Genomic DNA, 56,117 nt, shown 5'->3' with positions numbered 1-56,117 from the left:
GGCTGGCCTGGCTGATGCCCGCCAGCAGCTTGTGGATGGACTGCGTGGAATACACCACCGACTCCATCGGCCGCGCACGCTTCTTGCCCATGGCGTGGAAGTTGCCATAGAACGGATGAAATGCCGCATGTGGCAGCCAGGCCTCGTCGAAATGCAGGTTGGCCACGTAGCCGTCGAGCATCTGCTTGATGGCCTCGGTGTTGTAGAGCACGCCGTCATAGGTGGACTGCGTGATGGTGAGGACGCGCGGCTTGACCTCGGCAGCATCCACACCGGCCAGCAGCGGATTGGCGCGAATCTTCGCCTGGATGGCCTCGATCTCGAACTCGCTGTGCGGGATCGGGCCGATGATGCCGTAGTGATTGCGCGTGGGCTTGAGGAAGACCGGGATGGCACCGGTCATGATGATGCTGTGCAGGATGGACTTGTGGCAGTTGCGGTCCACCACCACCACGTCGCCCGGCGCCACCGTGTGGTGCCACACCATCTTGTTGCTGGTGCTGGTGCCGTTGGTCACGAAGAAGCAGTGGTCGGCATTGAAAATGCGCGCCGCGTTGCGTTCGCTGGCACCAATGGCGCCGTTGTGGTCCAGCAACTGGCCGAGTTCCTCCACCGCGTTGCACACGTCGGCGCGCAGCATGTTCTCGCCGAAGAACTGGTGGAACATCTGGCCCACCGGGCTCTTGAGAAAGGCCACGCCGCCCGAATGACCGGGGCAATGCCAGGAGTAGGAGCCGTCCTCGGCGTAGTCGAGCAGCGCCTTGAAGAATGGCGGCTGGATGCCCTCGAGGTAGCTCTTGGCTTCACGGATGATGTGGCGTGCCACGAACTCCGGCGTGTCCTCGAACATGTGGATGAAGCCGTGCAGCTCGCGCAGGATGTCGTTGGGCAGGTGGCGGCTGGTCTTGGTCTCGCCGTAGATGTAGATCGGCACGTCGGCGTTCTTGCGGCGCACCTCGTCGATGAAGTTGCGCAGGTTCAGCACCACCGGGTCGGTGTCCTCGCCATGGCTGAACTCCTCGTCGTCGATCGACAGGATGAACGCGCTGGCGCGGCTCTGCTGCTGGGCGAACTGGCTCATGTCGCCGTAGCTCGTGACACCGACCACCTCGAACCCCTCGGCCTCGATGGCTTGCGCCAGCGCACGGATACCCAGGCCCGAGGTGTTCTCCGAGCGGAAGTCCTCATCGATGATGACGACGGGAAAGCGGAATTTCATGTGGTTCTCCAGCCGCACAACGCCGGCTACGGGGGAAAGGCACCGGGGTCGAGGACCGCATCGGTGGCAAAGCAGGCGCGAAGTGTACGGAAATCGTGTGGCGCGCCGCGGAACACGCCGGTCTTTTGACGCAGAATGTGGCGCAGGCCAGACATACATTACAACCGGCCGGGCCCTGTAAGGCCCATCTCCCTTTCCTTCGTTCCCGAGACAGGAGCACGCATTCATGTCGGATTCAACCTTGTGGTGGCTGCTGGCCGGCTCGGCGGTGGCCCTCGAGCTGTTCACGGGCACGTTCTACCTGCTCATGCTCGCCGTGGGCATCGTCGCCGGCGCACTGGCCGCGCACGCGGGCTTGGGCATGGCGGCCCAGATCATCGTTGCCGCCGTGGTCGGGTCGGCCGCCGTGATCGCCTGGTACTTCATCAAGCGGCGGCGCGCGGGTGACCCTTCCGTGCGCGCCATGCGCAGCGTCAACCTGGACGTGGGCGAGATTCTGCAAATCGACGAATGGCGGGCCGACGGCACCGCCAGCGTGCAGTACCGCGGCGCACGATGGACCGTGATCCAGCGCCCGGGCAACGCGCCCACGCCTGGCAGCTACCGCGTGGCCGAACTGGTGGGCAACCGCCTCCTGGTCGACAAGGTCTGAGCCTGCCGACCGCCTGCGGTACCCTCCTCCTCTCCAGAAACCCACCCGAGAATCCCCACCATGGAAATCGCTGTTCTCCTGCTCGTCATCGCAGTCATCTTCATCACCCGCTCCATCAAGGTGGTTCCGCAGCAGAATTCCTGGGTGGTCGAGCGCCTGGGCAAGTACCACGCCTCGCTCGCGCCAGGACTGAACTTCCTCGTTCCCTTCATCGACCGGGTGGCCTACAAGCACAGCCTGAAGGAGATACCGCTGGACGTGCCCAGCCAGGTCTGCATCACGCGCGACAACACCCAGTTGCAGGTGGACGGCATCCTGTACTTCCAGGTCACGGACCCCATGCGCGCAAGCTACGGTTCGTCCAACTACATCGTGGCGGTCACTCAACTTGCCCAGACCTCGCTGCGCTCGGTGATCGGCAAACTCGAGCTGGACAAGACGTTCGAGGAGCGCGACATCATCAACGCCCAGGTGGTCCACGCCATCGACGAAGCCGCGCTCAACTGGGGCGTGAAGGTCCTGCGCTACGAGATCAAGGACCTCACGCCACCCAAGGAGATCCTGCTGGCCATGCAGGCCCAGATCACCGCCGAACGCGAGAAGCGAGCGCTGATCGCGGCCTCCGAGGGCCGCCGGCAGGAACAGATCAACATAGCGACCGGCGAGCGCGAAGCCTTCATCGCCCGCTCCGAGGGTGAGAAGCAGGCCGAGATCAACAAGGCGCAGGGCGAGGCCGCCGCCATCATCACGGTGGCCGAAGCCAACGCCGCCGCCATCCGCCAGGTGGCCGAGGCGATCCGCCAACCCGGCGGCGAGCAGGCCGTGCAACTCAAGGTGGCCGAAAAGGCGGTCGAAGCCTACGGGCAGGTGGCCGCCGACGCCACCACCACGCTGATCGTGCCGAGCAACATGACCGAGGTCTCCGCCCTGATCGGCTCGGCCATGAAGATGGTCAGCGCTACCGGCAAGGCGTCCTGAAGCACTTCGCAAGGTCTGGCCGGCATGACCCCCATTGCGCACAACGTGCTGGGCGATGAATTGCTGCCCTGCTCGTACGATCCCCTGACCGGTTTCTACCGCGAGGGCTGCTGCGACACCGGTCCCGACGACGCCGGCGTGCATGTGGTGTGCGCGCGCGTCACCCAGGCCTTTCTCGAGTTCTCGCGCGAACGCGGCAACGACTTGAGCACCCCCCGGCCCGATTGGCGCTTCGCGGGGCTCAAGCCCGGGGATCGCTGGTGTCTCGCCGTGCAACGCTGGCTCGAAGCCCTGCAGGCTGGCGTGGCGCCGCCGGTGGTGCTTGAGAGCACCCACGCCGCTGCGCTGGAGCATGTGCCGCTGGAGGTGCTGCAGCAGCACGCCTGGCGCAAGACCGCCGACGGCAGTCCGACCGCCTGAACGCAGGCCATGGCCTGCTACAATCGCAGGCTTCGCGGAGAGGTGGATGAGTGGTTTAAGTCGCACGCCTGGAAAGCGTGTGTGGGCTAATCCCCACCGCGGGTTCGAATCCCGCCCTCTCCGCCAGAAATGAGTCCCAGAGCGTCCCAGGATGTCTCGCAAGACGCCCTGAAAGCCCCGGTTTACCTCGTGTTCCGGGGCTTTCTTGTTTCTGGGTGGCACTTGGTTGACCGGCAACGCGGGCAGTGGCCGCCCTGGAGATGTCACGTGTCCCGATCACCCGCTTGAGTTCAGCCGTGCAGACGGGGGCGCCGCGCCACTCTTCGGGATATGCTTGCTGCCTGCTCTGGGCCTCGTGCGGGCCTCCATCCGAATCCTGAAGAAGTCAACTGAAACTGGCGCATTCGAGAACCGCGTATGGTGTAGACCTTCACCTACCAGTTGCATTGGTACCCGCAGGTCAGATTTGACCCCACCCCGGAAGGAGAAATATGAGTGAATCCAACGACCCCATGAAGCCCGATGGGAAGGTCAATCCCATCGACACCGACTACAAGGTGGGCCAGGACAACATCGTGGTGCAGGTCGGTCCGTTCGGCCTGGACATCCACAACCGGGTGTTTGCCATTTCGGGCCTGACGGTGATTGCTTTCGTGCTGCTCACGCTGATGTTTCAGACGGCGGCCGAGCCGATGTTCTCCGCCCTGCGCGGCTGGTTGACGTCCAGCCTGGACTGGTTCTTCATCGGCGCGGGCAACATCTTCGTCCTGGTCTGCCTGGGCCTGGCCATCTCGCCGCTGGGCAAGGTTCGGCTGGGTGGCACCGAGGCCAAGCCGGACTACAGCTATCTGGGCTGGTTTTCGATGCTGTTCGCCGCCGGCATGGGCATCGGCCTGATGTTCTATGGCGTGTCCGAGCCGCTGTCCCACTTTGGCAGCGCCATGGGTGGCACGAGCATGGAAGGCGGTGTTCGGACCGACTGGGCGCCGCTGGGCGCCGCGGCCGGCGATGCCGATGCCTCAAGACGCCTGGCCATGGCGGCCACCATCTACCACTGGGGCCTGCACCCCTGGGCGATCTACGCCATCCTGGCGCTGGGCCTGGCGCTGTTCTCCTTCAACAAGGGCCTGCCGCTGACCATCCGTTCTGTGTTCTACCCGCTGCTGGGCGAGCGCATCTGGGGCTGGCCTGGCCATGTGATCGACATCCTGGCAGTGCTGGCCACGATGTTCGGCCTGGCCACTTCGCTGGGCCTGGGCGCATCGCAGGCCGCTGCGGGCCTGAATCATCTGTTCGGCGTGCCGCTGGGAGAGACCACGCAGATCGTGCTGGTGATCGGCATCACCGCCATCGCGTTGATCTCGGTGCTGGCTGGCCTGGACGCCGGTGTGAAGCGGCTGTCCGAGATCAACATGGTGCTGGCAATCCTGCTGCTGGTGTTCGTGATTGCCGTGGGGCCGACGATCGCCATCATGACCGGCTTCTTCGACAACCTGGGCGCCTACCTGCAGTACCTGCCGGCGCTGGCCAACCCCGTAGGCCGTGACGACGCCAACTTCTCCCAGGGCTGGACCGCCTTCTACTGGGCCTGGTGGATTTCCTGGTCACCGTTCGTGGGCATGTTCATCGCGCGCGTCTCGCGGGGTCGCACGGTGCGCGAGTTCATCATCTCGGTGCTGATCGTGCCTTCGCTGGCCTGCGTGCTGTGGATGACCGTGTTCGGTGGCACGGCCATCCTCCAGCTGGTCAACGACGGCTACCAGGCCGTGGCCGGGGCCGATCTGCCGCTGCAGCTGTTCCTGATGCTGGAGGCCTTGCCACTGGCTCAGATCACGTCTTTTGTTGCCATCGTGCTGGTGGTGGTGTTCTTTGTCACGTCGTCGGACTCCGGCTCGCTGGTGATCGACGTGATATCCGCTGGGGGCAAGATCAACGCGCCCACGCCGCAGCGTGTGTTCTGGTGCGTGTTTGAAGGGCTGGTGGCGATTGCGCTGATTCTGGGCGGTGGTCTGGTGGCCCTGCAAGCCATGGCCGTGTCCACGGGCTTTCCGTTTGCGGTGGTGCTGCTGGTGGCCACCGTGTCGGTGGTCAAGGGACTGGCGTCCGAACCCAGGGCCTGATGGGCGCTGAATGGACGACGAGCAGCATGACATTGTCGGGTTCCTGCGGCTGCACGCGCCGTTTCGGGACCTCGACGAAGACACGCTCTCGCGCATCGGCGGCACCATCGACGTGCGCTACTGCAAGGCGGGCACACGCATCGTCGAATTCGGTGAGGAGGCGCAGTTCTGGCACATTGTGCGCAGCGGCGTGGTCGAGGTCTATCGGCGTGACGGCACGCTCTACAACCGCCTGACCGAGGGCGGCTACTTCGGCGAGTTCGGCCTGCTGCATCGCAAGAAGGTGCGCTTCCCCGCAGTGGCGCAGGAAGACACACTGCTCTACCTGCTGCCCGAACCGGTGTTCACCGAGTTGTTCGAAGGCAACGAAGCCTTCGCCGATCAGGTGGAGATCGAGGACCGCACGCGGCTGCAGAAGGCGGTCTCGCGCCAGCAGGCCGGCAACACCCTGTTGTCGGCCACGGTCGGTAGCCTGGTCGAGCGCGCGCCGGTGACCCTGTCGCCGCAGGCCAGCGCGCAGGAGGCTGCCCAGCGCATGACCGAGGCCGGCGTGTCCTCGCTGTTGCTGGTGGAGGAAGGCGTTTCGGCCTCCGATGAGGGCACCGCGGCCCGGATGGCCGGCATCCTGACCGATCGCGACCTGCGCAGCCGATTGCTGGCGCGGGGCCTGCCGCTGAGCACACCGGTGGTGGATATTGCGAGCACCGACGTGATCGCCATCGAATACAACCGGCTGGTGTTCGAGGCCATGGCGTTGATGCTGCGCCACAAGGTGCACCATTTGCCCGTGACCCGAGGGAGCCGGCTCGTGGGGGTGGTTGCCCTGGCCGACATCATCCGCTTCGAGTCCGGCAACAGTCTGTTTGTGGTCGGCCGCATCGGCCGCGCGCAGAGCGTGGACGAACTGGAGGCCCTGGTGCCCGAGGTACGGACCAGCTTTCTGCGCATGCTGGGTGAACATGCCAGCGCCCGCGTGGTCGGCAGTGCCATGTCCGCCATCGGGCGGGCGTTCAAGCAGCGCCTGCTGGAACTGGCCGAACAGTCACTGGGGCCGCCGCCCCTGCCCTACTGCTTTCTGGCGCTGGGCTCCATGGCCCGGCAGGAGCAGGGCGTGGTCACCGACCAGGACAACGCCCTGGTACTGGACAACCGCTTCGACCCCGCCCGCCACGACACCTACTTTGAAAGCCTGGCCCGCTTCGTCACCGAAGGCCTGGCGCGCTGCGGCTACCCGCTGTGCACCGGCGACGTGATGGCCACCAATCCACGCTGGCGCCAGCCGCTGCGCGTCTGGCAGGCGTACTTCAAGGACTGGATCGAAAAACCCAGCGCCGAAGGCCTGCTCAACAGCAGCATCTTCTTCGACCTCGATGGCGTGCACGGCCGTACCGAGTGGGCCGACAGCCTGCGGCGTGACGTGGCGCGCCTGGCGCGCCAGCACCCGCGCTTTCTGGCCAGCATGGCACGCAATGCCTTGTTGCGCACGCCCCCGCTGGGCTTCTTCAAGGGTTTCGTGCTGGAGACCGATGGTCGCCACAGCGCGGGCATCAACCTCAAGCGCAGAGGCACCGCGCCGCTGACCGACCTGATTCGGGTGCATGCGCTGTCCGTGGGTTCCGAAGCCATCAATTCGTTCGACCGGCTGGACGAGGTCATCCGCGCCAACGTGTTGTCACCAGGACGGGGGCCCGACCTGCACGATGCCTTGGAGTTTCTCTCCTTCGTGCGCTTTCGCACCCAGGCCGAGGACCTGAAGAACGATCAGGAGCCCGGCAACACCGTGTCGCCGGAGCGACTGTCGGAGTTCGAGCGCAAGAGTCTGCGCGATGCCTTCCTGGTGCTGGACCAGGCGCAGGACTATCTGAAGTTCCGGCACCAATCGGCACGCTGAGGGCCATGCTGCACGCCGACATGTTGCGCGACCTCAAGCCCGCAGAGGCACGCGGCGATGTGGCGGACTGGCCGGCCCGGTTTGCGGCGCTGCACCAGGCGGCTCGCGACCCCCGCCTGCAGGCCTTCTATGCCGCTGGCGCAGTCGCCGGCGACACACCGCTTCGGGACGTTCCGCTGCTGGCACTGGACGTGGAGACTACGGGGTTGAATCCGGCCACCGACGGCATCGTGAGCGTGGGCCTGGTGCCCATGACGCTGGAGCGCATCCGGGCCAGCCAGGGCCGACACTGGTTGCTCAAGCCTCGCGTGCCGCTGGCCGACGAGGCGATCACCCTTCACGGCATCACCCACCAGCAGCTGCGCCAGGCGCCGGATCTGGACGACGTGCTGGCGGAGTTGCTGTCCATCATGGCAGGCCAGGTGATGGTGGTCCACTGCCGGGACATCGAACGCCAGTTTCTCGACCAGGGCCTGCGCCGGCGCATTGGCGAGGGCATCGAGTTTCCGGTCATCGACACCATGGCGCTGGAGGCCCGCCTGCACCGCCGTGAGCCGCCGTCCCTGTGGCAGCGCCTGTGGCGGCCAGCTCCCCCACCCGTGTCCATCCGGCTCGCGGCCAGCCGGGCACGCTATGGTCTGCCCCGCTACCGCCTGCACCATGCCCTCTCGGACTCGTTGGCCTCGGCCGAACTGCTGCAGGCCCAGGTAGCGCACCGGTTCAGCCCGCAGACCGCGCTGCGCGAGCTGTGGCACTGAGCGGGTCAGCCGGAGGGCCCGCTGATCAGGCCACCACTTCACGCATCCGATTCAGGTCGCGTCGATAGCGGGAGGCCAGGCTGGCCTTCTGCCGGTCACTGAGAATCTTTCCCGACAGCTGGAAGAACTTGCGCTCTTCTTCCCGCAGGTGATGGTGCACCTCGTGGGAGAGCTTTCTGGCGTGCTCCAGCCATGCCTCGGGCTGATCGCGCACGGCATCCATTGCCTCCACGCATTCATCGATCTCATGGTGTTCGGCCAGTGCGTGGCGGGACGACTTCAAGCCCATGTCGTCGAACAGGATCTGCGCGTACAGGTACCGCTCCTCGGCCGCCGCGTGGGCCGCGAGTTCGATGCGCAGCGCATTGAAGGTCTCTTGCGCGCGTGAGTCGTCCGGCTTGAGGCGCAGCAAGCGCCGGCACAATGTGCGCTGGGTCCTGTGGCTCTCCCTGAGGGCTTCGTAGATGTTGTCCATGCGGATCTCCTGTTGCCGTATCAAAAGTACCGGACCACGTTACCGGAACGCTTTTGTCGCGGCTGTAGGACGCCGCCGCGAGGTCCGGCCATGCGCCCGCACAAGCCTCAAAGAAAAAGCCACCCGGAGGTGGCTTTTTCGATCAGACCGGGGCGCGGGATCAGCGGATCACGGCCAGGGTGGTGCGAACGCCGCCCTTGTAGGTCATCAGCGTCAGGGCCCCGTTCTTGATGTCGCCCTTTTCATCGAAGGCGATGTTGCCGGTCACGCCCTTGTAGTTGGTGGCCTTGAGTGCGGGCAGGTAGACCTTCGGGTCGGCCGAGCCGGCGGTGACCATGGCGTTGGCCATGACCTTGACGGCGTCATAGACGTAGGGGGCATACACCTGCACGTCGGCACCGAACTTGGCCTTGAAGTCGGCGCGGAACTTGTCCATGCCTTCCTTCTGCTCGCCTTCCACGCCACCGGCTTCCGCGCAGTAGACCATGTCGTCGGCCATGCCGTCGGCGGCCAGCTTGGGCAGCTCGCTGGAGCAGATGCCGTCGCCACCCATGAACTTGGCGTTGATGCCGAGCTGCTTCATCTGCTTGAGCATCGGGCCGGCCACGGCGTCCATGCCGCCAAAGAACACCACGTCGGGCTTCTTGGCCTTCAAGGTGGTCAGGATGGCGTTGAAGTCGGTCGCCTTGTCGTTGGTGAACTCACGGCCCACCACGGTACCGCCAGCGGCGGTCACGCCCTTTTCGAACTCGTCGGCCACGCCCTGACCATAGGCCGTGCGGTCATCGATCACGGCCACGTTCTTGGCCTTGAGGGTTTCCACGGCGTACTTGCCGAGCGTGCCGCCCAGGTGCACGTCGTCAGCCACCATCCGGAACACGCCTTCGTAGCCCTGGCGGGTGTACTTGGGGTTGGTCGCGGAGGGCGAGATCTGGGGAATGCCGGCGTCGTTGTAGATCTGCGAAGCCGGGATGGTCGTGCCCGAGTTCAGGTGACCGATCACGCCAGCGACCTTGGCGTCGACCAGCTTGGTGGCGGCGGCCGTGCCCTGCTTGGGATCGGCGGCGTCGTCTTCAGCCAGCAGTTCAAACGTGACAGGTGCACCGCCCATGGTCAATCCAGCGGCGTTGAGTTCTTCGATCGCCATCTTGGCACCGTTCTCATTGTCCTTGCCGAGGTGGGCGATGGCGCCGCTGGTGGGACCAACGTGACCGATCTTGACGACCTGGGCTGCGGGCGCAGGAGCGGCAGCAGGAGCGGCAGCCGGGGCTGCTTCTTCTTTTTTGCCACAAGCGGCAAGAGCGACAGCCGCCGCGATGACGGCCAGTTTGATGTTCAGTTGCATGGTTTTCCTCGGAAAGGATGGAAGTTGGAATGCGGAGGGAACTTTTTTTTCTCCACGCCCATAAAGATACTCCAAAAAACCGGCGGAAATCACGCAACGCGGCGTCCTGTCGGCTGTTCGAGGGTTTTCCCAAAGCCCATCACCCGTCTGAATGGCGCATAAGCGCCCCGCATGCGGCCCTGGACATTCAATCCAGGGGTGAGAGTTGCAGGTCGTGCCGTTGTGGTTCGATGCCCAACACCTTGTAACGCTTCCAGCGTTCGCGGGCCTGGTGGCGGTCGGCCTCGTCGGCAGTGACGATTTCGATCACCCGTTGGAAGCGCTCGTGGTCGGGCGGCATCTGTGCGCGCAGATTCACCAGCACCGAGGCCCCATGGGTCTCGCTCGACTCACACACGATATGAATCGGCGAACGGGCCTGTACCTGGGCCGGATCGCCCGGACCACTGTGCGGTACGAAATCACCGGCTACACGGGTCCAGAGTGCGGCATCCAGCGCCGCGCGCTCGCTCTCTTCAGCCAGCACCAGTACGCGCGCGCCTTTCAGGTAGGCCTTGCGCAACAACCGGCAGGCGTAGCTCACCCGATCCGGCGCATTGAAATGAAAGGCGACTTCGGTCATGGTGGCACGTGCAGGAACCTCCTTGCAGGTCTGTCAGCCCCTGGCGGTCTTGCGGGGCTTCTTCGCGCCCGCGGCTGCTGGCCGGGCCTTGCCTGCCGCAGCCTGGTCGAGCAAGTACTGCAGCAGCAGGGGTACGGGTCGGCCGGTGGAGCCCTTCGCCGCGCCACTCTTCCATGCAGTGCCGGCAATGTCCAGGTGGGCCCAGGGCAACTCGGCGGTGAACTTCTGCAGGAACTTGGCTGCGGTGATGGCACCACCTGCACGGCCCGCTACATTGCCCATGTCGGCGAAGCTGGATTTGAGGCCTTCGGCGTATTCGTCGTCCAGCGGCATGCGCCAGCACGGGTCCTGCGCGGCTTCCCCTGCCTTGTAGAGCGCCTGTGCCAGATCGTCGCGCGTGGAGAACAGACCTGAACGAACGCCACCCAGGGCGATGACGCAGGCTCCGGTGAGGGTCGCGATGTCGATCACGCTGTGCGGTTTGAAGCGCGCGGCATAGGTCAGCGCATCGCAAAGGATGAGACGACCCTCGGCGTCGGTGTTGAGGATTTCGATGGTCTGACCGCTCATGCTGGTGACCACGTCCCCCGGCTTCACCGCCAGACCATCGGGCATGTTTTCGCAGCTCGGGATCAGGCCCACCACGTTGATGGCGGGTTGCAACTCCGCCAGGGCGGCAAACGTGCCGAGCACGCTCGCGGCACCTCCCATGTCGAACTTCATCTCGTCCATTTCGGGCGCTGGCTTGAGGGAGATGCCTCCGGTATCGAACGTGATGCCCTTGCCCACGAGCACCACGGGTGCACTGCCCTTGGCGCCGCCACTGTATTGCATGACGATGAAGCGCAAGGGCTCGGCCGAACCCCTGGCCACTGCCAGGAAGGATCCCATGCCCAGCGCCTCGACCTGTTTCGGGCCGAGCACCTCGGTCTTGATGTTGCGCTGGCGCCCGAGCTTGCGCGCCGCGTCAGCCAGCATGGCGGGGGTGGCGTGATTGGCGGGGCGGTTGGCCCATTCCTTGGCGAATTCGACCCCCGTGACGAGCGCGCGTCCAGCGTCGAAACCGGCGCGCACCGCGCTCGCCTGACCCACGCCCACCACGACCTGCTGCAAGATGCGCGCCTTTGCCGAAGGCTTGGTGGTGGTGTAGACATAGGAAGCCTCTGCGCAAGCCTGCACCGCCGCGCGTACCGCATCCGCGCCGGCCCCGAACAGGCTGAGCACCAGGCCGAGCTTCTTCACGCCGGGTTGCTTGAGCGAGGCCACGCCCGCCAGGACGGCCTTGCGCACCGAGGCTGCCGAGCCATCACCTGCGCGCACCAGTTGTACCCGGGCACTCTTGAACCCCACTGGCCGGTAGCAGGACAGCTGCTTGCCCACGCCGCTGTCCAGATCCCCTTGCCTGATGACACTGGCCACAAGTTCCGGCAATGCACCGGTGGCGCGCTTGTCCGGCGATGCATCGGGTACCAGCACCAGCAGGGCATCACAGACCTGGGAGGCCGCCTGAATGGGCGAAAGGGATTTGAGTTCGAAGTCCATAATCGTGTTTTCCTGTTCTCGATCGATGTTATTCCATTCTTCCATCCGCAAAGAGCTGGCGCGCAGCTTCGGGGCCACCCTGGTGGTGCTGTTCACCATCGTGCTGACCATGCTGCTGATCCGCACGCTGGGCCTGGCCTCGCGTGGCAGTGTGAACCCCGAGGAGATCGCGCTGGTGCTGGGCTACACGGTGATCGGCCGCATGCCGACCATCCTCACGCTGGCGCTGTTCATCGCCATCGTGTTCACGCTCTCGCGCATGTACCGCGACAGCGAAATGATCATCTGGTTCGCCAGCGGACGCTCGCTCGGGGGCTTTCTCGGGCCTGTGCTGCGTTTCTCGTGGCCCATTCTGCTGGTGATTGCGCTCATGGTGTTTTTCGTCTGGCCGTGGGCGAACCAGCAGACCGACAACCTGCGTGACCGGTTCGAACGCCGGGGCGACCTCGAGCGCATCGAGCCCGGGCAGTTCCAGGAGTCGTCAAGCGGGCGGCGCGTGTTCTTCATCGACAAGGACACCGCTGACGGTACGGAGGGGCGCAACATCTTCATCTCCAGCACCGAAAAGGATGGCAGCGAAACCGTGACGTCGGCGCGCTCCGGGCGCATCGAATGGTTGGGGGAGCGCCAGTTCCTGATGCTCAGCAACGGGCAGCGGCTGGAGTCCGAGCCCGGTCAGAGCGCCCTCAAGGTGAGCGAGTTCGAGGAATACGGTACGCAGATCGGGGCGTCCACCATCCGGGAGCGCGGTGAAGCACTCAAGGCCCGCAGCAGCTGGGACCTCATCGCCAACCCCATCAGCGCCAACCTGGGTGAACTCGGCTGGCGCATCGGCCTGGCGATCACCGCCCTCAACTTCGTGCTGATCGCCGTGGCCACGACCACTGGCAACCCACGCGCTGGCCGTGGCGGCAACCTGTTCTTCACCCTGTTCGCCTTCGTGTTCTATTACAACCTGCTCAATCTGGGCCAGAGCTGGGTGGCCAGCGGTCAGGTCAGCCTTGCCAGCTACATGCTGGCTCTGCACGGCGGGGTACTTGCCATCACGGCCTTCTGGATGTTCATGCGCCACCAGAATCTGAGCGTGCGCGGCTGGATCAGAGCGCGGCGTGCCCGGCGCGCCGAGACGCTGGAGAGGGCCACAGCATGAGGACCATTCGCCGCCTGATCTACGGCGAGGTTTTTGCGGCCGTGTTTTTCGTGCTACTGGCCTTTCTGTCGCTGTTCTTCTTCTTCGATTTCGTCGACGAGCTGCCCGCGCTGGGCAAGCCCTCGGCGCTCGATCCGGCGCTGTTCTACGAAGTGCCGCATGCGCTGTTGTACGTGGGGCTGCTCATGCCCAGCCGCATCTATGAGTTGTTGCCGATCGCGGTGCTGATCGGCTCGGTCTTCGTGCTGGCACGCCTGGCGCAGGGCTCCGAGTACACCATCCTGCGCACCAGCGGCCTGGGGCCGTGGCGCGCGCTGCGCACGCTGTTGGGTCTGGGCGTGGTGTTCGTGGTGCTCACCTTCGCCATCGGCGACTACCTCGCGCCACTGTCGGACAAGAATGCGCAACTGCTCAAGGCGCGCTACCAGGGCAACATCAGCCTGGGTCAGACCGGTGCCTGGCTCAAGGAGAAGCAGCCGTACAGCAATTTCTCGGTCAATGTCGGCTCCATGTCGCCGCAGGGGGAACTGGACAACGTGCGCATCTTCGAATTCAACAACCAGGGTTTTCTGGTCTCGACGGTGCATGCCCGCACCGGGCAGATCGAAGCCGACGATTCCTGGACGCTGCGCCAGGTGCAGCGCCGCGAGTTCGACACGGCAGGACAGTCGTCCGCGCGCGTTCAGCGCGGGGACCTGGAGAGCTACCGGTGGCCCAGCGGCATCAACGCCGAGATGGTGTCGGTGGCACTGCTCAAACCCGAACGCATGCGCACCGCCGACCTGTTCGGCTACATCCGCCACCTGCAGGCCAACGGTCAGACCGCGCAGCGCTACGAGATCGAGTTCTGGCGCAAGGTGTTCTATCCGCTCTCCTGCCTGGTGATGGTGGTGCTGGCGCTTCCTTTTGCCTACCTGCATTTCCGCTCGGGCAGCATCACCGCCTATGTGTTCGGTGGGGTGATGATCGGCATCAGCTTCTTTCTGCTCAACAACGTGTTCGGCTACATCGGCAACCTCAACCAGTGGCAGCCTTGGCTGGCAGCGGCTTCGCCGGCGCTGATCTATTCGGTATTCTCACTCGGCGCTTTCGGGTGGCTGGTGCTTCGGAGGTAGCGGCAATGCGCGGAGTCATCGTCCTGGCCCATGGGTCGCGCGATCCGCTGTGGTGCCAACCGGTTGAGGCGGTGGCGCGACAGATCGCCCTCACTGACTCGTCCGTTGTGGTGTCGTGCGCCTACCTGGAGCTTTGCGAGCCCAGTCTGGCCACAGCCGCGCGCCAGCTGGTGGCGCAGGACGTGCGCCGGGTCCGCGTGCTCCCGCTGTTCTTCGGCATGGGCAAGCACGCGCGCGAGGACCTGCCCGTGCTCATGGCCGAGCTGGCACGGGCGCATCCGGGCACGGTGTTCGAACTGCTGCCCACTGCGGGCGAAGACCCACGACTGACCGCCCTGCTTGCACAAATCGCACTGGAGACCTCCGCATGAACCTGCACCAGTTCCGCTTCGTGCAGGAGGCGGTGCGCCGCAACCTGAACCTCACCGAGGCCGCCAAGGCCCTGCACACCTCGCAGCCCGGTGTGTCCAAGGCCATCATCGAGCTGGAGGACGAGCTCGGCATCGAGATCTTCGCGCGCCACGGCAAGCGCATCAAGCGCGTCACCGAACCCGGCCAGCAGGTGCTCAAGAGCATCGACATCATCCTGCGCGAGGTCAACAACCTCAAACGCATCGGTGAGCAGTACTCGGCCCAGGACAGCGGCACGCTCTCGATTGCCACCACCCACACGCAGGCGCGCTATGTGCTGCCGGGACCGGTGGCCGCCCTGCGCCAGGCCTACCCCAAGGTGGGCATCAGCCTGCACCAGGGTTCACCCGATCAGGTCGCGCGCATGTTGATGGAAGAAATGGCGGAGATCGGAATGGCAACCGAGTCGCTGGCGAATTACCCCGAACTGGTCACCCTGCCCTGCTACGAATGGCAACACGTGCTGGTTCTGCCGTTCGACCACCCCTTGCTCGAACGCGAGAGCATCACGCTCGAAGACCTGGCGCAGCAGCCGCTGATCACCTACCACCCGAGCTTCACCGGCCGCACGCGCATCGACCAGGCCTTTGCGCTGCGCCACCTCAAGCCCAACATCGTGCTCGAGGCGATCGACTCGGACGTGATCAAGACCTACGTCAAGCTCGGCATGGGCGTGGGCATCGTGGCCGAGATGGCGATGCACGGCGAGAACCTGACGCCCGACCTGGTGGCGCGTCCCGCGGGTCAGCTGTTCGGCCACAATCTCGCGCGCGTGGCCTTCAAGCGCGGCACCTACCTGCGCCACTTCGTACTGCGCTTTGCCGAGTTGTTGAGTGAGCGCCTCACACGCGACCAGATCATGCGCGCCATGAGTGGCACCCCCGACGACTATGAGTTGTAACCCCATGATCCTGAATCCCGCCCGCACACCGGTCCCCCCGTCGCGCCTGCCCAGCGTGGGCACCACCATCTTCACCGTCATGTCGGCGCTGGCCGCCGAACACAAGGCGGTCAATCTGGGTCAGGGGTTTCCGGACTTCGACTGCGACCCGGCTCTGGTGGATGCGGTGAGCGCGGCCATGAAGGCGGGCCACAACCAGTACCCACCCATGCCGGGTGTGTCCGCGCTGCGACAGGCCGTAGCAGCCAAGATGCAGGCGTTGTATGGCCTGACCTGCGATCCGAACTCCGATATCACCGTGACCGCAGGTGCCACGCAGGCCATTCTCACCGCGATCCTGGCCGTGGTTCAGCCGGGTGACGAGGTGATCGTGCTCGAGCCCTGCTACGACAGCTACGTGCCCAACATCGAGCTCGCCGGCGGTGTGGCCGTGCGCGTGCCGCTCACGCCCGGCAGCTTCCGGCCCGACTTCGACCGCATCGCCACCGCCATCACGCCGCGCACGCGCGCCCTGCTCATCAACAGCCCGCACAACCCCAGTGGCACAGTCTGGAACGAGGCCGACATGCTGCGCCTGCAGGAGCTGCTGGCGCCCACCGACGTGCTGCTGATCAGCGACGAGGTGTACGAGCACATGGTGTTCGACGGCCATGCGCACCAGAGCGTTGCGCGTTTCCCTGGCCTGGCCGCGCGCGCCTTCATCGTCAGCAGCTTCGGCAAGACCTACCACGTGACCGGCTGGAAGGTGGGCACGGTGGTGGCACCGGCGCCGCTGACGGCCGAGTTCCGCAAGGTGCACCAGTTCAACGTGTTCACGGTGAACACGCCGATGCAGCACGCGCTGGCGGCCTATATGGCCAGCTCAGCGCCCTACCTGGAACTGCCGGCTTTCTATCAGCGCAAGCGCGATCTTTTCCGCGACGGCCTGGCCGCCACGCGCTTTCGCCTGCTGCCCGGGGAAGGCACCTACTTCCAGTGTGTGGACATCTCGAACCTGGCGGTGCCCGAGCGCGACCTGCCCGAGGCCGACTTCTGCCAGTGGCTCACCAAGGAGATCGGCGTCGCGGCCATTCCGCTCTCGGCCTTCTACGGCAATGGCTTCGACCAGCGCGTGGTGCGCTTCTGCTTCGCGAAGCAGGACGGCACCCTGAGCGAAGCGCTCAAGCGGCTCGCGCGGCTGTAAGCGGTAAAGATCCGGCGCAGGGCTTTTCCCGGGAGCCGTGCCCTCACAACGGTATGGCGCGGGGGCTAACACCTCACGGGGTTGCGGCAGTAGCGGGCCAGCTCGCGTACCGTTGCCGGACCGGCCACCGCCCGCTTCGCGCCGGGGCCCACCTCCAGGCTGAGTTTCATTTCGTATTTCTGGAAGAAGTCGTCAAACAGCTCCCCCCCCAGGGTGCCCGTGGCGGTGAGCGTGTCGGTCTTCGCATCGTGTTCGAGCAACACCGCGCACAGCGGCTGCTCGGCCGGCCCCCCCAGCACCTGGGCGCCGCGCGCCGGGTCGTACTGGCTGTGGTCGGCACAACAATGGATCAGGTCATCGCCCTTGTCCGGCGTCTGGGGGTTCAGCGCGCCCCCCTTGCGAAAACTGATGAAACTCAGTTCCCGCGTGGGGTACACCAGCTTGTGTGCGCAGATGGCGGAAAACGCCACCAGGCTGCGCCCGGGCCCCACTCCCCCCGGCCACTGGTAGCGCAGCTTGTCGCGCGTGAGCAGTTGCGTGGCCAGGGCCGGCTTGCCCAGCTCGAGCAGGAACACCGGTGTGGCTTCGAAGGGGTAGTGAAACACGTAGTTGGTCTGCGGCCTGAGGCTTGCGGCCTTGAGCGGTTGGCCCAACTCGTCGAGCAGGGGCACGCGCGCATAGGCGCGCGGCCGGGCGTCCGCGGCCCAGGCCTGCACCGCCTGTATCGCAGCGAGCGAGCCGACGCCGCCCAGAGCACAGGCTTCCACAAATTCACGTCGGTCCATGGTGAGCGTCCCGTGATGAATCGACGGCCGGATGCGGCCGACTCCATGCAGTGAAACGCAGGAGTTCGGGCGCTGTCAACCAGTGTCGCAATACACCTGCGCCGCGGTGGGTCTGCGAAAAGGACAGGGACCCACCACCGCTTTCAGCGTGAAGCGGGTCACGCCCGGCGCGCCGGCATGGACACCGATGACCAATATCACGCTCGCCGCGCATCCAGCACCACGATACTCGCGTACCCCATACAGGCCGGGCGCCATCGCACCGGCCACCGCCCGGAGATCCCGACATGCAGAGCACGAACACCGCTACCCGTTCCAGAGGCCCGAGCCGCAGGGCGCTGCGGTATCAGACCTGCGCACTGCTGGTTGCTGCGGGCCTGGCCTGGGGCATGACCGGACGTGCCCACGCCGCTGCCAGCCATGCCGTGGTGGAAGCCGTGCAACTGCCCGCCTGGGTTGAGCGAAACGGCCAGCGCCGCGCCGCCGAACCCGGCGCGCAGCTGCGCGCCCAGGACAAGGCAGTCACCGCTGACGGATCCCGCATGCTGCTGCGCATGGACGACAGAAGCGTGATCAAGCTCGGCGAACAGACCGAATTCCTGATCCAGTCGATCGACACCCGCCGCGAGAGCACCAACGCATCGAGCGAACAGCGCAGCGCCTTCAAGCTGATCACCGGCGTGTTCCGTTATGCCACCGACTACACCAGCAAGGCGCTGGGCAACAGGCGCGAGTTGAACCTGGAATTGGCCACCGCCACCGTGGGTATCCGCGGCACCGACTTCTGGGCCATGACCGACGCCGCGCACGACGCGGTCTGCGTGTTCGAAGGCAAGGTCGCCGTGGAGCGCGCAGCACATCCGCAGATCAGCCTGGACAAGCCCGGCGCCTTCTGGGTCGTGTTCACCGGTCAGCCCGAGAAGCCTGCTGGTCAGGCCACCCCCGATCAACTGGCCAAGTTCATCGGCCAGGCGGAAATGCAACCCGGCAGCGGCATCGTGCTCCAGGGTGGGCGCTGGCGTACGGTGGCGGCCACGCTGTCCAGTGTGGTCGAGGCTGCCGGCCTGCGAACGCGTCTGCAGGCAGCCGGGTACCCGGCTGACATGGTGGCCAGGGATGGCCGCCATGAAGTGCGCATCAACCAGCTCGCCACGCGCGAGGATGCAGAGGCCGTGCTCAGGCGCCTGCAGTCCAATTCCGCGCTGGGGGTGACCGCCGGCCGCGTGGCGCTGGCCAGCCGCTGAGGAGCCGGGCCGCCTGCGCGCTCAGGTGTTGACCTGGGTCCAGGCCTTGTGGCTCCGGCATCACATGCCCTTCGGGCAAATGTGAGCCTCGCCGAAAGTGCTGGGTCAACTGCTCAGTTGCACCCAGCACTTTTCCAGCCGCTTGAGACTCACCGGTTGGGGCGTGCGCAGTTCCTGCGCGAAGAAGCTGACCCGCAACTCCTCCAGCAGCCAGCGCAACTCCTGCAGGCGCGCGTCCTGCACACCCTTGCGCTCGGCCACCAGGCGCCAGAAGCGCTGCTCCTGCGGACGAAGCTCGGCCAGCCGGGCGGCGTCGCGCGCGGGGTCGGTGCGCAGCTTGTCCAGCCGCAACTGAACCGCCTTGAGGTAGCGCGGAAGGTGCTGCAATTGAGCGTACGGTGTCTGCAAGAGGAAGCGCCTGGGCACCAGACGCTGCAGCTGTTGCACGATGTCGCTCGCCACGTCAGCTGGCGGCTTTCCATCCTTGAGCTTGCGCGCGGCGGCGGCGTACTCGGCAAGCACGGTGCCGGCGATGCGCGCGATCTCATTGGCGATCAGTGTGAGGCGCCCTCTTCCCTCGTCCACCCGGCGCTTGAAGGCCGCCTCGTCGGTGGGCAGCGGGTCGCCGAGGAAGGCGCGGTCCAGAGCCAGTTCGAGAATCTGCGCGCGCAGCTCCTCCAGCGTGCCACCCCCTCCCGCTTCCTTGCCAACCTGCATGTAGGCCACGCCCATGGCCTGCAGGCCGGGCAGGTTTTTCTCCAGGTACTTCAGCGCGTCGCGGATCTGCAGCGCACACAGGCGGCGCAAGCCTTCGCGATGGCGCCCCTGCGCCACCGCGGGTTCATCGAACACCTCGATGCGCACCGCGTCGCCGTCGTCCACCAGCGCGGGGAAACCGATCAGCGTCTGCCGCCCCTGCTGGATCTCCATCAGCTCGGGCAACTCGCCGAAATCCCAGCTGGTATGGCGTTGCGCGGCGCTGGTCCGCGCTGCCGGCGATGTCTTCACTCCCACGCCCTCCGGAAGAGGGTTGGGGTGATGGCCTTTCGCCCGCACCGCTCCCTCACCTTGCCCGCTCCCGGAGGGAGCGGGTGAAGAAGACAGCTTCAGCTGCGCCAGCGCCTGGAACGCCCCCCGCGCCTGCGCGCCGAGCTCGGCCTTGAGCGCCGCGAGGTTGCGGCCCTGGCCCAGTTGACGACCGTGCTCGTCCACCACGCGCAAGTGCATGAAGTGGTGCGGGCTGAGCATGTCGATCTTGATGTCGTTGCGCTGGATGTCGAGCTGCGTGGCCTGCCGCACGAGCTTGAGCAGCGCGTCCATCAGGTTGCCGGAACCGAACACGGCGGGTTCGCACAGCGCCTGCGCGAAACGTTCTGCCGTGGCGGGCAGCGGCACCAGGCGCGAGCGCGGCCGCTGGTGCAGCGTCTTGAGCAGCGCCAGCAGCTTGTCCTTGAGCATGCCGGGTACCAGCCAGTCGCAGCGGTCTTCGCTGGCCTGGTTGAGCGCGAAGATCGGCAGCGCGACCGACAGGCCGTCGCGCGGGTCGCCCGGCTCGTGCAGGTAGCTGCACGCGCAGTCCACACCGCCCAGGCGCAGGGTTTTCGGGAAGGTCTGCGTGGTGATGCCTGCGGCCTCGTGGCGCATCAGCTCTTCGCGCGTGAGCAGCAGCAGCTTGGGGTTGTCGCGGGAGGCGTCCTTGTACCAGCGTTCCATCGCCGCGCCGTTACAGATGTGCGCCGGCAGTTGCTGGTCGTAGAAGGCGTAGATCAGCTCGTCGTCGACCAGCACGTCCTGGCGGCGCGACTTGTGTTCCAGCTCGGCCACCTGGCGCACCAGCTTCTGGTTGGCCGCCAGGAACGGCAGGCGCGTGTCCCATTCGCCGGCCACCAGCGCTTCGCGGATGAAGATCGCGCGGGCACCCGCCGGATCCACGCGGCCGTAGTCGGTACGCCGGTTGTTGTAGACCACCAGGCCGTAGAGCGTGGCGCGCTCCAGCGCCGTCACCTGTGCGGCCTTCTTCTCCCAGTGCGGGTCGAGCAGCTGCTTCTTGATCAGATGCCCACCGACCTGCTCCAGCCAGAGCGGTTCGATGCCGGCGATGCCGCGCCCGAACAGACGGGTGGTTTCCACCAGCTCGGCGCAGACGATCCAGCGTCCGGGCTTCTTGCTCAGGTTGGCACCAGGGTGGCGGTAGAACTTGATGCCGCGCGCACCCAGGTACCAGTCTTCCGTTTCACTCTTCTGGCCCACGTTGCCCAGCAGGCCGGCGAGCATGGCCAGGTGCAGCTGTTCGTAGCTCGCGGGTTGGGTGTTGATCTGCCACTTGTGCTCCGCCACGACGGTGTGCAGCTGGGTGTGGATGTCGCGCCACTCGCGCACCCGGCGCACGTTGACGAAGTTCTCGCGCAGCAGGTTGTCGTACTGCCGGTGACTGAGTTTGTGGTCCTTGCCATGACCACCCTTGGTATCCTCCAGCCACTTCCACAGCTTGAGCGTGCCGCTGAACTCGCTCTTCTCGTCATCGAACTTCGCATGCGCCTGGTCGGCCTGGGCCTGTTTGTCCAGAGGGCGGTCGCGCACGTCCTGCACGGAAAGCGCCGAGGCGATCACCAGCACCTCGTCGAGCGCGCCGCGCTGCTGCGCTTCCAGGATCATGCGACCCACGCGAGGGTCCAGCGGCAGGCGTGAGAGCGTCTGGCCAATCGGCGTGAGTTCGTTGTTCTCATCCACCGCGTTCAGCTCGGCCAGCAACTGGTAGCCGTCGACAATGGCGCGCTTTTGCGGTGCCTCGATGAAGGCGAAATCCTCCACAGCGCCCAGGCGCAGCGCCTTCATGCGAAGGATCACGCCCGCCAGCGAGCTGCGCAGGATCTCGGGGTCGGTGAAACGCGGGCGGGCGTTGAAGCCGGCCTCGTCGTACAGGCGGATGCAGATGCCGTCGGCCACGCGGCCACAGCGCCCGGCGCGCTGGTTGGCCGCAGCCTGGCTGATGGGCTCCACCATGAGCTGTTCCACCTTCTGGCGGAAGCTGTAGCGCTTGACGCGCGCGGTGCCGGCGTCGATCACGAAGCGGATGCCCGGCACAGTGAGCGAAGTCTCGGCCACGTTGGTCGAGAGCACGATGCGCCGGCTGCCGTGTTCCTGGAAGATGCGGTCCTGCTCGGCCTGCGAGAGGCGCGCGAACAGCGGCAGCACCTCGGCGTTGCGCAACGTGGGGATGTGACTGAGGTGCTTGCGCAGGTGGTCGGCGGCCTCGCGAATCTCACGCTCGCCGGGCAGGAAGACCAGGATGTCCCCGCCATGGGGCCCGCGCCAGAGCTCATCGACCGCATCGGTGATGGCGCTGTTCAGGTCGTAGTCACGGCTTTCCTCGAAAGGGCGCCAGCGCACCTCGACCGGGAAGGTGCGGCCCGAGACCATCAACACCGGCGCTGGCCCACGCTTCGAGGCGAAGTACTGCGCAAAACGGTCCGCGTCGATGGTGGCCGAGGTCACCACCACCTTCAGGTCGGGCCGGCGCGGCAGCAGCTGGCGCAGGTACCCGAGCAGGAAGTCGATGTTCAGGCTGCGCTCGTGCGCCTCGTCAATGATGATGGTGTCGTAGGCGCGCAGGTCCGGGTCGGTCTGTGTCTCGGCCAGCAGGATGCCGTCGGTCATGAGCTTGACCGAGGCATCTCGAGACAACCGGTCCTGGAAACGCACCTTGAAGCCCACCACCTCACCCAGCGGTGTCTTGAGCTCCTCGGCAATGCGCTTGGCCACGCTGGAGGCAGCAATGCGCCGCGGCTGGGTGTGGCCGATGAGCTGGCCACGCTGCCCGGGTGGTGCATTGCACTTGCCGCGGCCCATCTGCAGGAGGATCTTGGGCAACTGCGTGGTCTTGCCCGAACCGGTTTCACCACAGACGATGACCACCTGGTGCTCGCGCAGGGCAGCCTCGATCTCGTGGCGGCGGGCCGAGACCGGCAGGGTCTCGGGGAATTCGATGCGAAGCGGTGTGGAAGACAAGGGGGGAACTTCGGTCAAAATCGGGCAGCCGGTCATTATCGGCGCCCGGCCCACCGACTGCCTGTCACCCCATCCATGTCCACCGTCTTCAACTTCACCTTCGTTCCCTGGTTCCGCTCGGTCGCGCCCTACATCCACAAACACCGTGGCAATACCATCGTGGTCGGCATCGCGGGCGAAGCGATCGCCGCCGGCAAGCTGGAGAAGCTGGCGCAGGACCTCGCGCTGATCCAGAGCATGGGCGTGGAGATCGTGCTGGTGCATGGCTTTCGACCCCAGGTGAACGAGCAGCTGCGGCTCAAGGGCCATGAGGCGAAGTACTCGCACGGCATGCGCATCACCGATTCGGTGGCGCTGGACTGCGCGCAGGAAGCCGCCGGCCAGCTGCGCTACGAGATCGAGGCCGCGTTCAGCCAGGGCCTGCCCAACACCCCCATGGCGGGCGCCACGGTGCGCGTGATCTCGGGCAACTTCATCACCGCGCGCCCGGTCGGTCTCATGGACGGTGTGGACTTCCAGCACTCGGGCCTGGTTCGCAAGGTCGACACCGAAGGCATCCAGCGCACGCTCGACATGGGCGCCATGGTCCTGCTCTCCCCCTTCGGCTTCTCGCCCACCGGCGAGGCGTTCAACCTGACCATGGAGGACGTGGCGACCTCGGTGGCGGTGGCACTGCAGGCCGACAAGCTGATGTTCCTCACCGAGGTGGCCGGCATCCGGGTGGACAACGCAGACCCCGAAAGCGATATCGACACCGAGTTGCCACTGGCCGACGCGAAGAAGTTGCTCGCGGCACTGCCCGCGGCCACGCAACCCACGGACACCGCCTTCTACCTGCAGCACTGCATCCGCGCGTGCCAGGGTGGTGTCGAACGCAGCCACATCCTGCCCTTCGCGGTGGACGGAGCCCTGCTGCTGGAGATCTACACCCACGATGGTATCGGCACCATGGTGGTGGACGAAAAGCTGGAGAGCGTGCGCGAAGCCACCATGGATGATGTGAGCGGCATCGTGGCCCTGATCGAGCCGTTCGAGAAGGACGGCACCCTGGTCAAGCGCGACCGCACCGAGATCGAACGCGACGCGGGCTACTACACCATCATCGAACACGACGGCGTCATCTTCGGCTGCGCGGCTCTCTATCCCTACCCGGAAGCGCGCACGGGCGAGATGGCCGCGCTCACCGTCTCACCCGACACGCAGAGCCAGGGCGACGGAGAGCGCTTGCTCAAGCGCATCGAAACCCGTGCCAGGGCCCAGGGCCTGCAGAGCATCTTCGTGCTCACCACGCGCACCATGCACTGGTTCATCAAGCGCGGCTTCGTCCAGGTCAATGCCGACTGGCTGCCCGAGGCGCGCAAGCGCAAGTACAACTGGGACCGCAAGAGCCAGGTGCTGGTGAAGAAACTCAGCTGAGGGGCCGGGCCAGACGCCAGGTCGCTCAGGCGGCGGGCCGCTTCGCCCAGAGGGCAACGGCCAGCAGGGCGATGGCCGAGAAGCAGAGGAAGGACCAGTTGGCGATCGACAGGCCGAGGAAAGTCCAGTCGATCACCGAGCAGTCGCCGCTGCCGCGAAAGATCATGGGGATCGCGCGGCGCAGAGGGAAGGCCTCGATCATGCCGAAGAAGTCGCGCCCGCAGCTCAGGATTTCGGGCGGATTCCACTGCAGCCAGCTCTGGCGCGCGGCGACAAAGGCGCCGAGTGCCGCGAACACGCCCATCTTGATCACGCCGGCATACAGGAAGAAGCGGCGCTTGAACACGGCAGTCACACCAGCCACCAGAGCCACGGCGACCAGCGCATACCGCTGCACGATGCACATGGGGCAAGGCTCCAGACCCACGACGTGCTGGAGATACAGACCGAACGCCAGCATCGCGACGCAGGCCGCCGCGATCAGGCCCAGTATGCGGCGGGGGTGGTTCGCCAGGGGCGAGAGCGGACTGGAAGAAAGCGTGGCGATCAAGGGGATTCCTGAGGAGGGGCGAACACGGCCGCCGGGCGGGACAGGGCAATGAGCCCCGCAGTCTGCAGCAAGTTCCCGCGCCTCAGCCCACGAAAGCGCGTTCGATGACGAAGTCACCCGGTGTGCTGGTGTTGCCTTCCTTGAAGCCGCGCTTCTCACACAGGGCCTTGAGGTCGCGCAGCATCTCGGGGCTGCCGCAGATCATCACGCGGTCTTCGGCCGGGTTGAGTGGTGGAATACCCAGGTCCTTGGCGATCACGCCGTCGGACAGGAGTTGCGGGATGCGGCCCTGGTGCATGAAGGGCTCGCGCGTGACCGTGGGGTAATACAGCAACTTCTGCCGGACCTCGTCACCCAGGAACTCGTCGTGCCGGAGTTGCTCGGAGATGAGTTCGCGATAGGCCAGTTCCTTGACCTGGCGCACACCGTGAACCAGCACGACCTGCTCGAAGCGTTCATAGGTCTCCGGGTCGCGGATGATGCTCATGAACGGCGCCAGACCCGTGCCCGTGCCCAGCAGGTACAGGCGACGAGCCGGCAAGAGATAGTCGACCAGCAAGGTGCCGGTGGGCTTGCGACCGACCACGATGCTGTCGCCCACCTGGATGTGCTGCAGACGCGAAGTCAGCGGACCGTCCTGCACCTTGATGCTGAGGAATTCGAGGTGGTCGGCGTAGTTCGGGCTGACGATGCTGTACGCGCGCAGCAGCGGTTTGCCGTCCACCCGCAGGCCGATCATGGTGAAGTGGCCATTGGAGAATCTCAGCGAGGTGTCGCGCGTGGTGGTGAAACTGAACAGCCGGTCGGTCCAGTGGTGAACGCTGAGCACGCGCTCTTCCAGAAATGCACTCATGAGAAATCCTGATGGGGTCTGATCCCGGTATTGTAGAAAGTTGGCCCGGCGGGGCCGTGTCCAGGGCAATGCGCCGGCCACACCGGCCGGCAGGGCACCGAAACCTTGCTACAGTGGCGGGCTTTCTGCACACCCGGCGAGGGTCATGCGGTCGCTGACAGGCGGCGCCACCGAACAACACTCCGGATCATGCCGGCGGTCGATCAGTTCTGGAACGAATAATTTCTTCAGTTCCTTATAACCACACCATATAAACCAATCGCAAGGATATCCCCATGGCACGCACCGTCCACTGCATCAAGCTCGGCAAGGAAGCCGAAGGGCTCGACTTTCCGCCCTATCCGGGCGAAATGGGCAAGCGCCTGTACGAGAACGTGAGCAAGGAAGCCTGGGCCGCCTGGCTCAAGCACCAGACCATGCTGCTCAATGAAAACCGGCTCAACCTGGCCGATGCACGGGCGCGCCAGTACCTGGCACGCCAGATGGAGAAACATTTCTTTGGTGATGGCGCCGACCCGGCCGCCGGATACGTTCCCCCGTCCGAAGGCAACTGAGTCTTTCGGCCACGCCCCTTCCCTGTGCCAGCTTCGGAAAAACGCCATGCCCTGGTGATCGGCGCCGGCCTGGCGGGTGCTGCCGTGTGCGCGGCGCTCGCTCGGCGCGGATGGCGGCTCACACTGCTGGACGCGGCCGCCGGCCCGGCACAAGGGGCATCCGCATTGCCGGTGGGCATGCTCAGCGCGCACGTGACGCGCGCGCCCACGCCACTGTCGCGCCTGTCGGCGCTCGGCGTGGACACCACACTCGCCGAGTTGCAACGCCTGGTGCCACAGGGCCAGGGCTGGCGTGCGTGCGAGGTGGACAACCTCGGCCACGATCCAGGGCGCCGGCCCGCCGCGCTGGTACGCCCGGCCGCCCTGGTGCAGGCCTGGCTGCAGGAAGCAGCCCGACTGAGCGCAATGGAAACGATGTGGCAGGCACAGGTACACGCCCTCGCGCGCCATGGCTCGCTGTGGCAAGCGCTGGATACGGATGGCCTCCATCTGGCCGAGGCACCGGTGGTGGTGGTGGCCTCGGCATTCGGCAGCCTCGCCCTGCTGGTGGAGCATTCGGCGCTCACGGGCCCCGCCAGCCTGCCGCTGCGCCCGGTCAAAGGCCAGATGAGCCTGGCCGCGCTGCGGAGCGAGCCGCTGGCGGCCCGGCCGCAGCGCAATCAGGGCGTGTACGTCCCGCTCTACGAGGACACCGGTTTGCCGCCGCACTGGCCGGCGCGTTTGTGGGCGACGGGCTCCACGTACGAACGCGGTCGTCATGACGTGGCGGTGAGCGCAGTCGCGCACGACAGCAACGCTGCCAGCCTGAACGCCATGTGCCCGCCTGCCGCCCGGCAGCTGCGAGAAGCCATGGCCGACGGCACGCTGCTTGGTTGGGCCCAGGTGCGCTGCGCATCACTGGACCGACTTCCGCTGGTAGGTGCAGCGCCGGACTGCGAGGCACTGCGCTCGCTCATGGAGCCCCCACGCCGCATGCGCATGCCGCTGGCCGCGACACCTCGCCTTACGGGACTGCATCTGTTGACGGCGCTGGGATCGCGCGGCATCACGCTGGCTCACTGGTGCGCGACCCGCCTGGCCGCGTCCCTGGACGGCGAGCCTGCGCGTCAGGACGAAGCCGATCTGCTGGCGGCCATCGACCCGGCGCGCTTTGCCTGGAAGCACGCCCGCAGGCGCCCACCGGCCGCGGCCCGGGCCTGAGCGCCGCAGACAACAGGGCCGGGTTCTAGATCAGGTCCAGCCAGGCGGAGATCTGACGGGGCTGGAAGGGCCGCTCCAGCAAGGCCGTGATGCCGACGCGGTGCGCGTCGCGCCGCACACGGCGGCGGCGCCACCAGCCTGCCAGCGGACCGGCCAGCTCGGTCGTGGCGAGGGTGAGTGCCTGCGGGTTGCGCGTCACAAAGTGGCGCATGAGGGCCCACACATCGATGCGGTGGTCGTCCAGGTTGAACACCCCGCACAGATAGCGGTGGCGCTCCATGAGTTCAAGCGCCAGCTCTGTCTCCGTCACCTCGTCCACATGCGCCACCCCGGCCAGCGCCAGGCGCGTGCGCAGGTAGGTGCCCTCCTGTTCGTCGGCGCCGATCACCACAGCGCGCCGCACGATCTCGCCGGGTTCACCCATGTCCATGTCGAGGTCCAGATCCAGTGGCGACGGCGCGGTCACATCCAGATCGAGCAGGCCCGAGTCGACCTGGTGCGCGGCGAACACGGCATCGAGGTCGTGCAGCACCGCAGCCCACTCGATGGGACGCTGCAACACCCGCCAGGCGTGCTCGGGCGCATCCGGGCCGACCCAGATCAGGCGCTGGCCGCTGGGCATCTCCTTCGCATGGGAAAGCACCGCCTCCAGGCTTTCGCCGTCGACCAGCGCCACTTGCGGCACGGTCGTCGGCACCGCCGCACCGGGTGCCAGCAGCGGCGCCCAGGGGGCGTAGGACAGGTCTCGCTCCTGGGACAGGCGAAAGACCGTGTTGAGCGCGTGCCGCTCCACGTCGGAGAAACCGACCACGCTGACCAGGACACGCTGCTTCTGCATGGCGCGGATGTTACGCCGGGCGAAGCGATGCGCGGTCGCGAACTCGCGACAAGCGGGCGATTGGCGTGTGATCCAGCACGAGCCCGTATTGTTTATACCAATTTGAAATATGGGCATGAGCAAAAAATCGTTTGGGATATATCGATGCCTCTCTACAGTCGCCCCCATGCCTGACATTGCCTTCATCCTGGCCGGATTCGCCGTGGGACTCATCGTGGGTCTCACGGGCGTGGGTGGCGGCTCGCTCATGACGCCCATCCTGATCTTCTTCTTCGGCGTCAAGCCCCACCTCGCCATTGGCACCGACCTGTTGTTCGCGGCCTTCACCAAGATGGGTGGCACGGTGAGCCTGGCACGGCAGCGGCTGGTGCCCTGGCGCGTGGTGGGTCAGCTGTGCGCGGGCAGCATCCCTGCGGCGCTACTCACCCTGGCCGCGCTGCAGAAGCTGGGTCCGGCCAGCGCCTTCGCCCAGTCGCTCATGACCACCACCCTGGGTGTGGCCTTGCTGCTGACGGCGGCGGCCATGTTCTACAAGGCTGCGCGTGGCAAACAGCTGCCACGCCATGTCCCCGAGGGTCAAATGCACAACGCCATGCGCGCGCGCCACTGGAGCCTGCCGGTGCTGTTCGGCGCGGTGATCGGATCCCTGGTCACGCTCACTTCGGTGGGTGCGGGCGCCATCGGCGTGTCGGTACTGTTGCTGCTGTTCCCCCTGCTGCCGCTGCCGCGGATCGTGGCCGCCGACATTGCCTACGCCGTCCCCCTCACGCTGGTGGCGGGTCTCGGCCATGCCAGCCTGGGCTCGGTGGACTGGCCGCTGCTGGTCCAGTTGCTGGCCGGTTCGCTGCCGGGCATCTGGCTGGGGACGCGGCTGATGCGTCACACCCCCGAGCGCCTGGTGCGCTCCGCCCTGTCCGTCCTTCTGGCCTATGCCGGCCTGAAGCTGATGGCCTTTTGATCCCGAAGCCCCACGAAGACGATGTACCAATACTCCGACTTTGACCGCCAGTTCGTGCGTCTGCGCGCAGCCCAGTACCGCGACCAGCTCATCCGCTGGCAGGACGGCACGCTGAAAGAAGACGAATTCAAGCCGCTGCGCCTGCAGAACGGCTGGTACGTGCAGCGCTTTGCGCCCATGCTGCGCGTGGCGGTGCCCTATGGCGAGATCTCCAGCCCGCAACTGCGCGTGCTCGCGAAGATTGCACGCGAGTTCGACCACAAGGAAGACCGCGACGTCTCCCAGGCCAACGCTGGCCTGAGCGAAGTGCCCACCTTGCCCGATCGTTGCGGCCACTTCACCACGCGGCAGAACGTGCAGTACAACTGGATCCCGCTCGCACGATCAGCCGACGTGATGGACCTGCTGGCCAGCGTGAACATGCACGGCATCCAGACCAGCGGCAACTGCATCCGCAACATCACCACCGACGCGCTGGCCGGCATCGCGGTCGACGAGGTCGCCGACCCGCGCCCCTTCGCCGAAATCATGCGCCAGTGGAGCACACTGCACCCGGAATTCGCCTTCCTGCCGCGCAAGTTCAAGATCGCCATCACCGGCGCGCGCGAAGACCGCGCCGCCACCGCCTGGCACGACGTCGGCCTGCGGCTGCTGCGCAACGTGGACGGGGAACTGGGCTTTCAGGTGCGCGTGGGTGGCGGCATGGGCCGCACGCCCATCATCGGCAGCGTGATCCGCGAATTCCTGCCCTGGCACCAGATCCTCAACTACCTCGAGGCCGTGGTGCGCGCCTACAACCGCTTCGGCCGGCGCGACAACATCTACAAGGCCCGCATCAAGATTCTCGTGAAGGCAGAAGGCCAGGCATTCACCGACCAGGTGGAGGCCGAGTACCGCGACATCGTCGAAAAGGACGGCGCGCCGCACACCATCAGCCAGACCGAGCTGGACCGCGTGAGCGCCTTCTTCGTGCCGCCGGCCTTGAATTGCGACCGCAAGAGTGCGGACGCGAAGATCGCGCACATCCTCAAGGCCGCCGCCGAGGACGACCTTGAGTTCAGCCGCTGGCTGCAGCAGAACGTCAAGCCGCACCAGAACCCGGATCTGCGCGCCGTGACGCTGTCGTTCAAGCGTTTCGGTCAGGCCCCCGGCGACGCCACGGCGGATCAGCTGGACCGCGCCGCCGAACTGGCCGAGCGCTTCTCGGCCGGCGAGGCCCGCGTGACGCACGAGCAGAACCTGCTGCTTCCCTGGGTGCGCTGCGACCAGTTGCCCGAACTCTGGCGCGAAGCGCGCCGGCTGGGCCTGGCCAAGCCCAACATCGGCCTGCTCACCGACATGATCGCCTGCCCCGGTGGTGACTTCTGCGACCTGGCCAACGCGCGCTCATTGCCGCTGGCACAGGCCATCCTGGGGCGCTACAAGGACCTGGACGAGCTGCACGACCTGGGCGAGATCGACCTGCACATCAGCGGCTGCATCAATTCCTGCGGCCACCACCACAGTGGCCACATCGGCATCCTGGGCGTCGACAAGGACGGCCAGGAGTGGTACCAGGTCACGCTCGGCGGCTCCGACGGCACACGCCTGTCGGGCGAGTCCACGCCCGGCAAGGTGATCGGCCCCTCGTTCGCCGCCAGCGAAGTGCCTGACGTGATCGAGGCCCTGCTCGATACCTACCGCGCACAGCGCAGCGACCGCGAGACCTTTGTCGCCACGCTGCGCCGCACCGGCACTGAACCGTTCAAGGCCGCCGCCAACGCGGTGCGCACCAGCACGGCCCGTGCCACCGCCTGAGGACAGACCCCATGAGCCAGAACTTCCAGGTTTTCAGCGCCAAGGCCTTCACGCCCAGCGAGGCCGAGAACCGGCGCATCGCCATTGCCAACGACGCCGATCCGTGCGAATCCGACCTGAGCGGCATCGATGCGATCGAACTGCACTTTCCGAAATTCAACGACGGGCGCGCGTTCAGCCAGGCGTTCCTGCTGCGCCGCCGCCTGGGTTTCGCGGGGGAGATCCGCGCCACCGGCGACGTGCTGATCGACCAGCTCGTGCAGATGCAGCGCAGCGGCTTCACCCAGGCCGTGCTGCGCGCCGACCAGAACCTGGCCCATGGCCAGGCACTGCTGGCGCACTACCCCGCCTTCTACCAGGGTGACGCGCTGCAGACCGCACCCCGTTTCGCCACCGCCTGAGCGCCTCACAGCCAACGCCATGACCGCCATCGCTCTCTACAACCGCCCCTCGCCCGACTTCGCCGCCAAGGTCGAGCGCAGCATCGCACTGCTGCGCGAAACCGCCGCCAACCATCCGAAGCTGACCCAGGCCTCCAGCCTGGGCGCCGAGGACATCGTGGTCACGCACCTGATCCACCTCGCCGGCATCGAGGCCAGCGTGTTCGTGCTGGAAACCGGCAAGCTGCACGCCGAAACGCTCGCCCTGATCCCGAGGATCGAGCAGCGCTACGGCATCAGCGTGCAGCTGTTCCGTCCCCGGCAGGAATCGGTCATCCACTTCGTGCGCAAGAACGGCGAAGAGGCCATGTACCAGAGCATCGAACTGCGCAAGGCCTGCTGCGACCTGCGCAAGATGGAACCTCTCGCGCGTGCCCTGGCCGGCCAGGACGGCTGGATCACCGGCCTGCGGCGCGAACAGTCCAACGCCCGTGCCGAGGTGGGTGAAATCATCCAGGAGCCCGAGCGCATCAAGGTCAGCCCCATTGTCGAATGGACCTGGGGCGACGTCTGGCACTTCATCGCCTTGCACCAACTCGACTACAACGCGCTGCACGACCAGTTCTACCCCAGCATCGGCTGCGCGCCCTGCACGCGCGCCATCAGCGTTGGCGAGGACTTCCGCGCCGGACGCTGGTGGTGGGAACAGGAAAGCGCCAAGGAATGCGGACTGCACGTGCAACCCGCTTCAGAACCCCTCGTGTCGTCTCTCGAACGGACCCCTTCATGAACGCCCGCACCGAAACCGCCGTGATCCAGACCGCCCTGCAACATGCCAGCGATCACCACCTGAGCAACGCCCACCTGGACGCGCTGGAGGAAGAAACCATCTTCATCCTGCGCGAGGTGGCGGCTGCCTTCGAGCGCCCCGCGCTGCTGTTCTCGGGCGGCAAGGATTCGCTGGTCATGCTCAAGTGCGCCGAAAAGGCTTTTGGCGCGGGTCGCATTCCCTACCCGCTGCTGATGATCGACACCGGTCACAACTTCCCCGAAGTCACCGACTTCCGCGACCTGCGTGCGAAGGAGCTCGGTGCCGAACTGATCGTGCGCAACGTCGAAGACTCGATGAAGCGCGGCACGGTGCGCCTGGCGCACCCGGGCGAGAGCCGCAACGTGCACCAGTCGGTCACCCTGCTCGAAGCCATTGAAGAGTTCCGCTTCGACGCCCTGATCGGTGGCGCGCGGCGCGACGAGGAAAAGGCGCGCGCCAAGGAGCGCATCTTCAGCCACCGCGACAGCTTCGGCCAATGGCAGCCCAAGGCCCAGCGCCCCGAGCTCTGGACGCTGTTCAACACCCGCCTGCAGCCCGGCGAGCACTTCCGCGTGTTCCCCATCAGCAACTGGACAGAGCTCGACGTGTGGCAGTACATCGCGCGCGAGAACATCGCCCTGCCTTCCATTTACTACACGCACCGGCGCGAGGTGGTCGACCGCCGCGGCCTGCTCGTGCCGGTGACCGAACTCACCCCGCCGCGCGAGGGCGAAACCGTGCAGGTGCGCGACGTGCGCTTCCGCACGGTGGGCGACATCACCTGCACCTGCCCTGTCGACAGCCTGGCCGCATCGGCCGACGACATCGTGATCGAAACCCTTGCCGCCGAGGTCAGCGAACGCGGTGCCACGCGCATGGACGACAAGACGTCCGATGCCTCCATGGAAAAACGCAAGAAGGACGGGTATTTCTGATGACCACCATTGCATCCGTGCGGGCCGCGCCCGCCGACACCTTCGGCCAGGACACCCGCTCCGCGCTGCGCCTGATCACCTGCGGCAGCGTGGACGACGGCAAGAGCACCCTCATCGGCCGCCTGCTGGTCGACAGCAAGGCTGTGCTGCAGGACCATCTGGCCGGCGTGCAACGCCAGGGCCAGACAGACCTGGCGCTGCTCACCGACGGCCTCTCGGCCGAGCGCGAGCAGGGCATCACCATCGACGTGGCCTACCGCTACTTCAGCACCGAAGCGCGCAAATTCATCATCGGCGACGCACCCGGCCACGAACAGTACACGCGCAACATGGTCACTGCCGCCAGCAGCGCGGACGCTGCCGTGGTGCTGGTGGATGCCACCAAACTGGACTGGGCCGATGCCGCCCTGCAGTTGCTGCCCCAGACGCGACGCCACAGCCTGCTGCTCAAGCTGCTGCGCGTGCCGTCGGTCGTCTTTGCCATCAACAAGCTCGACGCTGTGGACAACAACGCGCAGGCGTTCCAGCACATCGCAGCGGCGTTGCAGCGGTTCGCAGCGCAGGCCGGTATTCCCGTGACGGCCATCGTGCCGATCTCCGCGCTCAAGGGCTGGAACGTGGTGGACGCGAGTGAGCAGGCCCGCTGGTGCGGCTACAACGGTCCGACACTGCTGGACATTCTGGAAGGCCTGCCCGTCACGCCAACGGACAGCAACCTGCCGTTCGCCTTTGCGGTGCAATGGGTGGAGAAGTTCAGCAGCTCGTCCGATACCACTCAAGGGCGCCGTGTGTTCTGGGGCCGCGTGGCCACGGGCGGCGTGCAGCCCGGCCAGCCGGTGCGCATCATGCCCAACGGGCAGACCGCCGTCGTGGCACAGGTGCTCAACCATGTGCGAAGCCCGCAAGCCGTGCTGGCCGGCCACAGCGCCGGCATCGTACTCGACCGCGAAGTCGACGTCTCACGTGGCGACTGGCTGCTGGCGGTCGACGAAAACGAGCCTCTCGAGGGCAGCCGCGAGATCCGCGCGACGGTGGCCTGGCTGGACGACGAGACCCTCGTGCCGGGCCGGGTGTACTGGGCGCTGCACGGACATCGCTGGGTGAAGGCCCGCATCAAGCGCATCGTGCACCGGCTCGACATCCATACTCTGGCGGAAGAGGACGCGAGCCAGCTCGAACCCAATGCGATCGGACACATCGAGCTGAGCCTGCAGGAGCCTCTCGCCACCCTGCCGTTCGAGCGCTCGCGCACCCTGGGCTCGCTGGTGCTGGTGGACACCGCCAGCCACCGCACCGCCGGTGCCCTTCTGGTGCTCTGAGCACCCTTTCTCCTTTACACCGACCCAGGCAAGGGGCATGCCCCGGCCTGGGCTCCATGGAAACCCTAAAATCCAGGGTTACTCCGACTCCGACCACCACCATGACCCACGTTGTCACCGAAGCCTGCATCCGCTGCAAATACACCGATTGTGTGGACGTCTGTCCCGTCGACTGCTTCCGCGAAGGCCCGAACTTCCTGACCATCGACCCGGACGAGTGCATCGACTGCGCAGTGTGCATCCCCGAGTGCCCGGTAAGTGCGATCTACGCCGAGGAAGACCTGCCCAAGGACCAGCAGCACATGACCGAACTCAACGCCGAACTGGCCCGGCTGCCGGGCTGGAAGAGCATCACCAAGCGCAAGGCCCCGCTGGAAGACGCGGAAGAGTGGAAAGACCGCACCGACAAGCTGTCCGAGTTGCTGCGCTGATCGCCGGGCGCGCACGATGAACTCGGAGCCGACCCGGGACGTCATGACTCTCGCTACAGCACAGGACGGCCCGATCGAGACGGACGCCGTCGTCGTCGGCGCCGGCCCTGTGGGGCTGTTTCAGGTCTTCGAACTCGGTTTGCTGGAGATCAAGGCCCACGTCATCGACGCGCTGCCTTACCCCGGTGGCCAGCCGACCGAGCTCTACCCCGACAAGCCCATCTACGACATCCCCGCCATCCCGGTGTGCACGGGCCAGGAACTCACCGACCGACTGCTCGAACAGATCAAGCCCTTCGGCGCCATCTTCCATCTAGGCCAGGAAGTCAGCACGGTTCAGCCGCTGGACGATGGCCGCTTCCATGTGGCCACCTCCCGGGGCACCCGGTTCCTCACCAGAACGCTGTTCATCGCTGCGGGTGTCGGAGCTTTCCAGCCACGCACGCTCAAAGTCGACGGCCTGGAGGCGTATGAAAACAAGCAGGTGTTCTACCGCGTGAAGGACCCGGCCCGGTTTGCGGGCAAGGACCTGGTCATCGTGGGCGGTGGCGATTCGGCGCTGGACTGGGCCTTGAACTTCGCCGCCGACGGTCCGCACCGCGCCGCAAGCGTGATCCTTATCCACCGGCGCGACGGCTTTCAGGCGGCGCCAGCCAGCGTGAGCCGGATGCGCGAGTTGTGCGAGCGCCAACAGATGCAATTCGTCGTGGGGCAGGTCACAGGGATCGAAGAAACCGTTGGCCACCTGAGCGGTCTCAAGGTCACAGGGCCCGACGCCTTGACGCGCGTCGTTCCCATGGATGCGTTGCTTGTGTTCTTCGGTCTGTCCCCGAAGCTCGGGCCGATTGCCGACTGGGGCCTGGACATCGAGCGAAAGCAACTGCTGGTGGACACGGAGAAATTTTCAACCAGCGTTCCCGGCATCTTCGCGGTAGGTGACATCAACACCTACCCCGGCAAGAAGAAGCTGATACTTTCCGGCTTCCACGAATGCGCCCTGGCGGCGTTCGGCGCTGCGCCGTTCATCTTTCCAGACAAGAAAGTCATGCTGCAATACACCACGACCAGCCCGAAGCTGCACAAGGTACTGGGTGTGAATTCGCCGGTGTTCGACTGAATGGCCGCCTGCGAGCCATACAAAAGACAAAGGCCTTCCGAAGAAGGCCTTTGTCTTTTTTGCATCTCTGGCTCCCCGACCTGGACTCGAACCAGGGACCTGCGGATTAACAGTCCGTCGCTCTACCGACTGAGCTATCAGGGAACAGCCTCGAATTATAGCGTCGTTTTTCTGGCTTTCTGAGACCCTCTTTCATGTCGATCATCAAACCCGCTTTCTGGCTGAGCGTTCTGGCGCTCACCATCGCATCGCTCGTGCCTGTGGAACTGCTGCCCGCCCAGTCCTTCAACATCTGGGACAAAGCCCAGCATGCGGCCGGATTCGCCTGGCTGGGCGTGCTGGGCTTGTTTTCGTACCCACAGCACCCTTCACGCGTGGTCCTGTCTCTGCTCGCGTTCGGTGCCGCCATCGAACTTGCCCAGACCGCGACGGGCTGGCGCTTTGGCGAATGGCTGGATCTGCTGGGTGATGGCGTTGGCATCCTGATGGGCGCCGCGGCATGGACACTTGTGCGAGGAACCAAGCCTCCGACACCTTGAATCCGCACGGCCGCCGCGCACAATAGCGCCATGTCACACACCCCGCCCAACCGCGCTTTGCCATGGCTGGAGCCTGGACAGGCCTTTCCGCCTGTGGAAACCGCGTGGAGCGCCGCCGACCCGGCACCCGGGCTGCTCGCCGCAGGCGGCGTGCTCGACCAGCCGACGCTGGTGGCAGCGTACTCGCGTGGCATCTTCCCCTGGTACAGCGCGGGTCAGCCCATCCTCTGGTGGAGCACCGACCCGCGCATGGTGCTCGAACCGTCCGCGTTCCGCCTGCACCGCTCGCTGCGAAAGACGCTCGTGCGCCTGCTGCGCGAAAACCGCCTTGAGGTACGCATCGATCAAGATTTCGAGCGCGTGATAAAGGCCTGCGCCCACACGCCACGCAATGGCCAGTCAGGCACCTGGATCCTGCCCGCCATGGTGGAAGCCTATGTCCGGCTGCACCAGGCGGGCCTGGTGCACAGCGTGGAAACGTGGCTGGATGGCGAACTCGCAGGCGGCCTGTATTGCGTCAACCTCGGCTCCATGGTGTTCGGTGAATCGATGTTCAGTCGTCGCAATGATGCATCCAAGATCGCCCTGGCCGGCCTCATTGCCTTCTGCCGCGCCCATGACCTGCCCTTGATCGACTGCCAGCAGAACACGGCCCACCTGGCATCGCAGGGCGGGCACCTGATGACCCGCGAAGACTTTTGCCGGCATGTGAGCATGGCCGTGCTGAATCCCGCACCAGTGTGGAAATTCCTGCCCGTATACTGGCAGAACCTCCTCTCTGAAGACGGTCCTCGCGCGTGACCCATCTCAAAGAACTTCCGCTGCAGGCGCTGCAGTTTTACGCCACAGCGCCCTACCCGTGCAGCTACCTGCCTGACCGCCAGGCCCGCTCGCAGGTGGCCACGCCCAGCCACCTGATCCACAACGACGCCTACTCGGATCTGGTCACGCACGGCTTTCGCCGCAGCGGCATGTTCACCTACCGTCCGTACTGCGATGGCTGCCACGCCTGCGTGCCGCTGCGCGTGCCCGTGGCGACGTTCTCCCCCAGCCGCAGTCAGCGCCGCTCAAAAGCGCAACATGGCATGCTCCAGACACGCGTGCTCAAGCTGTGTTTCATCCCGGAGCACTACCAGCTATACCTCCGGTACCAGAACAGCCGCCACGCAGGCGGTGGCATGGACCACGACAGCATCGACCAATACACGCAATTCCTGCTTCAGAGCCGTGTCAACTCACGCCTGGTGGAGTTTCACGAACCGGCCGCGCATGGGCGACCTTCGAAACTCAAGATGGTGTCAATCGTGGATGTACTCAACGACGGGCTGTCGGCGGTTTACACCTTCTACGAGCCTGAGGAGAAAGCAAGCTACGGTACCTACAGCGTGCTATGGCAGATTGATCAGGCCCGCGCACTGGAGCTGCCTCATGTGTATCTCGGCTACTGGATCGGCCAGAGCAGCAAGATGAGCTACAAGGCGGGGTTCCGTCCCCATGAGCTGCTTCACGATGGCAGATGGGTTGAATCCCGCCGGCGGCGGTGAGTTTGCGGCGCGCAGCGCCTGGGCTCTGATTTCATCTTGTAAAATCAGACGCTACCATTGCCACCCATGACCAAACGTTCCGAGTCTCTCCCCAGCACGCCGACCGTTCAGGTCATCGAGCGCATGTTCAATCTGCTGGAGGTGCTCGCATCGCGTGAAGAGCCAGTGTCGCTGAAGGACATCAGCGAAAAGACGGGCCTTCATCCGTCCACCGCGCACCGCATCCTCAACGACCTGACCATTGGCCGCTTTGTTGATCGCCCGGAAGCTGGCAGCTACCGCCTGGGCATGCGGCTGCTGGAACTGGGCAATCTGGTCAAGGCCCGCCTGAGCGTCAGGGATGCGGCCTTGCTCCCCATGCGTGAGCTGCACAAGCTGATCCAGCAGCCCGTCAATCTGAGCGTGCGCCAGGGCGATGAAATCGTGTACGTGGAGCGCGCCTACAGCGAGCGCTCGGGCATGCAGGTGGTGCGCGCCATCGGTGGACGCGCCCCTTTGCACCTGACCTCGGTGGGCAAACTCTTTCTGGCGGATGACGAACCTCAAAGGGTGCGCGCCTATGCCACACGCACCGGACTTGCGGGCAACACCCGCAACAGCCTGACCCAGTTGAGCACGCTGGAGCGTGAACTGTTGCAATGCCGCCAGGCCGGTCTGGCACGCGACAACGAAGAACTGGAAATGGGCGTGCGCTGCATGGCCGCCGGCATCTACGACGACCAGAGCAAACTGGTGGCGGGTTTGTCCATCTCCGCGCCGGCCGATCGCATTGACGAGAGCTGGGTACCCAAGCTGCGCTCGACAGCGGCGGAGATCTCCATGGCCCTGGGGTGTCCGAAGGTCCCCAACCCGTCCGCGGCACGCTGAACAAACCGACCGCGCTGTACACAAGAGAAAAGGCCCCGGTGGGGCCTTTTCTCTTGTGTACTTGTGTACAGCAGCCTTGTCAGCCCTGCGGCCTGACCGCAGGATGCGTGTCGGTCTGCACCTCCACCCAGCGCCGCACCCGTTCGGCATCCCGAAGGCGACTGAGCGTGCCCGCCGAGTCGAGGAAGACCATGATCAACTGGCGGCCCGCCACCTTGGCCTGCATGACGAGACAGCGCCCAGCCTCCGAGATGTAGCCCGTTTTCTGCAGACCGATATCCCATGACGGGTTCTTGACGAGGCGGTTGGAGTTGTTGTAGTGGAGGGTTCGGCGGCCCAGCTCCACTTCATATCCCGGCGAGGTGGACAGGCTGCGCAGGATCGGGCGCTCGTAAGCGACCGAGACCAGTGTGGCAAGGTCGCGTGCGCTCGACTGATTCTGGCTCGAAAGACCAGTCGGCTCCACGTAGCGGGTATCGGCCATGCCAAGCTCGTCGGCTTTGCGATTCATCAGGCGAACAAACTCGTCCAGCCCACCTGGGTGGGTACGCCCGAGCGCGTGCGCCGCCCGGTTTTCGCTGGACATCAGCGCCAGGTGCAACAGTTCACCGCGACTGAGCGTGCTGCCAACGGCCAACCGCGAACGGCTGCCCTTGTAGGTGTCCACGTCATCCCGGGTGATGGTGATCATCTCTTCCATGTCGAGATTGGCCTCGGCAATCACCAAACCCGTCATGAGCTTGGTCAGCGACGCGATCGGCAGCACGGCCGCATCGTTCTTGCTGAACAGCACTTCATTCGTTTCCTGATCGATCACCAGCGCCACGCTCGAGTTGAGATCAAGCGGATCGTCCATCGAGCGCAGACCCAGGCGCTCTCCGTTCGAGCGGCGCGGCTGTACGGCGGCATGCGCCACGGGGTTCTTGCGCACAGCCACCTTGTGCAGCGAGCCGGATTTGCCCGCCGCCATCTGCACCTTGACCCGGTTGGCGGTCCTGCGGGAAGCGCTGGCCGTCTTGCGCGTCGGGGTCTTGGCCACTTTGGATGGGGACTTGCGCGTCGACGCAACGCTGCGCTTGACCGAGGTCTTGGAGGCCACCGCCTTCTTTGTGGTTTTTCCAGTGGTTGCAGCTTCGACAGGAGCTGGCGTCAGGGACAACGTCACCCAGCAAGCAATGGCTGCCGTCAGCAGGAATTTGCGAAGGTGATTGACGCCGATGACCATGACTTCACTCCAGCAACAGGAATTGCGCAGGAGTGGAGTATAAGCACGCGGAAAAAAACTAGCAATATCAAAAGCTTGGGTAATTATCTTCAGTGATCGGTAGAACAGGCGCTACTTTTGGTGTCAATTCTGCGGATCAAGAAACAAAATACCGCAAGCCTTTGATTTAATTGAGTATTATCCTTGAGCAGCGACCCGGTCGGCTTTGCTGTGCAGCTTGTTCAGCGCACTCAGATAAGCCTTGGCCGACGCCACCACGATGTCCGGGTCCGCCCCCACGCCGTTGACCACACGCCCGCCGTGTTGCAGCCGCACCGTGACTTCACCCTGGCTCTCGGTCGATCCACTCGTGATGGCGTTGACCGAGTACAGCACCAGCTCGGCGCCACTCTTGACGTGGTTCTCGATCGCCTTTAGCGACGCGTCCACCGGGCCGTTGCCGTCGCTTTCGCCCTGGATTTCCTTGCCCTCCACGGTGAACACCACACTGGCATGCGGCCGTTCGCCGGTTTCGCTGCGCTGCTTGAGCGACACGAGGCCGTACTGTTCCTTCTCGGCAGTCACGCTCTCGTCGCTGCACAGGGCGAGGATGTCCTCGTCGAAGATTTCGCTCTTGCGGTCGGCCAGCTCCTTGAACGCGGCAAACGCGGTGTTGATCTCGCTCTCGGACTCCATCTCGATGCCCAGATCCTGCAGGCGTTGCTTGAAGGCATTGCGCCCACTGAGTTTGCCCAGCACGATCTTGTTGGCACTCCAGCCCACATCCTCTGCCCGCATGATTTCGTAGGTGTCGCGCGCCTTGAGCACACCATCCTGGTGAATGCCGCTGGCGTGAGCAAATGCGTTGGCGCCCACCACGGCCTTGTTGGGTTGCACGACGAAACCCGTGGTCTGACTGACCATGCGGCTGGCCGGCACGATCTGCGTCGCGTCCACGCCGATGTCGAGGCCGAAGTAGTCACGCCGAGTGCGCACCGCCATCACGATCTCTTCGAGTGAACAGTTGCCCGCACGCTCACCCAGCCCGTTGATGGTGCATTCGACCTGGCGTGCGCCGCCGATCTTCACCCCCGCAAGCGAGTTCGCCACGGCCATCCCCAGGTCATTGTGGCAATGCACCGACCAGATCGCCTTGTCGGCGTTGGGCACGCGCTCGCGCAGGTTGCGGATGAACTCTCCGTACAACTCGGGTATGGCGTAGCCCACCGTGTCAGGAATGTTGAGTGTCGTCGCCCCTTCCTTGATCACGGCCTCCAGAACGCGGCAGAGGAAATCCGGATCGCTCCGGTAGCCGTCTTCCGGACTGAACTCGATGTCGTCGACCAGATTGCGCGCGAAGCGCACCGACTGCACTGCCTGCTCCAGCACCTGCTCGGGCGTCATGCGCAGCTTCTTCTCCATGTGCAGTGCACTGGTGGCAATGAAGGTATGGATGCGGGCGCGCTGAGCCCCTTTGAGCGCCTCGGCCGCGCGCGCGATGTCGCGGTCGTTGGCGCGTGCCAGCGAACACACCGTGGAGTCCTTGATGGTGTTGGCGATGGCCTGCACGCAGTCGAAGTCGCCGTTGGAGCTGGCGGCAAACCCGGCCTCGATGACGTCCACCTTCAGACGTTCGAGCTGGCGCGCAATGCGCAGTTTCTCGTCCTTCGTCATGGAGGCACCGGGAGATTGCTCGCCGTCGCGCAAGGTGGTGTCAAAAATGATCAGTTTGTCGCTCATCTCAATGCTCCGATGAATCGCCTCGTGGGCAAAGCTTCAAAAAAACCTGCAGTTCCAGAAGCAAAAACGGCCCGCTGCAGGTGCAAACGGGCCGTTTTTGGGAAATCGCTCGCGCGCTACCAGACCTGCCCGTGGTGGACACCCAGTAGTAGCGAGAGGGAAATCTGGAACATGGATCGCAATGTAGCACAAAGCCGGTGGACAGGCCTGAAGACGCGCCAGCCCCGGCGAGTCGTCTCTGCGAATCAGTCGTCGCTGTGCAGGCCGCGCTCGTCGGGCTCGTCGGTGGATGTGCTGATCACGCTGGTGGGGCGTCCTTTGGCCTTGCGCCAGCAGTAAACCGCATAGCCTGAGAGCCCATACACAACGAACAGCGCGAACAGCACCGTGGGTGGGTGAATGTTGATCACGGCGATGCCCAACGCCACCAGCACGATTGCGGCGAAAGGCACGCTCCTCTTCAGGCTCAGGTCCTTGAAGCTGTAGAAGGGTACATTGGTCACCATGGTCAGACCGGTATATAGGGTGATGACGAACATCGGCCAGGTGACATCCTGCGGGCGAATGCCGAGTTCGGTCATGAGCCAGATGAAGCCGGCGACCAGCGCGGCAGCAGCCGGCGATGGCAGGCCCTGGAAATAGCGCTTGTCCACCACAGCGGTATTCACGTTGAAGCGCGCCAGTCTCAGCGCCGCGCAGGCACAGTACACGAAGGCCGCAATCCAGCCCCAGCGGCCGATGTCGCGCAACGCCCATTCGTAGGCGATGAGCGCTGGCGCCGCGCCAAAGGAAACCATGTCGGACAGCGAGTCCATCTGTTCGCCGAAGGCGCTTTGGGTGTTGGTGAGACGGGCCACACGCCCATCCAGGCTGTCGAGGACCATGGCCACGAAAATGCCCAGGGTTGCCAGATCGTAGCGCCCGTTCATGGCCATGACCACCGAATAGAAACCACCGAACAGAGCCGCAAGCGTGATCATGTTCGGCACCATGTAGATGCCCTTGGGCCGCTTGGGGCGCTCCTGATCCTGCGTCATGTGGGGGTCGGTTCCATCGTGCATGAAGGCCTTTCTTTTCTGTCGTATCACGGGCCGTCGGCCGCTGCGCCAGCTGTCCTGCGCAGAGTGTCCCAGTGTAAGGCAGGGATCGCGAGGTGAAAAACGGCAGAGGCCACCGAAGTGGCCTCTGTCATGGCTGCGCCGGGTGCCGCAACAATCAGTTTCGCGTCTGGTCCACCAGTTTGTTCTTTGCGATCCACGGCATCATCGCGCGCAGTTGCGCTCCCACCACCTCGATGCTGTGATCGGCCGTGTTGCGGCGGCGAGCGGTCATGCTCGGGTAGTTGGTGCGACCCTCGGCAATGAACATCTTCGCGTACTCGCCGTTCTGGATGCGCTTGAGCGCGTTGCGCATGGCCACGCGCGACTGCTCGTTGATGACCTCGGGGCCGGTCACATACTCACCGTACTCGGCGTTGTTCGAGATCGAGTAGTTCATGTTGGCGATCCCGCCTTCGTAGATCAGGTCCACAATGAGCTTGAGTTCGTGCAGGCACTCGAAGTAGGCCATCTCGGGCGCGTAACCGGCTTCCACCAGCGTCTCGTAGCCCATCTTGATCAGCTCGACCGCGCCGCCGCAAAGAACGGCCTGCTCACCGAACAGGTCGGTCTCGGTCTCTTCCTTGAAGTTGGTTTCGATGATGCCGGCCTTGCCTCCACCGTTGGCCATTGCATAGCTCAGCGCCAGGTCGCGGGCCTTGCCGCTCTTGTCCTGGTGCACGGCCACGAGGTGGGGCACGCCTCCGCCCTGGGTGTAGGTATTGCGCACGGTATGGCCAGGCGCCTTGGGGGCCACCATCCACACGTCCAGATCGGCGCGCGGCACGACCTGGTTGTAGTGCACGTTGAAGCCGTGCGCGAACGCGAGCGAGCCACCCTGTTTGATGTTGGGCTCGACATTGTTCTTGTACACCTCGGCAATCTGTTCGTCGGGCAGGAGGATCATGACCACGTCTGCAGCTTTGACTGCGTCGTTGACTTCCATGACGTTCAGGCCAGCCTTGCCGACCTTGTCCCAGGACGCGCCACCCTTGCGCAGGCCCACCACGACCTTGACGCCGCTGTCGTTGAGGTTCTGGGCGTGCGCGTGACCCTGGCTGCCATAGCCAATGATGGCCACGGTCTTGCCCTTGATCAGGGACAGGTCACAGTCTTTGTCGTAGAAAACTTTCATGTTGGCTCCAGGTTGAATGCGTGGTTGCGTAGTTGATTGGTTTGATCGGAAAACGAAGGATTGTCTTACACCCTGAGAATGCGTTCGCCACGGCCGATGCCGCTGGCGCCGGTACGTACCGTCTCCAGAATGGCCGAGCGGTCGATCGCCACCAGGAAAGCATCGTTCTTGCCTTGGTCACCCGTGAGTTCGATGGTGTAGCTCTTTTCGGTCACGTCGATGATGCGGCCGCGGAAGATGTCGGCCATGCGCTTCATTTCCTCGCGCTCCTTGCCCACCGCGCGCACCTTCACCATCATGAGCTCGCGCTCGGTGTAGGAACCCTCCGTGAGATCGACCACCTTGACCACCTCGATCAGGCGGTTGAGGTGCTTGGTGATCTGCTCGATGACATCGTCCGACCCCGTGGTCTGGATCGTCATGCGGGACAAGCTCGGGTCCTCGGTGGGCGCCACCGTGAGCGATTCGATGTTGTAGCCCCGGGCTGAGAACAGCCCGACCACGCGGGACAGCGCCCCGGGTTCGTTTTCCAGCAGGACAGCAATGATGTGTTTCATGTTCGATTCCTCTTTTCACCGCCCTCCCCTGCGCACGGTAATGCACAGGCTTGGCAAGCAATAGATTCGTCTAAAGGGATGAAGCAGTGAACCGCGTCCACCGCTTCGCTTGGGTCTTTACAGGTCTTCGGAACCCAGCAGCATCTCGGTGATGCCCTTGCCAGCCTTGACCATGGGGAACACGTTCTCCGTCGGATCGGTGCGGAAGTCCATGAACACGGTGCGGTCCTTGAGCTTGCGCGCCTCGCGAAGAGCGCCTTCCACGTCCTGCGGTCGTTCGATCAGCATGCCGACATGGCCATAGGCCTCGGCGAGCTTCACGAAGTTGGGCAGTGCGTCCATGTAGCTGTGGCTATAGCGTCCTTCGTAGTCGATCTCCTGCCACTGCCGCACCATGCCGAGGTAGCGGTTGTTCAACGCCATGATCTTGATCGGCGTGTTGTACTGGAGGCAGGTGGAGAGCTCCTGGATGCACATCTGCACCGAACCCTCGCCAGTGACGCAGAACACCTCGCTCTCGGGCTTGGCCAGCTTGATGCCCATGGCATAAGGAATGCCCACGCCCATGGTGCCCAGACCGCCGGAGTTGATCCAGCGTCGCGGCTCGTTGAAACGGTAGTACTGCGCCGCCCACATCTGGTGCTGGCCGACGTCGGACGTGACATAGGCGTCCGAGTCTCTGGTCATGTTCCACAGCGTCTCGATCACGTACTGCGGCTTGATCACGTCGGTGTTGTCGCGGTCGTACTTCAGACAGTCGCGCGAGCGCCAGGCCTCGATGGTCTTCCACCATTCCGCGAGGGCCTTCTCGTCGGCGCGCGCAGCGCTCTCACGCACCATGTTGATCAGTTCGGTCAGCACATCCTTGACATCGCCCACGATGGGCACGTCGACCTTGACTCGCTTGGAAATGCTCGACGGATCGATGTCGATGTGGATGATCTTGCGCTCGTTCTGAGCAAAGTGCTTGGGATTGCCGATCACCCGGTCGTCGAAGCGCGCGCCCACGGCCAGCAGCACGTCGCAGTTCTGCATGGCGTTGTTGGCTTCAATCGTGCCGTGCATGCCCAGCATGCCGAGGAACTTGCGGTCCGTCGCGGGGTATGCGCCCAGGCCCATGAGCGTGTTGGTAACCGGGTAACCCAGCATGTCCACCAGGGTGCGCAACTCGTTCGTGGCGTTGCCCAGCAGCACGCCACCACCGGTATAGATGTAGGGACGCTTGGCCGCCAGCAGCAACTGCAACGCCTTGCGGATCTGGCCGCCATGCCCCTTGCGCACCGGGTTGTACGAGCGCATCTCCACCGTCTCGGGGTAGCCGTTGTAAGGCACCTTGTTGAATGACACGTCCTTGGGAATGTCCACCACCACCGGTCCTGGGCGGCCGCTGCGGGCGATGTGAAAGGCCTTCTTCATGACCATCGCCATGTCGCGCGCATCCTTGACCAGGAAGTTGTGCTTGACGATGGGTCGCGTGATGCCGACGGTGTCGCACTCCTGGAAGGCGTCCAGGCCAATGGCGGCCGTGGGCACCTGGCCGGTGATGATCACCATCGGGATGCTGTCCATATAGGCGGTGGCGATGCCGGTGACGGCGTTGGTCACGCCCGGGCCGGAAGTGACGAGCGCCACACCCACGTCGCCGGTTGCGCGTGCATAGCCGTCGGCCGCGTGCACGGCGGCCTGCTCGTGACGCACCAGCACATGCTGGATGGTGTCCTGCTTGTAGAAAGCGTCGTAGATGTGCAGTACGGCACCACCGGGATAACCCCAGATGTACTTCACACCCTCGGCCTGGAGGGCCTTGACGAGGATTTCTGCGCCGCGGAGGTCTTGAGGGGCTGCGCCAGTGGCGGCGGCAGCCGAGGCCAGTTCGGCCTTGCTGATTTCCATGATGAACCTTTCGAGAATTTCTCTGACGAAAAACCTTGGGTGCCTCTAGACCATCTCTTGTGGAGCGGTGTCGAGACTTGAGACCAATGGACATGAGCGGGCACATACCCCGCCGGACCCTGATCCGTTTGCCTTGTTTTGAACTGCAGCGCGCATTATCGCACTGCAACACGGGTTTTCCAGCCACCCGGTCCGCGAACGACTTCAAAAAGGCGAAGTCCCCATCGGCAATGCGACAATTCGAGCCTTTCGCGACCGCTGCCCTTCCCTTGCCCCGCCCCCATGTCCGCCTCCCTGCCGACCTCGACATCCCCCTCCTCCAGCCCTGAGCGCGGCACCCACCTGGTTGCGCCCTCCCTGCGCCGCCGCATGGCCTGCTGGCTCTACGAGGGCATGCTGATGTTCGGCGTGGTGTTCATCGCGGGCTACCTGTTTTCCACCCTGACACAGACCCGCCATGCCCTGGACAACCGGCATGCGCAGCAGGCCTTCCTTTTCATTGTGTTCGGCGTCTACTTCACCTGGTTCTGGGCCAAGGGGCAGACCCTGGCCATGAAGACCTGGCACATCCGCGTGGTGGACCGCAAGGGACAGCCACTGACCCAGCCGCGTGCGCTGCTGCGCTATCTGTTGTCGTGGCTCTGGCTGCTGCCGCCACTGGCGGTTTCCGGCGCAATGGCCCTGCCCGGCGGCGAGCTGGCCGTGCTGCTGATCGGCTGGGTCCTGATCTGGGCGCTGCTCTCGCGCTTCCACCCCCAGCGCCAGTTCCTGCACGATGCGCTGGCTGGCACACGGCTCGTGCACCACATCCCGCCGCCAGGGCCGGCGCGCACAAGGCCATGAGCGAACCAGGCCTCCAGGAACCCGTCGACGCGCAAAAGCGCCGCACCGGTCTGTCGCGCCTTGTGCACGCCTTCGGCTATTCACTGGCAGGCCTGCGGGCGGGCTGGGGCGAGACCGCATTTCGCCAGGAGGCACTGGCTGCGCTGGTGCTGGTCCCTGCCGGCTTCTGGCTCGGACGCAACTGGGTCGAAACCGCCTTGCTTTGTGCCTCGGTGGTGCTCGTGATGGTGGTGGAGTTGCTCAACACCGGCATCGAAACCGCCATCGACCGCATCGGCCCGGAATGGCATGACCTGTCCAAACGCGCCAAGGACATGGGCAGTGCCGCCGTGTTGCTCAGCCTGCTGCTGTGCGCCGGCATCTGGCTGGCCGCAATCTGGGCGCGCTGGGCGTGAGCCACCCGGTTTTCCATTCCTTCCCCGACACCATGACCTCACCCGCCTTTTCGCTCTGCGTGTACTGCGGCTCGCGCCCGGGCGCCGATGCCGCTTTCATCGACACCGCCCGGGCCGTGGGCGAATGGATCGGCAACCGGGGCGGCCAACTCGTCTATGGTGGCGGCCGCAACGGCCTCATGGGTGTGGTCGCCGAAGCCACCCTGGCTGCGGGCGGGCGCGTCGTGGGCATCATCCCCAGGGCGCTGGTTGAGAAGGAATGGGCCCACAACGGCTGTACCGAACTGCACGTGGTCGACACCATGCACGAGCGCAAGCGCATGATGGCGGAGCGGGCCGATGCGTTTCTGGCGCTGCCCGGTGGCATCGGTACCTTCGAGGAGTTCTTTGAAGTCTGGACCTGGCGCCAGCTCGGCTACCACGACAAGCCCGTGGGCCTGCTCAACGCGGGTGGCTACTACGATGGCTTGATGGCATTCCTACGCACCGGCGTGGAGCAGGCCTTCATGAGCGAATGGCAGATGGACCTGATCCGGGTCGGCACCGATGCCGAGGCCCTGCTGCCCGAACTGGTGCAGGCGGCGGGTCTGGCACCCGCCGACCGCCTGGAAGCGATCTGAGACTCAGACGGCGGTTTCGTCCTCTTCGCCGGTGCGGATGCGCACCACACGCTCGACCGGGGTGACGAAGATCTTGCCGTCACCGATCTTGCCCGTGCGCGCCGCCCGGATGATGGCGTCGACACAGCGCTCGACATCGTCCGAATTCACCACCACCTCGATCTTGACCTTGGGCAGGAAGTCCACCACGTACTCGGCACCGCGGTAGAGCTCGGTATGGCCCTTCTGGCGACCAAAGCCCTTCACCTCGGTCACGGTCAGGCCGGTCACACCCTGCTCGGCCAGCGCCTCGCGCACCTCTTCCAGCTTGAAAGGCTTGATGACGGCGGTGATCTGCTTCATGCGATGTCTCCAGGACGTGGCTTTGGAAAGGGGTTTGCGTTTCAGTTTCATTATGCCCAAGCCCTTGCGCGCTGTTCGTACACTGCGCCATTCAACTCGCGCCACCCCACATGCCCTCACACGCGCTGCCCCACCACGTTCCCATCACCGTCGCCTGCCGCGGCGGCCACCCCGAGAACATCCACCACGGCTCGTTCGCCGTGGTGGATGCACAAGGCCGCCTGCTGGCAAGCGTGGGCGACGTGGAGGCGCCGCTGTTCACCCGCTCCTCGCTCAAGCCCTTCCAGGCCATGCCCTTGATCGCGCACGCGGCGGATTGCTATGGACTGAGCGACGCCGACGTGGCGCTGCTGTGCGCGAGCCACAGCGGCGAACCGATGCACGTGGAGCGCGTGGCCGCCTTGCTCGCGAAGATCGGCGCCGGCGAAGCGAATCTGGCCTGCGGAAGCCATGTGCCCTTCTTCTTCGGCGCCACTGGCGCCACGCCCGAGCCAGGGGCGCGGTTCAACCGCCTGCACCACAACTGCTCGGGAAAACACACCGGCATGTTGCTGCTGGCCCATGCGCTGGGTGTGCCGCAGGCGGGCTACCTCGACCTCCACCACCCGGTGCAACAGAAGATCGTCGCGAGCGTGAGCCATTTTTCGGGTGTACCGATCGACCAACTCGTCCGTGGCACCGACGGCTGCAGTGCGCCCAACTACGCGCTGCCCTTGCGCGCGCTGGCGCACGCCTTCGCCCGGCTCACGCTGCAGAAACCCGACCCGGTCTATGGTCGCGCGCCCCAGCGCATTGCGCGCGCCATGAGCGCGCACCCGGAGCTGGTGAGTGGCCAGGGGCGCAACGACCTCGCGCTGATGCGCGCAGGCCGCGGCGACTGGGTGAGCAAGGTGGGCGCCGATGGCGTGCAGGTGCTCGCGAGCTTCAGCCGTGGGGTTGGCATCGCCGCCAAGGTGAGCGACGGACTGCTGCCGCCCTTGATGGTGGCCTTCGTGTCGGCGCTGGAGCAACTCGACTGGCTCGGCGATCAGGCCCGCGCGGATCTGGCGACCCTGATCCCACCACCGCTCAAGAACGCCGCTGGCATCGAGGTAGGCGAGATGCGCGCGGTGCTGACGCTACAGCGGGTTTAAGCGCGGTACTTGCTCGTGATCGGATAGCGCCAGTCCTTGCCGAAGCTGCGGTGGGTCACGCGGATGCCCACTGGCGCCTGGCGGCGCTTGTACTCGTTGATGCGGATCAGGCGCACCACCTTGTCCACGTCGGCGCGTTCGAACCCGGCCGCCACCAGGCTCTCAGGGCTCTGGTCGTTCTCCATGTAGCGCTCGATGATGGCGTCGAGCACTTCGTAGGCGGGCAGGCTGTCCTGGTCCTTCTGGTCCGGGCGGAGTTCAGCGCTGGGTGGGCGCGTGATGATGCGCTCGGGGATCGGGCTGGAACCTGTGCCGTAGGGGTCGTGCGCATTGCGCCAGCGCGCGAGCTTGAAGACCATGGTCTTGGCCACGTCCTTAATGACCGCGAAGCCACCCGCCATGTCGCCATACAGCGTGCAATAGCCCGTGGCCATCTCGCTCTTGTTGCCGGTGGTCAGCACGATGCTGCCGAACTTGTTGGACAGCGCCATGAGCAGCGTGCCGCGAATGCGCGCCTGCAGGTTCTCTTCCGTCGTGTCTTCGGGCAGACCGGCAAACTCACCCGCCAGGCTGGCCTTGAAGGCCTCGAACTGCGGCGCGATGGCGATCTCGTCGTAGCGCACGCCCAGCCGCGCGGCCATGTCGCGCGCGTCGATCCAGGAGATATCGGCCGTGTAGGGTGACGGCATCATCACCGTGCGCACACGGTCCTTGCCCAGCGCATCGACGGCGATGGCCAGCACCAGCGCCGAGTCGATGCCGCCGGACAGGCCCAGGATCGCTCCCGGAAAGCCGTTCTTGCCCAGGTAGTCACGCACGCCCAGCACCAGCGCGTGCCACAGATCGGCCTCGGGGCTGTGGGCGCGGTCGGTACCGGCCGTGATCTGCCAGCCCGATTCCTGCCGCACAAAGCAGGCGTCGAACAGGGTCTCCTCGAAACTCACCGCGCGCCCGGCCAGCGTGCCATCGGCCGCCAGCACGAAGCTGCGGCCCTCGAACACGATTTCGTCCTGCCCACCCACCAGATGGGCATAGACCAGAGGCAGGCCGGTGGCTTGGACGCGCTGGCGCATGGTGGCCTCGCGCTCGCCACCCTTGCCGGCGTGGAAGGGCGACGCGTTGATGACCACCAGCAGCTCAGCCCCCGCGGCGCTGGCCTCGGCCGCCGGTGTGTCGAACCAGGCGTCTTCGCAAATCAGCAGGCCCACGCGCACACCACCCACATCGATCACGCCGGGCGCATCGCCGGGTACGAAGTAGCGGCGCTCATCGAATACCTGGTAGTTGGGCAGCTCGCGCTTGGCATAGGTGTAGATCACATGGCCTTCGTGCACCACGCTCGCCGCGTTGTGCAGCCGCGCCACCGCCACGCTGCGATCACGCCGTTCGACCACGGTGGCCGCGGTGCGCGCCGGGTGTCCCACCACGATGTGCAGGCCTTTGAGGTGGGCCGTGCCGTCCTGCACCACTTTCACGGCATCATCGCAGGCGTCGATGAACGCTGGTCGCAGGAACAGATCTTCGGCGGCGTAGCCGCAGATGGCGAGTTCGGGTGTGAGCAGCAGCCGCACACCACGCGCATGGGCCTGTGTGGCGGCATCGATGATCTTCCGGGCATTGCCCGCCATGTCGCCCACCACGAAATTGAGCTGGGCGACACAAATGGAAAGCGTCATGGGGTCTGGAAACCTTGCAGGAAAGGCCACGCCGCTGCGGCGGGCAGGAGCTGTTCTTGTCTGAAATCGATTATGTCACCCGGGTCCTGAACTCACCGCTGGAGGTGTCCGCTGCGGCATGGAACGCGCTGCTCACGCGTGAGTCGGACCCGAGCCCCTTCATGCGCCACGAGTACCTGACTGCGCTGCACGCGAGTGGCAGTGCCTGCCCGCCAGCGGGCTGGCAGGCGCAGTTCGTGACGCTGTGGCGCGGCGACGAGTTGCACGCGGCCTGCCCGATGTACCTGAAGAACCACTCGTATGGCGAGTACGTGTTCGACTGGGCCTGGGCCAATGCCTACGCGCAGCACGGACTGGACTACTACCCCAAGGCTCTGGTGGCCGTGCCCTTTACACCGGTCCCTGGTGCACGTCTGCTGGCACGCGACGACGCGGCGCGCGCCGCCCTGGTGCAGGCGCTCGTGGCGCATACGCGCGAGGAAGGCCTTTCATCCCTGCATCTGCTGTTCGCGCAGCCACAGGACCTCGCCGCCTGCAAGGCGGCCGGCATGATGCTGCGTCACACGGTGCAGTTCCACTGGATGAACGAGGACCCGACCGGTGCGCCGTTCGTGGACTTCGACCACTTCCTCGCGAGCCTGCAACAGGAGAAGCGCAAAAAGATCCGCCAGGAGCGCCGCAAGGTGCACGACGCAGGGGTCGCGTTCCGATGGTCGCGCGGCGACGACATTGCCAGTGTGGACTGGGACTTCTTCTACCGCTGCTACGAACGCACCTACCTCGAGCACGGCAACGCGCCCTACCTGAACCGCGACTTCTTCCAGCGCATGGCGCGGTCCATGCCGCAGCACTGGCTGCTGTTCGTCGCCGAGCGTGGCGGCCGCCCCATCGCCAGCAGCCTCATCGCCATCGATGATGGCGCGCGGGTCGCCTACGGCCGCTACTGGGGCGCCCTGGAGCGCGTGGACTGCCTGCATTTCGAGGCCTGCTACTACCAGCCGCTGGACTGGTGCATCGCGCACGGATTCAGCCGGTTCGAAGGCGGAGCCCAGGGCGAGCACAAGATGGCGCGCGCCCTGCTGCCGGTGAAGACCAGCAGCGTGCACTGGCTGGCCCATCCGGCGTTCGCCGAGGCCGTCGAACGCTTCCTGCAGCGGGAGGGCGAAGGCGTTGGTGACTATCTGGAGCACCTGGCCCTGCGCAACCCCCTGAAGACCGCCACACCAGAAAGCTGATCAGGCCTTGCCGGTCTTCTCGTAGTTGGCGATGCCGTCCAGGATTTCACGGTGGGCGGCTTCCTTGCCCTCCCAACCCAGCACCTTGACCCACTTGCCGGGCTCGAGGTCCTTGTAGTGCTCGAAGAAGTGCTGGATGGTGTTCAGGCGCATCGGGTTGAGGTCTTCGGGCTTCTGCCACTGGGTGTAGATCGACAGGATCTTGTCGATCGGCACAGCCAGCACCTTGCCGTCCTCGCCGGCCTCGTCCTGCATCTTGAGGATGCCGATGGCACGGCAGGGCACGACCACACCAGGGATCAGCGGCACGGGCGTGATCACCAGCACGTCCACCGGGTCGCCGTCGCCCGAGATCGTCTTGGGCACGTAACCGTAGTTGGTCGGGTAGTGCATCGCGGTGCTCATGAAGCGGTCCACGAAGATCGCACCGGTTTCCTTGTCCACCTCGTACTTGATCGGGTCCGCGTTCATCGGGATTTCAATGATGACGTTGAACGAATCGGGAACGTTTTTTCCAGGGGTGACGTTGTCGAGTGACATGTTGATCAGGGAGGTTGGTTGGAAACGACAGCGGCCGCCCGCACGGGCGGCCGCTGGAGGACAGGGGAACGCGGGAACCGGTCCAGCGCGCCTAGGATTTACCCTGATTTTACTGATTCCAGGCTGACTTCCCGGAGCGGGTTCGCACGGTTGTCACCAATTCCCGCTAAATTCGCGGGGTTGGCCAATCGCCCTGTTTCAACGCCGTGCAACGCGGCGCAGACCGGCAGCGAGGAAGCAACGCAGCGGGGGCATCCCCGGAGGCGTTGCCCCCTCCAAGTCGAAACAAGCAGGAGTAAATCTGATGGTTGGACAATCTGCGCTGATATTCGCGCTGGCCTGCGGGCTGGTGGCCGTGGTCTACGGCTTCTGGTCCCGCAGCTGGATTCTTTCCCAGGACGCGGGCAATGCCCGCATGCAGGAAATCGCCGGGGCCATTCAAACCGGCGCCGCGGCCTATCTGGCCCGCCAGTACAAGACCATCGGCATCGTGGGCGTGGTGCTTGCCGTGCTGATCGGCCTGTTCCTGGACGGCCCCACCGCCATTGGCTTCGTGCTCGGTGCCGTGCTCTCGGGCGCGTGCGGCTTCATCGGCATGAACATCTCGGTGCGTGCCAATGTGCGCACCGCGCAGGCCGCCACCCGGGGGATCGGCCCGGCACTGGACGTGGCGTTTCGCGGCGGCGCCATCACCGGCATGCTGGTGGTCGGCCTGGGCCTGCTGGGCGTGGCCGGCTTCTTCTGGTTCCTGGTCGGCAACGGCAACCTGACGCCCGACAAGAACCTGGCCAACCTGCTCAATCCGCTGATCGGTTTTGCCTTCGGATCCTCGCTGATCTCCATCTTCGCTCGCCTGGGCGGCGGCATCTTCACCAAAGGCGCCGACGTGGGAGCCGACCTGGTGGGCAAGGTCGAGGCCGGCATTCCCGAGGACGACCCGCGCAACCCGGCGGTGATCGCCGACAACGTGGGTGACAACGTGGGCGACTGCGCCGGCATGGCCGCCGACCTGTTCGAGACCTACGCGGTCACGCTGATCGCCACCATGGTGCTCGGCGCGCTGATGGTCGCGGCCGCGCCCATGCAGGCCGTGCTCTACCCGCTGGTGCTCGGCGGCGTGTCCATCATCGCCTCCATCATCGGCTGCTTCTTCGTCAAGGCCAGCCCCGGCATGAAGAACGTGATGCCCGCGCTCTACAAGGGCCTGGCCATTGCCGGCGTGCTCTCGCTCATTGCCTTCTGGTTCGTCACCGCCTGGATCATGCCGGACAACGCCATCACCGCCACCGGCAGCCAGCTGCGGCTGTGGGGCGCCTGTGCCGTGGGCCTGGCGCTGACCGCCGCACTGGTCTGGATCACCGAGTTCTATACCGGCACGCAGTACAGCCCGGTCAAGCACATTGCTCAGGCATCGACCACCGGCCACGGCACCAACATCATTGCCGGCCTGGGGGTGTCCATGCGATCCACGGCCTGGCCGGTGCTGTTCGTCTGTGTCGGCATCATCGCCTCGTACACGCTGGCCGGTCTCTATGGCATTGCCGTTGCCGCCACCTCCATGCTGAGCATGGCCGGCATCGTGGTCGCGCTGGACGCCTACGGCCCCATCACCGACAACGCTGGCGGCATTGCCGAGATGGCCGAACTGCCCAGCAGCGTGCGCGACATCACCGACCCGCTGGATGCGGTGGGCAACACCACCAAGGCTGTGACCAAGGGCTATGCCATCGGCTCCGCCGGTCTGGCGGCGCTGGTGCTGTTCGCCGACTACACCCACAAGCTGGAGGCCTACGGCCACCAGATCAGCTTCGACCTGAGCAACCCGATGGTGATCATCGGCCTGTTCATCGGCGGCATGATTCCCTACCTGTTCGGCGCCATGGCCATGGAAGCCGTGGGCCGCGCCGCCGGTGCGGTGGTGGTCGAAGTGCGCCGCCAGTTCAAGGAGATCCCGGGCATCATGGAAGGCACGGCCAAGCCCGAGTACGGCAAAGCGGTCGACATGCTGACGACGGCTGCCATCAAGGAAATGGTGATCCCCTCGCTGCTGCCGGTGGTGGTCCCGATTCTGGTCGGCGTGTTCCTCGGTCCGCAGGCCCTGGGCGGCCTGCTCATGGGCACCATCGTGACCGGCCTGTTCGTGGCCATCTCCATGTGCACCGGCGGTGGCGCCTGGGACAACGCCAAGAAGTACATCGAGGACGGCCACCACGGTGGCAAGGGCAGCGAGGCGCACAAGGCGGCCGTGACCGGTGACACCGTGGGTGACCCCTACAAGGACACCGCCGGCCCGGCCGTCAACCCGCTGATCAAGATCATCAACATCGTGGCACTGCTGATCGTGCCGCTGCTGCCGCTGGCGGCCTGATCAGCCCCCTGACAGTTCAGACGGCCCGCTTCGGCGGGCCGCTTTTTTGCGTGCCACCGCATGCCGGCGATACCCCGGCCAGCAGGCGCACCACCGCACTGGCGGTGGGTGTGAGTTCTTCGAGTCGCGCCGCCTCACCGCGCTCGATCGCCTGCAGCACCAGTTCGTGAATGCCGCCCACCGCGGCCATGGCCATGGTGGGCGAGAGCACCACGCCGCAGGCGTTGATGGTCTCGAGCATGTAGTCGGCCAGATGCTGCATCACTTCGCGGCGCACGGCAGCGCCCGCGGGGCCCAGGTGGTGGATCTCCACGAACAGCATGCGGATCAGTTGTGGCCCCGCAGCCAGGTGGGCCAGGTAGGCACCGAGCGCGTGCTCCACCTGGTCTTGCCAGGGGCGCTCGGGCTGCA

Annotated in this window: 53 protein-coding genes and 2 tRNA genes (2 of these 55 running past the window's edge); 34 read left to right on the top strand and 21 right to left on the bottom strand. The window is 65.3% G+C overall.

Going from position 1 to position 56,117, the window contains the following annotated elements; all coding sequences use genetic code 11:
• Positions 1-1,219 carry the 5' portion of an arginine/lysine/ornithine decarboxylase gene (locus tag K5880_RS02125; protein WP_297648109.1) on the bottom strand. Its footprint begins 1,055 nt before the window's first position, so 1,219 of the gene's 2,274 nt are visible here — the first part of the coding sequence; its start codon is at positions 1,217-1,219; the stop codon falls past the left edge of the window.
• 226 nt (positions 1,220-1,445) lie between these two features.
• On the opposite strand from K5880_RS02125, the gene K5880_RS02120 reads away from it, so the two are divergent.
• The 7 genes from K5880_RS02120 (at position 1,446) to K5880_RS02090 (ending at position 8,038) form a co-directional block, all read left to right on the top strand.
• Positions 1,446-1,871, top strand: a complete 426-nt coding sequence (locus K5880_RS02120; protein WP_297648106.1) for an NfeD family protein — start codon at positions 1,446-1,448, stop codon at positions 1,869-1,871.
• Positions 1,872-1,931: 60 nt separating this feature from the next.
• Positions 1,932-2,849, top strand: a complete 918-nt coding sequence (locus K5880_RS02115; RefSeq protein WP_297648103.1) for a stomatin-like protein — start codon at positions 1,932-1,934, stop codon at positions 2,847-2,849.
• A gap of 24 nt (positions 2,850-2,873) precedes the next feature.
• Positions 2,874-3,269, top strand: coding sequence for a DUF2237 domain-containing protein (locus tag K5880_RS02110; protein ID WP_297648100.1), 396 nt, complete (start codon positions 2,874-2,876; stop codon positions 3,267-3,269).
• Positions 3,270-3,305: 36 nt separating this feature from the next.
• A tRNA-Ser gene (locus K5880_RS02105) sits at positions 3,306-3,395 on the top strand.
• Positions 3,396-3,760: 365 nt separating this feature from the next.
• Positions 3,761-5,389 carry a BCCT family transporter gene (locus K5880_RS02100; RefSeq protein WP_297648097.1) on the top strand — a complete coding sequence of 543 codons (1,629 nt, stop codon included), beginning with the start codon at positions 3,761-3,763 and terminating at the stop codon, positions 5,387-5,389.
• Positions 5,390-5,399: 10 nt separating this feature from the next.
• Complete coding sequence (locus K5880_RS02095) at positions 5,400-7,280, top strand: DUF294 nucleotidyltransferase-like domain-containing protein (protein WP_297648094.1); 1,881 nt, start codon at positions 5,400-5,402, stop codon at positions 7,278-7,280.
• A 5-nt stretch (positions 7,281-7,285) separates the two neighbouring features.
• Positions 7,286-8,038, top strand: a complete 753-nt coding sequence (locus tag K5880_RS02090) for a 3'-5' exonuclease (protein ID WP_297648092.1) — start codon at positions 7,286-7,288, stop codon at positions 8,036-8,038.
• 25 nt (positions 8,039-8,063) lie between these two features.
• Here K5880_RS02090 and K5880_RS02085 read toward each other — a convergent pair whose 3' ends face one another.
• The 4 genes from K5880_RS02085 to K5880_RS02070 all read right to left on the bottom strand — a co-directional run bounded on the left by K5880_RS02085 (position 8,064) and on the right by K5880_RS02070 (position 12,022).
• Positions 8,064-8,513, bottom strand: coding sequence for a hemerythrin domain-containing protein (locus K5880_RS02085; protein WP_297648089.1), 450 nt, complete (start codon positions 8,511-8,513; stop codon positions 8,064-8,066).
• A 160-nt stretch (positions 8,514-8,673) separates the two neighbouring features.
• A complete protein-coding gene (locus K5880_RS02080) occupies positions 8,674-9,858 on the bottom strand; it encodes a branched-chain amino acid ABC transporter substrate-binding protein (RefSeq protein WP_297648086.1) in 1,185 nt (394 codons plus the stop codon).
• A 187-nt stretch (positions 9,859-10,045) separates the two neighbouring features.
• Positions 10,046-10,480: a DNA polymerase III subunit chi gene (locus K5880_RS02075; protein ID WP_297648084.1), complete on the bottom strand. Its 435-nt coding sequence runs from the start codon at positions 10,478-10,480 to the stop codon at positions 10,046-10,048.
• Between the two features lie 33 nt (positions 10,481-10,513).
• Positions 10,514-12,022, bottom strand: a complete 1,509-nt coding sequence (locus tag K5880_RS02070; RefSeq protein ID WP_297648081.1) for a leucyl aminopeptidase — start codon at positions 12,020-12,022, stop codon at positions 10,514-10,516.
• A gap of 25 nt (positions 12,023-12,047) precedes the next feature.
• Between K5880_RS02070 and lptF the strand changes: the two genes are divergently transcribed.
• From lptF to K5880_RS02045, 5 genes are read left to right on the top strand one after another with little or no spacing between them, the layout of a single operon-like run.
• Positions 12,048-13,172 (top strand): LPS export ABC transporter permease LptF, encoded by a 1,125-nt coding sequence (lptF, locus tag K5880_RS02065; RefSeq protein WP_297648078.1) that lies wholly within the window; start codon positions 12,048-12,050, stop codon positions 13,170-13,172.
• Positions 13,169-14,287 (top strand): LPS export ABC transporter permease LptG, encoded by a 1,119-nt coding sequence (gene lptG / locus K5880_RS02060; RefSeq protein ID WP_297648075.1) that lies wholly within the window; start codon positions 13,169-13,171, stop codon positions 14,285-14,287. Before lptF ends, lptG begins: the two co-directional genes overlap by 4 nt.
• Positions 14,288-14,292: 5 nt before the next feature.
• Positions 14,293-14,658 (top strand): CbiX/SirB N-terminal domain-containing protein, encoded by a 366-nt coding sequence (locus tag K5880_RS02055; protein ID WP_297648073.1) that lies wholly within the window; start codon positions 14,293-14,295, stop codon positions 14,656-14,658.
• A complete protein-coding gene (locus tag K5880_RS02050; protein WP_297648070.1) occupies positions 14,655-15,599 on the top strand; it encodes a CysB family HTH-type transcriptional regulator in 945 nt (314 codons plus the stop codon). The genes K5880_RS02055 and K5880_RS02050 overlap by 4 nt, the downstream gene beginning before the upstream one ends.
• Before the next feature lie 4 nt (positions 15,600-15,603).
• Positions 15,604-16,782: a pyridoxal phosphate-dependent aminotransferase gene (locus K5880_RS02045; protein ID WP_297648067.1), complete on the top strand. Its 1,179-nt coding sequence runs from the start codon at positions 15,604-15,606 to the stop codon at positions 16,780-16,782.
• Positions 16,783-16,847: 65 nt separating this feature from the next.
• On the opposite strand, the gene K5880_RS02040 is transcribed toward K5880_RS02045, so the two are convergent.
• Positions 16,848-17,567: a (2Fe-2S)-binding protein gene (locus K5880_RS02040; protein WP_297648064.1), complete on the bottom strand. Its 720-nt coding sequence runs from the start codon at positions 17,565-17,567 to the stop codon at positions 16,848-16,850.
• 287 nt (positions 17,568-17,854) lie between these two features.
• Between K5880_RS02040 and K5880_RS02035 the strand changes: the two genes are divergently transcribed.
• Positions 17,855-18,811, top strand: coding sequence for a FecR family protein (locus tag K5880_RS02035; RefSeq protein ID WP_297648061.1), 957 nt, complete (start codon positions 17,855-17,857; stop codon positions 18,809-18,811).
• Between the two features lie 105 nt (positions 18,812-18,916).
• On the opposite strand, the gene hrpA is transcribed toward K5880_RS02035, so the two are convergent.
• Positions 18,917-22,855, bottom strand: a complete 3,939-nt coding sequence (gene hrpA, locus K5880_RS02030) for an ATP-dependent RNA helicase HrpA (RefSeq protein WP_297648058.1) — start codon at positions 22,853-22,855, stop codon at positions 18,917-18,919.
• A gap of 39 nt (positions 22,856-22,894) precedes the next feature.
• Here hrpA and argA point away from each other — a divergent pair, with 39 nt between their 5' ends.
• Positions 22,895-24,235 carry an amino-acid N-acetyltransferase gene (argA, locus tag K5880_RS02025; RefSeq protein WP_297648055.1) on the top strand — a complete coding sequence of 447 codons (1,341 nt, stop codon included), beginning with the start codon at positions 22,895-22,897 and terminating at the stop codon, positions 24,233-24,235.
• 25 nt (positions 24,236-24,260) lie between these two features.
• On the opposite strand, the gene K5880_RS02020 is transcribed toward argA, so the two are convergent.
• Together K5880_RS02020 and K5880_RS02015 are read right to left on the bottom strand one after the other, a co-directional pair.
• On the bottom strand, positions 24,261-24,782 hold the full coding sequence (locus K5880_RS02020) for a disulfide bond formation protein B (RefSeq protein ID WP_297648491.1): 522 nt from the start codon (positions 24,780-24,782) through the stop codon (positions 24,261-24,263).
• Between the two features lie 85 nt (positions 24,783-24,867).
• On the bottom strand, positions 24,868-25,638 hold the full coding sequence (locus K5880_RS02015; RefSeq protein ID WP_297648052.1) for a ferredoxin--NADP reductase: 771 nt from the start codon (positions 25,636-25,638) through the stop codon (positions 24,868-24,870).
• A 275-nt stretch (positions 25,639-25,913) separates the two neighbouring features.
• Here K5880_RS02015 and K5880_RS02010 point away from each other — a divergent pair, with 275 nt between their 5' ends.
• On the top strand, positions 25,914-26,192 hold the full coding sequence (locus K5880_RS02010; protein WP_297648049.1) for an oxidative damage protection protein: 279 nt from the start codon (positions 25,914-25,916) through the stop codon (positions 26,190-26,192).
• Between the two features lie 24 nt (positions 26,193-26,216).
• Positions 26,217-27,392, top strand: a complete 1,176-nt coding sequence (locus tag K5880_RS02005; RefSeq protein ID WP_297648046.1) for an FAD-dependent oxidoreductase — start codon at positions 26,217-26,219, stop codon at positions 27,390-27,392.
• 25 nt (positions 27,393-27,417) lie between these two features.
• On the opposite strand, the gene K5880_RS02000 is transcribed toward K5880_RS02005, so the two are convergent.
• Positions 27,418-28,230: a hypothetical protein gene (locus K5880_RS02000; RefSeq protein WP_297648043.1), complete on the bottom strand. Its 813-nt coding sequence runs from the start codon at positions 28,228-28,230 to the stop codon at positions 27,418-27,420.
• Between the two features lie 166 nt (positions 28,231-28,396).
• On the opposite strand from K5880_RS02000, the gene K5880_RS01995 reads away from it, so the two are divergent.
• From K5880_RS01995 to K5880_RS01960, 8 genes are all read left to right on the top strand, one after another.
• Positions 28,397-29,188 carry a sulfite exporter TauE/SafE family protein gene (locus K5880_RS01995; RefSeq protein WP_297648041.1) on the top strand — a complete coding sequence of 264 codons (792 nt, stop codon included), beginning with the start codon at positions 28,397-28,399 and terminating at the stop codon, positions 29,186-29,188.
• A gap of 21 nt (positions 29,189-29,209) precedes the next feature.
• Positions 29,210-30,985 carry a nitrite/sulfite reductase gene (locus K5880_RS01990; protein WP_297648038.1) on the top strand — a complete coding sequence of 592 codons (1,776 nt, stop codon included), beginning with the start codon at positions 29,210-29,212 and terminating at the stop codon, positions 30,983-30,985.
• Positions 30,986-30,996: 11 nt separating this feature from the next.
• Entirely contained in the window at positions 30,997-31,386 is a 390-nt protein-coding gene (locus K5880_RS01985) for a DUF934 domain-containing protein (protein ID WP_297648035.1), read from the top strand.
• A 19-nt stretch (positions 31,387-31,405) separates the two neighbouring features.
• The gene (locus K5880_RS01980) at positions 31,406-32,155 is read left to right on the top strand and encodes a phosphoadenylyl-sulfate reductase (RefSeq protein WP_297648032.1); all 750 of its coding nucleotides are present in this window, start codon (positions 31,406-31,408) and stop codon (positions 32,153-32,155) included.
• A complete protein-coding gene (gene cysD, locus K5880_RS01975) occupies positions 32,152-33,111 on the top strand; it encodes a sulfate adenylyltransferase subunit CysD (RefSeq protein WP_297648029.1) in 960 nt (319 codons plus the stop codon). Before K5880_RS01980 ends, cysD begins: the two co-directional genes overlap by 4 nt.
• Positions 33,111-34,430 carry a GTP-binding protein gene (locus tag K5880_RS01970; protein WP_297648026.1) on the top strand — a complete coding sequence of 440 codons (1,320 nt, stop codon included), beginning with the start codon at positions 33,111-33,113 and terminating at the stop codon, positions 34,428-34,430. Before cysD ends, K5880_RS01970 begins: the two co-directional genes overlap by 1 nt.
• Positions 34,431-34,531: 101 nt before the next feature.
• A complete protein-coding gene (gene fdxA, locus K5880_RS01965; RefSeq protein WP_297648023.1) occupies positions 34,532-34,861 on the top strand; it encodes a ferredoxin FdxA in 330 nt (109 codons plus the stop codon).
• 43 nt (positions 34,862-34,904) lie between these two features.
• Positions 34,905-35,978, top strand: coding sequence for an NAD(P)/FAD-dependent oxidoreductase (locus K5880_RS01960; protein ID WP_297648020.1), 1,074 nt, complete (start codon positions 34,905-34,907; stop codon positions 35,976-35,978).
• Positions 35,979-36,046: 68 nt separating this feature from the next.
• On the opposite strand, the gene K5880_RS01955 is transcribed toward K5880_RS01960, so the two are convergent.
• Positions 36,047-36,122: transfer RNA gene (locus K5880_RS01955), tRNA-Asn, on the bottom strand.
• A gap of 50 nt (positions 36,123-36,172) precedes the next feature.
• Here K5880_RS01955 and K5880_RS01950 point away from each other — a divergent pair.
• From K5880_RS01950 to K5880_RS01935, 4 genes are all read left to right on the top strand, one after another.
• Positions 36,173-36,517: a VanZ family protein gene (locus tag K5880_RS01950; protein WP_297648017.1), complete on the top strand. Its 345-nt coding sequence runs from the start codon at positions 36,173-36,175 to the stop codon at positions 36,515-36,517.
• Positions 36,518-36,547: 30 nt separating this feature from the next.
• Positions 36,548-37,318 (top strand): leucyl/phenylalanyl-tRNA--protein transferase, encoded by a 771-nt coding sequence (aat, locus tag K5880_RS01945; protein WP_297648013.1) that lies wholly within the window; start codon positions 36,548-36,550, stop codon positions 37,316-37,318.
• Positions 37,315-38,061 carry an arginyltransferase gene (locus K5880_RS01940; RefSeq protein WP_297648010.1) on the top strand — a complete coding sequence of 249 codons (747 nt, stop codon included), beginning with the start codon at positions 37,315-37,317 and terminating at the stop codon, positions 38,059-38,061. The genes aat and K5880_RS01940 overlap by 4 nt, the downstream gene beginning before the upstream one ends.
• A 66-nt stretch (positions 38,062-38,127) precedes the next feature.
• Positions 38,128-38,928 (top strand): IclR family transcriptional regulator, encoded by an 801-nt coding sequence (locus tag K5880_RS01935; RefSeq protein WP_297648007.1) that lies wholly within the window; start codon positions 38,128-38,130, stop codon positions 38,926-38,928.
• 79 nt (positions 38,929-39,007) lie between these two features.
• Here the strand turns inward: K5880_RS01935 and K5880_RS01930 are convergent, their stop codons facing one another.
• From K5880_RS01930 to K5880_RS01905, 6 genes are all read right to left on the bottom strand, one after another.
• The gene (locus K5880_RS01930) at positions 39,008-40,153 is read right to left on the bottom strand and encodes a serine hydrolase (RefSeq protein WP_297648004.1); all 1,146 of its coding nucleotides are present in this window, start codon (positions 40,151-40,153) and stop codon (positions 39,008-39,010) included.
• A 177-nt stretch (positions 40,154-40,330) separates the two neighbouring features.
• On the bottom strand, positions 40,331-41,872 hold the full coding sequence (locus K5880_RS01925; RefSeq protein WP_297648001.1) for a 2-isopropylmalate synthase: 1,542 nt from the start codon (positions 41,870-41,872) through the stop codon (positions 40,331-40,333).
• A 245-nt stretch (positions 41,873-42,117) separates the two neighbouring features.
• Positions 42,118-42,933 carry a CDP-diacylglycerol--serine O-phosphatidyltransferase gene (pssA, locus tag K5880_RS01920; protein ID WP_297647998.1) on the bottom strand — a complete coding sequence of 272 codons (816 nt, stop codon included), beginning with the start codon at positions 42,931-42,933 and terminating at the stop codon, positions 42,118-42,120.
• A 154-nt stretch (positions 42,934-43,087) separates the two neighbouring features.
• The gene (ilvC, locus tag K5880_RS01915) at positions 43,088-44,104 is read right to left on the bottom strand and encodes a ketol-acid reductoisomerase (RefSeq protein ID WP_297647995.1); all 1,017 of its coding nucleotides are present in this window, start codon (positions 44,102-44,104) and stop codon (positions 43,088-43,090) included.
• Positions 44,105-44,169: 65 nt separating this feature from the next.
• Positions 44,170-44,661: an acetolactate synthase small subunit gene (gene ilvN, locus K5880_RS01910; protein WP_297647992.1), complete on the bottom strand. Its 492-nt coding sequence runs from the start codon at positions 44,659-44,661 to the stop codon at positions 44,170-44,172.
• Positions 44,662-44,778: 117 nt separating this feature from the next.
• Complete coding sequence (locus K5880_RS01905; RefSeq protein WP_297647989.1) at positions 44,779-46,554, bottom strand: acetolactate synthase 3 catalytic subunit; 1,776 nt, start codon at positions 46,552-46,554, stop codon at positions 44,779-44,781.
• 282 nt (positions 46,555-46,836) lie between these two features.
• On the opposite strand from K5880_RS01905, the gene K5880_RS01900 reads away from it, so the two are divergent.
• Genes K5880_RS01900 through K5880_RS01890 form a run of 3 tightly spaced genes read left to right on the top strand, consistent with a single transcriptional unit; the run spans position 46,837 to position 48,412 of the window.
• Positions 46,837-47,397, top strand: coding sequence for an RDD family protein (locus K5880_RS01900; RefSeq protein WP_297647986.1), 561 nt, complete (start codon positions 46,837-46,839; stop codon positions 47,395-47,397).
• Positions 47,394-47,792 (top strand): diacylglycerol kinase, encoded by a 399-nt coding sequence (locus K5880_RS01895; protein ID WP_297647983.1) that lies wholly within the window; start codon positions 47,394-47,396, stop codon positions 47,790-47,792. Before K5880_RS01900 ends, K5880_RS01895 begins: the two co-directional genes overlap by 4 nt.
• Before the next feature lie 32 nt (positions 47,793-47,824).
• Complete coding sequence (locus K5880_RS01890; protein ID WP_297647981.1) at positions 47,825-48,412, top strand: TIGR00730 family Rossman fold protein; 588 nt, start codon at positions 47,825-47,827, stop codon at positions 48,410-48,412.
• A 3-nt stretch (positions 48,413-48,415) separates the two neighbouring features.
• Here the strand turns inward: K5880_RS01890 and K5880_RS01885 are convergent, their stop codons facing one another.
• Entirely contained in the window at positions 48,416-48,754 is a 339-nt protein-coding gene (locus tag K5880_RS01885) for a P-II family nitrogen regulator (protein ID WP_297647978.1), read from the bottom strand.
• 110 nt (positions 48,755-48,864) lie between these two features.
• Here K5880_RS01885 and K5880_RS01880 point away from each other — a divergent pair, with 110 nt between their 5' ends.
• Positions 48,865-49,887, top strand: coding sequence for an asparaginase (locus K5880_RS01880; protein ID WP_297647975.1), 1,023 nt, complete (start codon positions 48,865-48,867; stop codon positions 49,885-49,887).
• On the opposite strand, the gene K5880_RS01875 is transcribed toward K5880_RS01880, so the two are convergent.
• Positions 49,884-51,563, bottom strand: a complete 1,680-nt coding sequence (locus K5880_RS01875) for an NAD+ synthase (protein ID WP_297647972.1) — start codon at positions 51,561-51,563, stop codon at positions 49,884-49,886. The two genes, K5880_RS01880 and K5880_RS01875, sit on opposite strands and share 4 nt — an antisense overlap.
• Before the next feature lie 56 nt (positions 51,564-51,619).
• Here K5880_RS01875 and K5880_RS01870 point away from each other — a divergent pair, with 56 nt between their 5' ends.
• Entirely contained in the window at positions 51,620-52,798 is a 1,179-nt protein-coding gene (locus K5880_RS01870; RefSeq protein ID WP_297647969.1) for a GNAT family N-acetyltransferase, read from the top strand.
• On the opposite strand, the gene ppa is transcribed toward K5880_RS01870, so the two are convergent.
• Positions 52,799-53,338 carry an inorganic diphosphatase gene (gene ppa / locus K5880_RS01865; protein WP_297647966.1) on the bottom strand — a complete coding sequence of 180 codons (540 nt, stop codon included), beginning with the start codon at positions 53,336-53,338 and terminating at the stop codon, positions 52,799-52,801.
• Between the two features lie 304 nt (positions 53,339-53,642).
• On the opposite strand from ppa, the gene K5880_RS01860 reads away from it, so the two are divergent.
• On the top strand, positions 53,643-55,706 hold the full coding sequence (locus K5880_RS01860) for a sodium-translocating pyrophosphatase (RefSeq protein WP_297647962.1): 2,064 nt from the start codon (positions 53,643-53,645) through the stop codon (positions 55,704-55,706).
• Positions 55,707-55,722: 16 nt separating this feature from the next.
• On the opposite strand, the gene K5880_RS01855 is transcribed toward K5880_RS01860, so the two are convergent.
• Positions 55,723-56,117, bottom strand: partial view of a TetR/AcrR family transcriptional regulator gene (locus K5880_RS01855; RefSeq protein WP_297647960.1) — the 3' portion only. Its footprint extends 244 nt past the window's final position; only the last 395 of its 639 coding nucleotides appear in the window; its start codon lies beyond the right edge, outside the window; it ends in the stop codon at positions 55,723-55,725.

It is taken from the genome of Hydrogenophaga sp., assembly GCF_025699295.1.
In the GTDB taxonomy this organism is placed as follows: domain Bacteria; phylum Pseudomonadota; class Gammaproteobacteria; order Burkholderiales; family Burkholderiaceae_C; genus Hydrogenophaga.
The sequence above is the reverse complement of the archived record's forward strand: the minus strand, read 5'-3'. Positions and strand labels throughout refer to the sequence as shown.

Bases quoted from the DNA above. Each gene is read 5' to 3' on its own strand.
- hrpA (WP_297648058.1), bottom strand. From the start codon at position 22,855: ATGACCGGCTGCCCGATTTTGACCGAAGTTCCCCCCTTGTCTTCCACA.
- K5880_RS01860 (WP_297647962.1), top strand. From the start codon at position 53,643: ATGGTTGGACAATCTGCGCTGATATTCGCGCTGGCCTGCGGGCTGGTG.
- K5880_RS02045 (WP_297648067.1), top strand. From the start codon at position 15,604: ATGATCCTGAATCCCGCCCGCACACCGGTCCCCCCGTCGCGCCTGCCC.
- K5880_RS02095 (WP_297648094.1), top strand. From the start codon at position 5,400: ATGGACGACGAGCAGCATGACATTGTCGGGTTCCTGCGGCTGCACGCG.
- K5880_RS02110 (WP_297648100.1), top strand. From the start codon at position 2,874: ATGACCCCCATTGCGCACAACGTGCTGGGCGATGAATTGCTGCCCTGC.
- K5880_RS01980 (WP_297648032.1), top strand. From the start codon at position 31,406: ATGACCGCCATCGCTCTCTACAACCGCCCCTCGCCCGACTTCGCCGCC.
- K5880_RS01960 (WP_297648020.1), top strand. From the start codon at position 34,905: ATGACTCTCGCTACAGCACAGGACGGCCCGATCGAGACGGACGCCGTC.
- lptF (WP_297648078.1), top strand. From the start codon at position 12,048: ATGTTATTCCATTCTTCCATCCGCAAAGAGCTGGCGCGCAGCTTCGGG.
- K5880_RS02015 (WP_297648052.1), bottom strand. From the start codon at position 25,638: ATGAGTGCATTTCTGGAAGAGCGCGTGCTCAGCGTTCACCACTGGACC.
- K5880_RS01900 (WP_297647986.1), top strand. From the start codon at position 46,837: ATGTCCGCCTCCCTGCCGACCTCGACATCCCCCTCCTCCAGCCCTGAG.
- K5880_RS01880 (WP_297647975.1), top strand. From the start codon at position 48,865: ATGCCCTCACACGCGCTGCCCCACCACGTTCCCATCACCGTCGCCTGC.
- K5880_RS01970 (WP_297648026.1), top strand. From the start codon at position 33,111: ATGACCACCATTGCATCCGTGCGGGCCGCGCCCGCCGACACCTTCGGC.
- K5880_RS02055 (WP_297648073.1), top strand. From the start codon at position 14,293: ATGCGCGGAGTCATCGTCCTGGCCCATGGGTCGCGCGATCCGCTGTGG.
- K5880_RS01935 (WP_297648007.1), top strand. From the start codon at position 38,128: ATGACCAAACGTTCCGAGTCTCTCCCCAGCACGCCGACCGTTCAGGTC.
- cysD (WP_297648029.1), top strand. From the start codon at position 32,152: ATGAACGCCCGCACCGAAACCGCCGTGATCCAGACCGCCCTGCAACAT.
- K5880_RS01895 (WP_297647983.1), top strand. From the start codon at position 47,394: ATGAGCGAACCAGGCCTCCAGGAACCCGTCGACGCGCAAAAGCGCCGC.
- K5880_RS01890 (WP_297647981.1), top strand. From the start codon at position 47,825: ATGACCTCACCCGCCTTTTCGCTCTGCGTGTACTGCGGCTCGCGCCCG.
- K5880_RS01985 (WP_297648035.1), top strand. From the start codon at position 30,997: ATGAGCCAGAACTTCCAGGTTTTCAGCGCCAAGGCCTTCACGCCCAGC.
- K5880_RS02070 (WP_297648081.1), bottom strand. From the start codon at position 12,022: ATGGACTTCGAACTCAAATCCCTTTCGCCCATTCAGGCGGCCTCCCAG.
- fdxA (WP_297648023.1), top strand. From the start codon at position 34,532: ATGACCCACGTTGTCACCGAAGCCTGCATCCGCTGCAAATACACCGAT.
- K5880_RS02000 (WP_297648043.1), bottom strand. From the start codon at position 28,230: ATGCAGAAGCAGCGTGTCCTGGTCAGCGTGGTCGGTTTCTCCGACGTG.
- K5880_RS01950 (WP_297648017.1), top strand. From the start codon at position 36,173: ATGTCGATCATCAAACCCGCTTTCTGGCTGAGCGTTCTGGCGCTCACC.
- ilvN (WP_297647992.1), bottom strand. From the start codon at position 44,661: ATGAAACACATCATTGCTGTCCTGCTGGAAAACGAACCCGGGGCGCTG.
- K5880_RS01905 (WP_297647989.1), bottom strand. From the start codon at position 46,554: ATGGAAATCAGCAAGGCCGAACTGGCCTCGGCTGCCGCCGCCACTGGC.
- K5880_RS01875 (WP_297647972.1), bottom strand. From the start codon at position 51,563: ATGACGCTTTCCATTTGTGTCGCCCAGCTCAATTTCGTGGTGGGCGAC.
- K5880_RS02075 (WP_297648084.1), bottom strand. From the start codon at position 10,480: ATGACCGAAGTCGCCTTTCATTTCAATGCGCCGGATCGGGTGAGCTAC.
- K5880_RS02090 (WP_297648092.1), top strand. From the start codon at position 7,286: ATGCTGCACGCCGACATGTTGCGCGACCTCAAGCCCGCAGAGGCACGC.
- K5880_RS02120 (WP_297648106.1), top strand. From the start codon at position 1,446: ATGTCGGATTCAACCTTGTGGTGGCTGCTGGCCGGCTCGGCGGTGGCC.
- K5880_RS01930 (WP_297648004.1), bottom strand. From the start codon at position 40,153: ATGGTCATCGGCGTCAATCACCTTCGCAAATTCCTGCTGACGGCAGCC.
- aat (WP_297648013.1), top strand. From the start codon at position 36,548: ATGTCACACACCCCGCCCAACCGCGCTTTGCCATGGCTGGAGCCTGGA.
- K5880_RS01885 (WP_297647978.1), bottom strand. From the start codon at position 48,754: ATGAAGCAGATCACCGCCGTCATCAAGCCTTTCAAGCTGGAAGAGGTG.
- pssA (WP_297647998.1), bottom strand. From the start codon at position 42,933: ATGCACGATGGAACCGACCCCCACATGACGCAGGATCAGGAGCGCCCC.
- K5880_RS02035 (WP_297648061.1), top strand. From the start codon at position 17,855: ATGCAGAGCACGAACACCGCTACCCGTTCCAGAGGCCCGAGCCGCAGG.
- K5880_RS02010 (WP_297648049.1), top strand. From the start codon at position 25,914: ATGGCACGCACCGTCCACTGCATCAAGCTCGGCAAGGAAGCCGAAGGG.
- K5880_RS02040 (WP_297648064.1), bottom strand. From the start codon at position 17,567: ATGGACCGACGTGAATTTGTGGAAGCCTGTGCTCTGGGCGGCGTCGGC.
- K5880_RS01925 (WP_297648001.1), bottom strand. From the start codon at position 41,872: ATGAGCGACAAACTGATCATTTTTGACACCACCTTGCGCGACGGCGAG.
- K5880_RS02100 (WP_297648097.1), top strand. From the start codon at position 3,761: ATGAGTGAATCCAACGACCCCATGAAGCCCGATGGGAAGGTCAATCCC.
- ppa (WP_297647966.1), bottom strand. From the start codon at position 53,338: ATGTCACTCGACAACGTCACCCCTGGAAAAAACGTTCCCGATTCGTTC.
- ilvC (WP_297647995.1), bottom strand. From the start codon at position 44,104: ATGAAAGTTTTCTACGACAAAGACTGTGACCTGTCCCTGATCAAGGGC.
- lptG (WP_297648075.1), top strand. From the start codon at position 13,169: ATGAGGACCATTCGCCGCCTGATCTACGGCGAGGTTTTTGCGGCCGTG.
- K5880_RS02085 (WP_297648089.1), bottom strand. From the start codon at position 8,513: ATGGACAACATCTACGAAGCCCTCAGGGAGAGCCACAGGACCCAGCGC.
- K5880_RS02050 (WP_297648070.1), top strand. From the start codon at position 14,655: ATGAACCTGCACCAGTTCCGCTTCGTGCAGGAGGCGGTGCGCCGCAAC.
- argA (WP_297648055.1), top strand. From the start codon at position 22,895: ATGTCCACCGTCTTCAACTTCACCTTCGTTCCCTGGTTCCGCTCGGTC.
- K5880_RS01990 (WP_297648038.1), top strand. From the start codon at position 29,210: ATGTACCAATACTCCGACTTTGACCGCCAGTTCGTGCGTCTGCGCGCA.
- K5880_RS02080 (WP_297648086.1), bottom strand. From the start codon at position 9,858: ATGCAACTGAACATCAAACTGGCCGTCATCGCGGCGGCTGTCGCTCTT.
- K5880_RS02115 (WP_297648103.1), top strand. From the start codon at position 1,932: ATGGAAATCGCTGTTCTCCTGCTCGTCATCGCAGTCATCTTCATCACC.
- K5880_RS01995 (WP_297648041.1), top strand. From the start codon at position 28,397: ATGCCTGACATTGCCTTCATCCTGGCCGGATTCGCCGTGGGACTCATC.